The following is a 56291-nucleotide window of genomic DNA, read 5'->3' on the forward strand; positions in this document are numbered from 1 at the left end:
TGGAAGCAGTCGGCGACGACCTTGTGTGCCCCGTCCTCGTTTCCGACGACCGCGACCAGCGCCACCTTGCCCACCATCACCGGCCGCTCGGCGTCGTCGGTGTTGGACAGTTCGGCGTCCAAGCGCTCGAGCACGCGCTGCGCGACGCTCGAGGGGTGACCGAGCCATACCGGTGTCGCCAGGACCAGGATGTCGCAATCCAGCAGCTTCTCGCGGATGCGGGGCCATTCGTCGCCCTCCCCCATATCCGCCTCCACGCCAGGCGAAATCGCGTAGTCGGCGCAGCGCAACGACTCGGTCTTCACCCCGTGGGAGCGCAGTTCTGCGCATACGTGCTCGGCGATCAACTCGCTACTCGACTGTGCCGGACTACGTTTGAGGCTGCACACCAGCGCGACGGCCGTCAGCGACGGCTGCGCGGTGGTCATCCTCCGACCAACGCGGGCCCGGCGATGGGCGCCATGCTCATGGTCAGAACGAGCAGCATCATCGTCAGCAGGAACCAGCCGACGCCCTGCCATGCCCACCAGGTCTCACCCCTGCGCCACGTCTGGTAGGTCCGGACGAAGGCGCGCAATGAGCCGATCAAAAGGATGATTGGTGCACCTAGCGCCAGCATGGCGCGTTGCGGGGCTCCGCATGCAACTGTGTCTGCCGTCGCGCCGCTGCAGGTACTCACCCACACGATGGCGGTGACCACGAACGCGATTCCCGCGACGGCAACGATTGCCCCGAAACGGACGGCGTCGCGGATTCCTGCGTCGTCTTGTTGCACACGGCCAGGACTCTGATACACAGACGAGCACTCCCGTATTCGGTGGTGAAGCCATTTGGGTGGCGAAGACGTGCCAGAGAATTCCCGCCGCCAGGAGCGGATAAACCTCAGGATGCGACGCGGTTATGCGCGGTGAGCAGTAGCCTGTCGTACGCGCTGCGGGGCGGTAGCTCGTCGTCGTACCGGAGCTCCAGGAAATCCCTGACGATCTGCTCGGCCAGCGTCCGCAACTTGGTGTTGGTTTCCTGCGAACGCCACCTGAGCAGTTCGAACGCAGAGTCGGCGCTGATCCGGTAGATGACCATCAGCATGCCCTTTGCCTGCTCGATCAGGGCCCGCGCCTCGGCGATCTCCGCGACCGCCTCGGTGACGAACCGGTCGTGGCGCTGCTGAACCGACGGCGTGACGTCGACGTAGAAGCCGTGGGTTCCGATCACGGTCCCGGTGTCGTCGAACATCTGGTCACCGACCACGACGACGTGGTGTACCTCGCCGTGGGTGTCGACGATGCGGTGCCTGGTGGAGAACGCGCCCGCCGTCCGGCGGATCTCGTCGAGTGTGGCGGCGACCTGGCCGTAGTCGTCGGGATGCTTGTGCGACAGCACCAGCTCGGTGGTGGGCACGACGTCGCCCGTGTAACCGTGCATCCGTTGTACCTGGGGTGACCATTCCCAGCGCTCATCGGCGAAGTAGTACTTGAACGACCCGACGCGCTGGGGATCCCCGCCACCGTCGGCATGCTCGATGGGCGTCTGCCCGTCGTCGGCGGCCACCTCGTCGGTCATAACTGCAGATTAACCCGGTTACCTGCGACGGAACATTGCACCTGGTACGAAATTTCGCTTATCGGACAGAAGCCTGAACCGCGGCCCAAACGGCGAGGCACGTCGGGAATGTCGGTGCGCGCCCCTACGATTCGCCGCGTGGTGCTGAAGTGGCTGTTGCCCGCCGGGGTCGTGGCCGGTTTGTCGACGTGGGGGCTGGGGGCGTCACCCGGGTGGAGCCTTGCGGTCGCCGTGGTCGCGCCGATGCTCCTGGCGGCGGCGCCGCGCTTCGTCCGCGGGGCGCTCGTCGGCATGCGCACCCCGCACCCGCGCGAGGACCCGGCCGCCGCGTTGACCGGCACCGAATTCGAGGATTACGTCGCGCGGATCGCACGATCGAGCGGTGCGCCGGTCATCATGACGCCGCTCAGCGGTGACTGGGGTGTCGACATCATCGTCGGCAAGCGGCCGAATCGTCTTGCCATTCAATGCAAACGGCAGTCGCGCCCCGTCGGCGCAAGTGCGGTGCAGGAGGTGGTCGCCGGTGCACCGATGCAGGATTGCGCCAGGACCATGGTCGTCACAAACCACGAATTCACCCCTGCTGCACGCAAACTCGCCGAACTGCACGGCTGCGAGCTGGTGAGCGGAGCGGAGCTCAGTCGCCTCCGCGCGACGATCCGGCGGCTGACCGGGCCCTCAACACCGACCGAGGTTTAGCGCAGCGCGTCACGCAGGGCATCGACCGCGATGTCGATCTCCTCCCGCGACACCGTCAGCGCCGGCCGGAACCGCACGCTGTCGGCACCGCTGCCAAGCATGATCACCCCTCGATCCCACAACTTGGCGAGCAGCTCATCGCGCTGCGCAGTGGACGGCAGGCTGAACGCGCACATCAGCCCACGACCTCGGACGTCGAGCACCTGGCCAGGGAATTCTTCGGCGAGCTGGGCAAGCCGGTCGAGAAGGTGTCGGCCAGTCCTGGCGGCGCGCGCCATCAGGTTGTCCGATTCGATGATTTCCAGAATGCGCCGCGAGCGCACCATGTCGGCCAGGTTGCCGCCCCACGTCGAGTTGATGCGAGAGCTGACGGTGAAGACGTTTTCGGACACCTCGTCGACACGCCGGCCCGCCATGACGCCGCACACCTGAGTCTTCTTGCCGAATGCGACCACGTCGGGAGCGACTCCCAATTGCTGGTAGGCCCAAGGGGTTCCGGTCATGCCGCAGCCGGTCTGGACCTCGTCGAAGATGAGCAGAGCGTCGAACTCGTCGCACAGTGCCCGCATCGCCGCGAAGAACTGCGGGCGGAAGTGGCGGTCGCCGCCCTCACCCTGGATGGGCTCCGCGATGAAGCAGGCGATGTCGTGCGGGTTGCTTTCGAACGCCGCGCGCGCCTGGCGAAGCGACTCCGCCTCGACTGCGTCCATATCGGCCCCTGGCCGCAGGTACGGGGCGTCGATGCGGGGCCAGACGAACTTGGGGAAACGCGCAACCTTGTTGGGGTCGGTGTTGGTCAGCGAGAGCGTGTAGCCGCTGCGGCCGTGGAAGGCGCCACGCAGATGCAGCACCTTGGTGCCGAGCGCAGGGTCGATGCCGCGCGCCTCGTTGTGTCTGCTCTTCCAGTCGAACGCCACCTTCAGCGCGTTCTCGACGGCCAACGCTCCGCCGTCGACGAAGAAGAGGTGAGGTAGCGCCGGGTCGCCGAGCACGCGCGCGAACGTGGCGACGAAACGCGCCATGGGCACGCTGTAGACATCGGAGTTGCTCGGCTTGTTGACCGCGGCCTGCGCGAGTTCGGCAAGGAAGTCCTCGTCATCCGCCAACGCCGGATGGTTCATACCCAGCGCCGACGACGCGAAGAACGTGAACATGTCGAGATACCGCTTGCCGGTCCGGGCGTCGACAAGATGCGAACCGCGCGAGCGGTCGATGTCGAGGACGAGGTCCAGGCCGTCGGCCAGGATGCTGCGGGCCAGCACGGCGCGAACGTCGTGCGGGCCGACCGGCGAGGCCACGGCGGCATCGTGGACAGAGTGCGACAGGAGGGCGGTCATAGACCGATTTTAACAGAAGATTTACGGTCTCCAGACCGTCTGACCGTAAGTGTTACGGCACAGAGTCGCGTCTATCGTAAAAAGTTTGTAAGATGATGGTGCTTCGAGTGCGTACGTTCGCCGCCGTTCGGATTCGTTGCAGCAAGTCTTCAAGCGCCCGCGCGGACTCGACCCGCACAAGCAGCACGTAGCTCTCATCGCCGGCCACCGAGTGACATGACTCGATGGCATCGATGTGTTCGAGCCGCGCGGGCGCATCATCGGGTTGAGAGGGATCGAGGGGAGTGATGGCCACGAACGCCGACAGCATGTTGCCGACGGCTTCGGGGTTGATCCTGGCCGAGTACCCGACGATCACACCCCGCGCCTCGAGGCGTCGTACCCGTGACTGGACCGCTGATACCGACAACCCCGCTACCGACGCGAGGTGGGCCAGCGTGGCCCGTCCGTCGGCGACCAATTCGCGCGCCAGCACCCGGTCGATGTCGTCGAGCGGTTCGCTCATGGCCGCACTGTATCCGAGCGAGGACGTGTGGCGATGAGCTTGCGTGTCCCGACGTGGCAGCTGCGTGCGCAGTTCGCGGCGGCCCTGTCGCGGTTGTATGCCGCCGAAGTGCCGCTCTACTCCACGCTGCTGGAGGTCAGCGCGGAAGTGAACCGCGAACTGGGCGCGACCGAGCGGGTGACCGCGGAGCGTCATGGCGCGATCCGGGTCGGCAGCCCGCGCGAGCTCGCGGACGTGGCAGAGCTGTTCGCGGCGTTCGGCATGTATCCGGTCGGCTTCTACGATCTGCGCGACGCCGAATCACCCGTTCCGGTCGTGTCGACGGCGTTCCGGCCGATCGATGCAGATGAGTTGGAGCGCAACCCGTTCCGGGTGTTCACATCCATGCTCGCGACGTCCGATCAGCGATTCTTCTCCCCCGACCTGCGCGCCCGTGTCGAGCGCCGCCTCGCCGCGAGGCAACTTTTCGATCCGGCGCTGATCGATGACGCGCGCCGCATCGCCGCCGATGGCGGCACCGACCGCGAGTTCGCGCAAAGGTTCGTTGGCCGCGCCGTTGCCGCATTCGCGTTGTCACGGGAGCCGGTCGACCGGGGATGGTATGACGAGCTGAGCCGCGTGTCGGCGGTGGCGGCAGACATCGCCGGTGTCGCCACCACGCACATCAATCACCTGACACCACGCGTGCTCGACATCGACGAGTTATACCGACGGATGTCGCAGCGCGGGGTGGCGATGATCGACGCGATCCAGGGTCCGCCCCGCACCGAGGGACCGGATGTGTTGTTGCGGCAGACGTCGTTTCGGGCGCTCGCCGAGCCACGACGCTTCCGCGATGACAACGGCGTGGTCTCCGACGGCACGCTGCGCGTGCGCTTCGGCGAGGTCGAGTCACGCGGGGTGGCGCTGACTGCCGAGGGCAGGCAACGCTACGACGCGGCGATGGACGCGGTAGATCCGGTCGCGGCGTGGGCCGACCACTTCCCCACCACCCATGAGGAGATGGCCGCGGCGGGGCTGGCCTACTACCACGGCGGCGATCCGTCCAAACCCGTTGTCTACGAGGACTTCTTGCCGGCCTCTGCGGCGGGCATCTTCCGATCCAATCTCGACGCCGACGCACAGACCTCAGATGGGGCCGACGAGTCGGACTACAGCATGCACTGGATGGCCGGCCAGATCGGTCACCACATTCACGATCCCTACGATCTCTACGAGAAAGCCGCGTCATCATGACCACTATGCAGAAATCACAGCTCCCCACCGCCGACGATCTGCGCGCCCGGGTCCGCGATGCTCTGGCGGCTGTCGGTTCGCGAGTAGAACTGGGCGAGCCGGGCGGCCACGGAGCCGCTCGGCCGGCGACATCCGGCTCACGCTTGCAGGCCAGCACCCCGATCACCGGCGACGTGCTGTTCACGATCGCGGAAACGACTCCGGAGCAGGCGGATACCGCCATTGCCGAAGCCGCGCAGGCATTTACATCGTGGCGGACGACCCCGGCGCCCGTCCGCGGTGCGCTGGTGGCGCGGCTCGGTGAGCTGCTGGTCGAGCATAAGGCCGATGTCGCGACGCTCGTCACGGTGGAGGCCGGCAAGATCACTTCCGAAGCCCTCGGCGAAGTGCAGGAGATGATCGACATCTGCCAGTTCGCCGTCGGCCTCTCGCGTCAGCTGTACGGCAAGACCATCGCATCCGAGCGCCCCGGCCACCGGCTGATGGAGACCTGGCATCCGCTCGGCGTCGTCGGGGTGATCACGGCGTTCAACTTCCCGGTTGCGGTCTGGGCCTGGAACACCGCGATCGCATTGGTGTGCGGCGACACCGTCGTCTGGAAGCCCTCGGAGCTCACCCCGCTGACGGCGCTGGCCTGTCAGGCGTTGATCGAGCGCGCAGCCGACGAGGTTGGGGCGCCGCGGGGAGTCAGCCGGCTCATTCAGGGTGGCCGTGAGATCGGTGAGCGCCTCGTCGACGATCCGCGGGTGGCGCTGGTGAGCGCGACGGGTTCGGTTCGGATGGGTCATCAGGTCGGGCCGCGGGTCGCGGCGCGGTTCGGAAAGGTGCTGCTCGAACTCGGCGGCAACAACGCTGCCATCGTCACGCCGTCGGCCGACCTCGACCTCGCGGTGCGCGGCATCGTGTTCTCCGCCGCAGGCACGGCCGGCCAGCGGTGCACGACCTTGCGCCGCCTGATCGTGCATTCCTCGGTCGCCGACGAACTCGTCGGCAGGATCGTGTCCGCGTACCGGCAGCTACCGATCGGCGATCCGGCGGCCGACGGGACGCTGGTCGGCCCGTTGATCCACGAAACCGCCTACCGCGACATGATCAAGGCGCTGGAGCAGGCCCGCGCCGACGGCGGTGAGGTGCTCGGCGGTGAGCGGCACGAACTCGGAGATGAAAGCGCCTACTACGTCGCGCCCGCCGTCGTCCGCATGCCCGCACAGACCGAGGTGGTGCATACCGAGACGTTCGCACCAATTCTCTATGTGCTGACCTACGAGGACCTGGATGAGGCAATCGCGCTGAACAATGCGGTGCCACAGGGTCTTTCGTCGTCGATCTTCACCACGGACGTGCGCGAGGCGGAGCGTTTCATGTCCGCCGACGGCTCGGACTGCGGTATCGCCAACGTCAACATCGGTACGTCGGGTGCCGAGATCGGCGGCGCGTTCGGTGGCGAAAAGCAGACGGGCGGTGGGCGCGAGTCCGGCTCGGACTCATGGAAGGCGTACATGCGCCGGGCCACCAACACCGTCAACTACTCGTCCGAGCTGCCATTGGCACAGGGCGTGCACTTCGGCTAGCACGCATTGAGCGCCTTGCCCGCCGAACGTGACACCAGTGCGAAATTCGGCCGCGTTTTTCGCCGTGTGTTCACGTTCGGCGCGCTATGACTCCAGCCTTGGCGCAGCCGTCGAGGACGGCGAGAAAGCTCCACCGCAGCAGTCGTGAGCTTACTGTCTCGAATGCCTTGCCACCCGACCAAAGCGGATGGGTGTACTTGGTGACCCAGTCGACGTGGGTGCCTTCACCCTGCGGAGTGAAAGTCAACGTCCCGCCCTCGTGGACGAAGCCGGGGACCGACCGCAGAATCAGATAGGAGAAGCTGCGCGGCGGGTCGTACGCCGTGTACTCCTCTTCGAACCACATGCCGGTGCCGGTCACCACCCGGACCGCGCCTGCTTTCAGCTCCGACGACCCTTTGGCCAGCCTGGCGCCGAGGACGAGTGGCGCAGCCTTGAGGCTCGTCGGGTCGGCGAGCCAATCGAACACCCGCTCGGGTGCCGCCGCGATGGTGCGTTCGACCCGCAACTCGATCACTGGGTCAGTCTAGGGTCGAACCAGCAGCCGAACAGTCGGTTACGCACTTGTTGGACATGTGTCAATTAGACTGTCGATATGTCAGAACCTCGCCGCCGGCTGTCGCCCGAGGATCGACGCAAAGAGCTGCTCGCACTGGGCGCCGAGGTGTTCGGACAACGCCCCTACGACGAGGTTCGCATCGACGAGATCGCCGAGAAGGCGGGCGTGTCCCGCGCGTTGATGTATCACTACTTCCCCGACAAGCGGGCGTTCTTCGCCGCGGTGGTCAGCGCCGAGAGCGAACGGCTCTTCGAAGCCACCAACGCACCGCTTCAACCCGGTCTGGGTCTGTTCGAGCAGGTGCGCGAGGGCGTCCTCGCCTACCTCCGCTACTACGAGGCCAATCCCAACGTCGCATGGGCCGCCCACGTGGGCATCGGTCGCTCCGACCCCGTGCTGCGCGGCATCGAGGACGTCGACAACGACCGTCAGGCCGAACGCATCGTCCACGGTCTCGCCGGCGACCAGCTCGATGCCAAGGTCGAACGCGACCTGCGCATCGTCATCTATGGATGGCTGGCGTTCGTTCTCGAGATGTGCCGCCAGCGGATGCTCGATCCGTCGACCGACGTCAACACCGTCGCGGACGCGTGTACGCACGCCCTGTTCGACCTGGTCGCTCGGGTGCCGGGGATCCCGGAAGTGCTGTCGGAGGCCATCGCGGCCGCACGCCCCTGAAATATGTCGGTGCCCTCCGGCACGATGGCTGAATGAGCACCGCCGCGCTCGCCCGCTTCAGCCCACTGACCCGTCAGTGGTTCACGGGCACGTTCGCGGAGCCGACGCCGGCTCAGGAGCAGGCCTGGTCTGCCATCGCCGACGGCGACAACACGTTGGTCATCGCCCCCACCGGGTCCGGCAAGACGCTGGCCGCGTTTCTATGGGCCATCGACCGCCTCGTATCGTCGGAACCCCGGCCCGCAGGCGCAGGCACACGAGTGCTCTACGTTTCGCCGCTCAAGGCATTGGCCGTCGACGTCGAGCGCAACCTGCGGACGCCGTTGACCGGTATCGGCCGCCTCGCCGAGCGCAGCGGGACCGCCGCACCCGACATCTCTGTCGGCGTGCGCTCCGGTGACACCACCCCCGCCCGGCGCCGCGAGCTCATCACGCGGCCGCCCGACATCCTCATCACCACTCCCGAGTCGCTGTTTCTGATGCTCACCTCGGCGGCCCGCGAAACGCTGACCGAGGTGCAAACCGTCATCGTCGACGAGGTCCATGCCGTCGCCGGCACCAAGCGCGGGGCCCACCTGGCGCTTTCACTGGAGCGGCTCGACCAGCTTCTCAACAAGCCCGCCCAGCGCATCGGGCTGTCCGCGACGGTCCGGCCGCCCGAAGAGGTGGCGCGCTTCCTGTCTGGCCAGGCGCGCACCACCATCGTGTCGCCGCCTGCGGCGAAGACGTTCGACCTGTCCGTGACGGTGCCCGTTCCCGACATGGCCAACCTCGAGAACAACACCATCTGGCCCGACGTCGAGGAACGCATCGTCGATCTGATCGAGGCGCACAACAGCTCGATCGTCTTCGCCAATTCGCGGCGGCTGGCCGAACGACTCACCTCGCGCCTCAACGAGATTCACGCCGACCGCACCGGTGTCGAACTGTCCATGGAGCACAACCCGAAAGTGGGCGGCGGCTTCCCGGCGCAGTTGATGGCCAGCGGGGCGTCGTACGGCGCCCCGACACTGCTGGCCCGCGCGCATCACGGATCGGTGAGCAAGGAGCAGCGCGCGCAGGTCGAGGACGACCTCAAGAGCGGGCGACTCAAGGCAGTCGTCGCGACGTCCAGCCTGGAGTTGGGCATCGACATGGGCGCGGTCGATTTGGTGATCCAGGTCGAGGCGCCGCCTTCGGTGGCCAGCGGTCTGCAGCGCATCGGTCGCGCCGGTCACCAGGTCGGCGAGATCTCCCAGGGCGTGCTGCTTCCCAAGCATCGAACGGATCTCATCGGGTGCGCGGTCACCGTCAAGCGGATGCTCGCCGGTGAGATCGAGACCATGCAGGTGCCTGCGAATCCTCTCGACGTGCTGGCGCAGCACACCGTCGCGGCGTGCGCCCTCGAACCACTCGACGCCGACCGCTGGTTCGACGCGGTGCGGCGCAGCGCCCCGTTCGCGACGCTGCCGCGCAGCGCCTTCGAGGCGACGCTCGATCTGCTGTCGGGCAAGTACCCGTCGACCGAGTTCGCCGAACTGCGACCGCGTTTGGTGTACGACCGCGATGCCGGCACGCTCATCGCCCGCCCCGGCGCACAACGACTCGCGGTGACCTCCGGCGGGGCCATCCCCGACCGCGGTCTGTTCACCGTCTATCTGGCCACCGACTCCGAAAAGCCCTCGCGGGTAGGGGAACTCGACGAGGAGATGGTCTACGAGTCCCGTCCCGGCGATGTGATCTCGCTGGGTGCCACCAGCTGGCGCATCACCGAGATCACCCACGATCGGGTGCTGGTCATTCCGGCGCCGGGACAGCCGGCCCGACTGCCGTTCTGGCGGGGCGACAGCGTGGGCAGGCCACCCGAGCTCGGCGCGGCAGTCGGCGCGTTCACCGGGGAGCTGGCTCAACTGGGCCGCGACGAATTCACCGAACGTTGCCGCGCAATGGGTTTCGACGAGTTCGCCTCGGACAACCTGTGGCAGCTGCTCGACGAGCAGCGCCAGGCCACCGGTGCGGTGCCGACGGACACGACGTTCGTGGTCGAGCGGTTCCGCGATGAGCTCGGCGACTGGCGGGTCATCCTGCACTCCCCCTACGGGCTCCGGGTACACGGACCACTTGCGCTAGCGGTATCGCGCAGGCTGCGGGAACGGTACGGCATCGACGAGAAGCCGACGGCCTCCGACGACGGCATCATCGTGCGGCTGCCCGACACCGAGGACACGGCGCCTGGTGCAGACCTCTTCGTGTTCGACGCCGATGAGATCGAGCCCATCGTCACCGCGGAGGTCGGCGGCTCGGCGCTGTTCGCCTCACGATTCCGCGAATGTGCCGCGCGCGCTTTGCTTCTGCCGCGTCGGCATCCGGGTAAGCGCTCGCCGCTGTGGCATCAGCGTCAGCGCGCGGCACAGCTTCTCGACGTCGCCCGTAAGTACCCGGACTTCCCGATCGTGCTGGAGGCGGTGCGCGAATGCCTGCAGGACGTGTATGACGTGCCGGCGCTCACCGAGCTGATGCACCGGGTCGCGCAGCGGCGGCTGCGGGTGGTCGAGGTCGAGACTCAGACGCCCTCACCGTTCGCGGCCTCCCTGTTGTTCGGGTATGTGGGCGCGTTCATGTACGAGGGCGACAGCCCGCTGGCGGAGCGCCGCGCCGCAGCGCTGTCCCTGGACAGTGTGCTGCTGGCCGAGTTGCTCGGCCGCGTGGAGCTGCGCGAGCTACTCGATCCGCAAGTCATCGCGACGACCACGAGCCAGCTGCAGCACCTCAGCGAGGATCGCCGGGCGCGTGACGCCGAAGGCGTCGCCGACCTGCTGCGGGTGCTGGGTCCGCTGACCGAGGCGGAGATCGCCGAACGGTGCACCACCACCGACATCGGCGGTTGGCTCGACGGTCTGCGGGCCGCCAAACGAGTGCTGACGGTGTCGTTCGCCGACCAGGTGTGGTGGGTGGCCATCGAGGACATCGGCCTGCTGCGCGACGGCGTCGGGGTGGCCGTACCGGTCGGGGTGCCGACAGCCTTCACCGAAGCAGCCGACGATCCGCTGGGCGAACTGCTTGGTCGCTACGCCCGCACGCGCGGACCGTTCACCAGCCACGACGCCGCCGCTCGATTCGGGCTCGGCCTGCGCGTGGCCGCCGACGTGCTGGGCCGAATGGCGATCGACGGCAAGCTGATTCGCGGCGAGTTCACCTCCGGAGCCGCCCCGGCGGCGACATCCAATACAGCAGCCGATTCCACCGAATGGTGCGACGCCGACGTGCTGAAGATCCTGCGCCGCCGGTCGCTGGCCGCGCTGCGGGCGCAGGTCGAGCCGGTCAGCACCGCCGCGTACGGCCGGTTCCTGCCCGCGTGGCAGCAGGTCGGCTCGACGCACAACGCAGGCGTCGACGGTCTAGCCCAGGTCATCGAGCAGCTGGCGGGCGTGCCGATACCGGCGTCCGCCGTCGAGCCGTTAGTATTCGGTCAGCGTGTCCGCGACTATCAGCCCGCGATGCTCGACGAGCTGCTGGCATCGGGAGAGGTCACCTGGTCGGGTGCGGGCCAGATCGGCGGCGGCGACGGCTGGATCGCGTTCCACCAGGCCGACACAGCGCCGCTGACGCTCGCGCCGCCAGCCGAGATCGAGTTCACCGACACCCACCGCGCGATCATGGACACGCTCGGGCGAGGCGGCGCCTACTTCTTCCGTCAGCTGGCGGACAACCCGAACGACGAGCTGAAACAGGCGCTGTGGGAACTGATCTGGGCGGGCTGGGTCACCGGCGACACCTTCGCTCCGGTGCGGGCCCTGCTGTCGGGTCCCCGTCGATCAACGGGTCGTCATGGTGCTCCGGCGCACCGGCAGCGTCAGCGCGCGCCGCGGTTGAGCCGCTACAGCGTCGCGCACGCGCAGGCCCGCTCGTCCGATCCCACGGTCGCCGGCCGCTGGTCGGCGCTTCCGACCGCGGAGCCGGAATCCACTGTGCGCGCACACTTCCAGGCCGAATTGCTGCTCAACCGCCACGGTGTGCTGACCAAGGGGGCCGTCGCCGCGGAAGAGGTACCGGGCGGCTTCGCCATGCTGTACAAGGTGCTGACGGCGTTCGAGGACGCGGGTCGATGCCAGCGCGGGTACTTCGTGGAATCGCTGGGCGGCGCACAGTTCGCGGTGGCATCGACGGTCGACCGGCTGCGGTCCTACCTCGACGGCGTCGACCCCGACCATCGCGAGTACCACGCGGTGGTGATGGCCGCCGCCGACCCGGCGAATCCCTATGGGGCGGCGCTGCCGTGGCCCACCCGCAGAGTCACTGAGGACGATGCCGCCGATGTCGCGCACCGTCCCGGCCGCAAGGCGGGCGCACTCGTGGCGGTCGTCGACGGCGAGTTGGTGTGGTTCGTCGAGCGCGGCGGGCGCTCGCTACTGACCTTCACTGACGACACCGAGGCCCACGTCGCGGCGGCCGCCGCACTCGCCGATCTGGTGAGCGCGGGCCGGGTACAGGGATTCCTCATCGAGAAGGTCAACGGCGTCTCGGTGCTGGACCCGGGCAGCGACGGCCAGCGGGCCGCCGTCCAGGACGCCCTGATAGGCGCAGGCTTCGCGCGCACACCTCGGGGTCTGCGGCTGCGGTGACGGGACGCCTACAGTTCGAGGTATGCCTCTGCGCACAGCTCTGACGGCGATGTTCGGGATCGAGCATCCGGTCGTACTGGCACCGATGGGAGGCGTCGCGGGTGGGGCGCTGGCCGCCGCCGTGTCCGAGGGCGGCGGTCTCGGGCTGATCGGAGCCGGGAGCGGCAACGAGCGATGGCTCGACCGTGAATGCAGCATCGCGAAGGCAGCCACCAATAAGCCGTGGGGCATCGGATTCCTGACCTGGGGTGTGACCCCCCAAGTGCTCGAAGCGGCGATCGAGCAGTCTCCGTCGGCGATCATGCTGTCGTTTGGTGACCCGGAACCGTTCGCCGAATCGATCTCGGCGGCGGGCATTCCGCTGATGGCGCAGGTCTGCTCGCTGGACGAGGCCAAGCGCGCGCTGGACGTCGGGGCGGACGTGGTTGTGGCACAAGGCATGGAGGCCGGCGGCCACGGTGGTGGCCGCGCCACGTTGCCGTTCGTGCCTGCGGTCGTCGACATCGCGGGCGCGACGCCGGTTCTGGCGGCGGGCGGTATCGCCGACGGTCGCGGTCTCGCTGCGGCGCTGGTGCTCGGCGCCGCGGGCGCGATGCTCGGAACCCGCTTCGAAGCCACCCCCGAAGCGCTTCTGGACGCCGACGAGGTCAAGGCGATCCTGGCGGCGGAAGCCAGTGACACCACTCGCGGCAGGGCCGTCGACGTCGCTGCCGACGCGGATTGGCCGGCGCAATATCCGGCGCGAACGCTGCGCAACCGGTTCATCGATGAGTGGCAGGACCGCGTCGACGAGCTCGACGATGCGGTGCGGCAGGAGTACCGCGCCGCGGTCGAACGACGCGATTATGACTATGTGCCGATCTGGGCGGGTGAAGCCGTCGACCTGATCGGCGAACCGGAAAGCGCGAGCATCCTGGTCGCCCGGATCGCGGAGCAGGCGGAGCGGGCGCTCGCCGTCGCGGGTAAACATGCCTGAAGGCGACACCGTCTGGCACACCGCGGCCCGACTACGTGAGGCGCTGGAAGGAAAGACGCTGACACGCTGCGATATTCGCGTCCCTAAGTACGCGACGGTCGATTTGTCAGGACAGGTCGTCGACGAGGTGCTCAGCCGCGGTAAGCACCTCTTCATCCGCGTCGGGGAGGCCAGCATCCACTCCCACCTGAAGATGGACGGCAGCTGGAAGGTCAACCCGGTCAACAGGCCCAGCCGCGCAGGGCACCGCATTCGAATCGTCCTGGAAACAGCCGATGTTCAGGCGGCGGGTATCGACCTCGGCGTGCTGGAGGTCCTGCCGCGCGCCGACGACATGGACGTCGTCGCACACCTCGGTCCAGACCTGTTGGGGGCGGACTGGGAGCCGCGCACCGCAGCGGCCAACCTCACCGCCGACGCCGACCGGCCGCTCGCCGAGACGCTGCTCGACCAACGCGTACTCGCTGGTGTCGGCAACGTGTATGCGAATGAGTTGTGTTTCGTCTTCGGCCACCTGCCGACAGCGCCGGTCAGGGACGTCCGCGATCCGCTGCGCTTGGTTCAGCGAGCACGCGACATGTTGTGGCTCAACAGATCACGAACCAACCGCACCACCACCGGCGACACCCGACGCGGGCAGCAGGTATGGGTCTACGGCCGCGCCGGTGAACCGTGCCGCCGCTGCGGTACGCCGATCAAGTCGGACAACACCGGCGAACGCATCAGCTTCTGGTGCCCGAACTGTCAGACCTAGCCGTCGTAGTAGTCGTTGCCGCGGGAGAACTCGACGAACGTGCACGCCTGCTCGCCCACGGTCCAGGCATCGTGTCCGGGCGGTAGCAGCATCACGTCCCCGGCCGAGAACACCTCTTCCGAGCCGTCGGCCATCCGCACCGCCAGTGCACCACTCGTGACGACCGCGACGTGTGGAAGCTCGCACAGTTCGGTGCCCGCGTACTCCTTCAGGTCGCTGGACCATCGGGCGCCGGTGTCGAAGGTCACCTGTGTCACCGACACCCCGTTGAGCACGGCGGTGCGTTTGGAGATCAGACCGTGGACGTCGCTTTCGATATCGGCGAAGCGGGCCTTCTGCATGGCGGGGTGGTAGTCGACCATTCGGCGATTGATATCACGCGCGCCGCGCGCCGACCAGAGTAAAACTCAGGGCGAGCCCTTCGCCGAGAGTACGGTTGTTGACGGATTTCGCCCAATTTTCGTGCAACAACCGTACTCTCGGCGAGCTTGAGCGTTAGGGAAGCGCCAGCTTGACGATCTTGCGCACCACCGTGCCGAACTGGTGCAGCAGCGGGCCCTTGTTGTACGGGATGCCGTAGCGGCGGCAGATATCCTGCACCTCCGGCGCGATCTCGGCATGGCGATGTGCCGGGATGTCGGGGAACAGATGGTGCTCGATCTGGAATGACAGATTTCCGCTCAGGATGTGAAAGAGTCTGCCGCCGGTCAGGTTCGCCGACCCGAGGATCTGGCGGAAGTACCACTGGCCGCGCGTCTCGGCCTTGGTCTCCTCGACCGAGAACTCCTGGACGTCCTCCGGGAAGTGGCCGCAGAAGATGATCATGTACGACCAGACGTTGCGCATCAGGTTGGCGGTCATGTTGCCCGCGAACACCCACGGCGCAAAGGGGCCGGCCAGTAGCGGGAAAGCCACATAGTCCTTGAGCGTCTGCCGCTTGGTCTTACGCCAGATGCCTTCCAGGATCTCGCGCTTGTCCGCGATCGAGATCTCCCCGGCGGTGATCCGCTCGGTTTCCAGTTCGTGCAGCGCGACGCCGTATTGGAACAGCACCATCAGCAGGAACGCATACACCGGATTGCCGAGGAAGTACGGACGCCACTTCTGGTCTTCGCTCATCCGCAGAATGCCGTAGCCCACGTCGCGGTCCATGCCCACGATGTTCGTGTACGTGTGGTGCATGAAGTTGTGCGAGTGCCGCCACTGGTCGGCCGGGCACGCGGTGTCCCACTCAAAGTTCTTGCTCGACAGCGCAGGATCACCCGTCCAGTCGTACTGGCCGTGCATGACGTTGTGGCCGATCTCCATGTTGTCGAGGATCTTCGACAACCCCAGCATCGCGGTGCCCGCGAGCCAGAACGGCGGGAAGATGCCGCCGAACAGCAGCGCCCGGCCGGCAACCTCTAAACCGCGCTGCGCCTTGACAATTCGACGGATGTAGGTGGTGTCGCGCTCGCCGAGATCGGCGATGACCCGCTCCTTGAGCGCGTCGAGTTCACGGCCGAACGCGTCCGCCTGCTCGGGGGTCATCGTCACGGTCTTGCCCGCGACGGTCTTGCTGATGGTCTGCGGTTGTGTGCCGACAGCAGTGGTCATCTCGATGACTCCTTCGTGTTAGAGCGCCAGGTCGACGTCGCCGACGGGAACGGACACGCAGATCTGCACGTCCTCCTCGTCGGTCGTCGACACCGCGCCGGTGATCAGGTTGCGCACCGCACCGCGGGTCTTGCGGCGGGTGCAGCTGTGGCAGATGCCCATTCGGCATCCGCTCTCCGGGTTCAGGCCTGCGGCCTCGGCCTGCTCCAGCAGGGGTCTGCCGTCGTCGACGATGTCGACGGCCGTGTCGGTGAATGCCACTCGGCCGCCGGAGGATTCGGCCGGGACGGTGAAGACCGGAGGGACGAAGCTTTCCGACTTCGCGCCGGGAAGGTGGGCACGCACCGCGTCGACGAGCGCCGGCGGCCCGCACACGTAGGTGTCCGTGTCAGGTCCGGGGTCTACGACCCTAAGGTGTTCGGCGTCGAAATGTCCGGTGAGGTCGCCACCGCCGCCGCGGGTGTAGCCGTGCAGCACCCGCACACCCGCCATCGCCGACAGCTCGTCGGCGTAGCAGGCCTCCTCGCGGGTGCGTGCGTAGTGGATGAACGTGATCTCGCGGTCGGCGCCCTCCGCCCGGAGGGTACGCAGCATCGACATCACGGGCGTGATGCCGCTGCCGCCTGAGATGAACAGGATGCGGCGCGACCGAACGGCGGGCATGACGAAGTCACCGCCGACCGAATCGAGGCCGACCACCATGCCCGGCCGGGCGTGGCGATTGAGGTACGTCGAAACCAGGCCGCCGTCGTGGTGGCCGATGGTCAGCTCGATGTACGGGGACCCCTCGGCACTGGCCGGCGAATATGACCGAGTGCGACGGCGGCCGTCGATCTCGACGGTGAGGTTGATGTGCTGTCCGGCCGAAAAACCGGTGAACGCCTGATTCGGCTCGAGGGTGAGGGTGACGCTGCGCGGGGTCTGCCTGCGCACGGCGATCACCTTCGCGCGAGGGTCGCGCTCGGTCCATGTCGGTTCGACTAGCTCGGTGTACCGGTCGACGCCGTGCGGGCCGGTGAGTAGGTCGACCAGCGGCGACCGCAGGACCTTTCCCCGCCATCCTCGTGTCAAAGTTTGGGTGAACATGTGTACACCGTGCGACGCCTACTAGATCGGCGTCAACAGATTTACCCAGGTTGTGGTAGGTTTCACAAAGTGAACAATCGTACGCCCAGTTCACGAACGAGCCGTTCGAGCAGGTCAAGCAAGTCCCGGTCCCGCGACACCCTCTCCCGAGAGGAACGCAAGGAGGCCACCAGGCGGGCGATCGTCGCCGCGGCCCTGCGCCTACTGGAGGACCGCAGCTTCGCCGCCCTGTCGCTGCGTGAGGTCACCCGTGAGGCGGGCATCGTGCCTGCGGCGTTCTACCGCCATTTCGACTCGATGGAAGCGCTGGGCCTGGTCCTCATCGACGAATCGTTCCGCGCGCTTCGCGACATGCTGCGCGGAGCGCGGGCGGGCAGGCTGGATCCGAACCGGGTCATCGAGTCGTCGGTGGACATCCTGATCGAGGGCGTCAACGAACGCCGGGAGCACTGGCGCTTCATCGGCCGGGAGCGCTCCAGCGGCGTGAGCGTGCTGCGGTACGCCATCCGCACCGAGATCCGGCTCATCACGTCGGAGCTGGCGATCGACCTGGCCCGCTTTCCCGGGCTCAACACCTGGAGCGGCGAGGATCTGAACATCCTGGCCAGCCTGATCGTCAACGCGATGATCTCGATCGCAGAATCCATCGAGGACGCCAACGACTCGGCCGCGCTCGACGAGATCAGGCGCATCGCGGTCAAGCAGCTGCGGATGATCGTCGTGGGCGTCGCGGGCTGGCGTAGCACCGTCTGACGCCGACCGGTACCGGGCTAACGTGTCGCCCATGCCTCATCTCGAATTGACGTACCCCCGGCCCGACATCGCCGTCCTGACACTGAACCGGCCGGAGAAGCTCAACGCACTCTCCTATGACTTGGTCGAGAACCTGCACGCCACCCTCGACGGGATTCGCGACAACAACGACTGCCGGGTCGTCGTCCTCACCGGCGCCGGACGCGGGTTCTGCTCGGGTCTGGACCTGACCGATCCGAACCCGAACAAAGCCGGTGGCGGAACCGAGTTCCCGCGCTCGGGAATGCGATGGCAGGAACGAATCGCCGACCTCACCGCCCGGATCCATCGCCTCCGGCAGCCGGTGATCGCCGCGGTCAACGGACCCGCGTACGGCGGCGGCATGGGGATCGCGCTGGCCTGCGATATCCGCATCGCATCGGAATCCGCGCGGTTCTGCACCCAGTTCATCAAGCTCGGCCTCGGCGGCTGCGACATCGGCGTCAGCTACACGCTGCCCCGCATCGTCGGGGCGGGGCCGGCCTTCGACCTGATCCTGACTGCCCGCGTGGTCGAGGCCGACGAGGCGCTCCGCATCGGCATGGTGTCGCGCATATGCCCCGACACAACCGTGGTCGACGAGGCGATCACGATCGCCGAAACCCTATGCGGTTACGGCAAGTTCGGCGTGGAGTCGACCAAGCAGGTGCTGTGGGCCAACCTCGAGGCGTCGAGCCTGGAGGCGGCGTTGCATCTCGAGAACCGCAGCCAGATCCTCGCGTCGACGGGCGGAGTGATGGCCGAGGCTACCGAGGCGTTCCGCCACCGTCAGCGATGATCACCGTCCCGGTCATATAGCTTCCGGCGTCGGAGGCCAGAAGCAGTGCCGCGCCCACCATCTCGTCCGGCTGGGCCAGACGTTTCATGAGCATGCTCACCGACATACGGTCGATGGCCTCCTGCGGGTTGTTGCGCATCATGTCGGTGTCGACGGGGCCGGGCGCGATGGCGTTCACCCGGATCCCGAACGATGCGTACTCGGCCGCCATCGAGCGGGTGAAGGACATCAGGGCCGCCTTGTTCGACGAGTAGATCGCCGTGCCCGGCGCGAAGTTGAACGCCCCGACCGAGATCATGTTGATCACCGCGGCGTGTGAACTGGCCTTCAGATGCGGCAGCGCCGACTGCACCAGGAACACCGGACCCCTGACGTTGACCTCATAAGACTTGCTCAGGGCTTCTGCGGTCATCTCGCCGACGGGCTGCGTCAGCGCATTGGCCGCGTTGTTCACCACGACGTCGATGCCGCCGAACTCCTCGACCGTCTTGTCGACCAGCGCGTCGAGCGCGTCGAGGTCGCCGAGATGGGTCGGGACGCCGATGGCCTGCCCACCGAGTTCACGAAGATGCTTGGCGGCCTGCTCGCAGGCGTCGGGCTTGCGGCTGGCGACGACGACGCGTGCCCCGGCCAAAACGAAACCCTCGGCGAGCGAAAGCCCGATGCCGCGGGTGCCGCCCGTGACGATCACGGTGCGGTCGGTCATATCGAAGAGACGGTCGAATGTTGTGCGGTCCACGCGATCAGTCAAACAGATCGCGATGAGCGGCCACGTACTGTGCGACGGTTTGCGCGGGTCGGCCGATGAGGCGCTCGACGTCGTCGGTGGACCGGTTATAGCGATCCTCCCGATGCAACCGCGCCATCGCGGCGATGTGCTGTCGTACGTGCTCGGGCACGTCGAATGACTCGAGGAGCCGGCGCTCGTCATCGGTCGGGAGGTTCTCACCGGCGATGGGTCGCCCGAGCGCTTCGGCGAACTGCGCGGCGAGCCCGTCGATGTCGAGCACCTGTGGGCCGGTCAGTTCGTAGACCGCGCCGACGTGGTCGGTGGGATCGCGAAGGATCGCCGCCACGGCGGCGGCGACATCGGCGGCGGCGATGGGCGATGTGCGGCCCGCCCCGAACGGCAACGCCAGCACACCGCGGTCCCTCACAGTTTTCGCGCCGAGCATTGTGAACAGCGGATTGTCCAGGAAAACCGCTGGGCGGACGTGGATCACGGGCAGTTCCGACCAGTTGAGCACATGTTCGGCGAGCCAGTGCAAACGCTGATGCTTCGACTCGCCGGTACTGGTCAGGGTCATCTGCGACACCGTCATCTGCGACATGTTCACCAGGGCATCGAGGTGGCCGCGCTCCAGCGCCGTCGCGCACACCTCGGCGGTGGCCAGCAGGTAGTCCGCCGAGACGCTCATGTTGAAGAACATGCGGCGGACACCTACCAGCGCATCCGCGATGTCCGCCGCGTGCGTCAGATCACCGACGACGACGTCGGCGCCCAGGTCCCGAAGATATTGCGCCCGTTGGTCATCGCGACGCACCATGGCCCGCACCTGCTCTCCGGCGCCGAGCAGCAGGTCGACGACAGTGCGGCTGACGCTGCCGACCCCGCCACCGGCGCCGGTGATCAGGTACACGGGCTACTTCACGCTAGATGCAGCCGCTAACGCTGATGCGCCGGCCGACGCTGGCGCACACGTTGACGTTCGGCGCCGGCGGTGGGACGTAGGCCGGCGGCGGTGGAGGGGGCGGGGGTGGCGGCGGCGCACCAGGCGGCGGTGGCGGCGGCGGAGGCGGTGGCGGTGGCGCCAGAGCCTGGTTGAGATAGGAGAACGGGTCGCTGCACCCGGACACGTCAACGAACCTGCCGCCGACGGATCCGCACACCGTGGCGTCGGCGGTCGGGGTTGTCACGTTCACCAATCCACCGGCGAACATCACTGCCGCGGCACACAGCCATATTTTTCGCTGCCATATCTCGAGCACGTTTCGCTCCTTCGCGTGGCCGCCGTCGATAGGACGGGATGCGATTGTCCCAGTTCTCACGCCCCGTGTGTCGGTAACGACACGGCGTTTCTCCAGCACGCGAAGATACTTTGCTGTGTCGACAAACTCGAAGCCGCAGGTCGGGAAGCCGCAGCGGGATCATGCCGACACAATCCACCTTTTCGCATTGTGGATGACGTGATTGCAGGAGGATCGATCGTCCAGCTCGACCACGCATAGCTGCGATCGAAAAGAATGGTCTTTCTGCTCTAATCCGCGTTCTGAGCCAGGCCGATACCCCGTTTGCTCACCTGTTTCGCCAACCGGAGCCACCGGTGATTCTGGCCAAATTGCCAGGCTCACCTACTTCCGTCGGCAACGACTTCCCGGTATGTTTGCTGCGACGCAACGGCGTGCCGGGGACCTCAGGGGTGTGGCGCCGCCAGGTCGGCCCATCTGTTTCGCAATCCGGGAATGCTCATGCCTGCTCATATCGCCCGTCGCACTCGCATGCGGGTCGCTCCCCCCTCCGCGCACTATGCGTGGTGACCGATCAACCGGGTCGATGTCGGTTCGGCTCGCCCGCACCGCGGTCGCCATGGGGCTGGCACTACTGGGCAGCGTCGCAATCGTGAATGCGCCGGCCCATGCGGCGGACGTGTGGCAACCGAAGAAACCGCCGTTGTCGACCAGGTGGACTCCGTTCGTGGGGCCGAACAACGCGCTGCCGGAATATCCGCGCCCACAGCTGGCGCGGGCGAAGTGGTTGAACCTCAACGGACTATGGGGCTACACCGGCCGTCCCGCCTCGGCCGGAAAGACCGCACCACCCGCGGAACGCGAATACCGCGACCAGATCCTGGTGCCTTTCCCGACGGAGTCGGCGCTGTCCGGGATCGGCCGCCACGACGATCAAATGTGGTACCGCAAGGTGTTTGAGGTCCCCGATGACTGGGACGACCAGCAGGTGCTGCTGCACTTCGGCGCGGTCGACCAGATCGCGACCGTCTGGGTGAACAACCGGCAGGTCGCACGTCACGAGGGTGGCTACACCGAGTTCAGCGCCGACGTCACCAGCGCGCTGCGGGCGTCCGGGCCACAGGAGTTGGTTGTGCGGGTCGAGGACCGCAACGAAAAAGGCGGATTCGCCGTCGGGAAGCAGCGATACAACCCGGCCGGACTGTTCTACACCGGGGCATCGGGCATCTGGCAGACCGTGTGGCTGGAGCCGGTGCCCAGGGCATACATCGACAAACTCGACGTGACACCGGATCTGACCAGTTTCACTGTGACGCCTCGGGTTTCGGGTGCGACCGATCAGCGCACCGAGGTGGTCGTCTCGCGGCCGGGCGGGGGTGTCGTGGCCCGCGCATCGGGCAAACCGGGCGCCACACTGCGCCTGTTGGTGCCGTCGCCGCATCTGTGGATACCCGACGATCCGTACCTCTACGACCTGACCGCCCGGCTGGTGAGCCGGTCCGGCAAGGTGATCGACGAGGTGTCCAGCTACGGCGGCCTGCGCACCATCGGCACCGTGAAGGACGCGCAGGGCCGATCCCGGATCGCGCTCAACGGCAAGATCACGTTCCTGCACGGTCCGCTGGACCAGGGTTACTGGCCCGACGGGATCTACACCGCGCCTACCGATGAAGCACTGCGGTTCGACCTCGAGCAGATCAAGGCGCTCGGAATGAACTTCGTCCGCAAGCACGCGAAAGTCGAACCGGCCCGGTGGTACTACTGGACCGACAAGCTCGGGCTTCTGGTCTGGCAAGACATGCCTTCACTGGACGTATCGCTCGATATCCCGACGGGTCCGGCTCCGACCCCGCGCCGCGACGCGCAGCGGCATTTCGAGAACGAACTCTCCGAGATGGTCCACCAATTGAGCAGTGTCACATCGATTGTCGGCTGGGTGCCGTTCAACGAGGGCTGGGGCGAGTACGACACGGCCAGGATCGCGCGGGCGGTCAAGGCCGAGGACCCGACCCGCATGGTGGTCCCGAACAGCGGGGCGAACTGCTGTAAGTCCCGCGGCGACAGCAGGGCGGGCGACATCTTCGACGACCACACGTACGTGGGCCCCGGCCGGCCGCTCGTCCGGGACGGCCGGGTGACGGTGGACGGGGAGTACGGCGGGCTGGGCCTGATCGAGGAGGCCAACCGGTGGCCGGGGCCGCCGATGGCCTACGAGATGACCGACACCAGGGAGCGGCTGACCCAACGCTATGTGGAGGTCAGCGTCGACCTCGAACGAATCGTGCACGAGGTCGGCTTGTCGGGCGCGATCTACACGCAGACAACGGATGTCGAGAACGAGGTCAACGGATACATGACCTACGACCGGCAGGTGATGAAGCTCGATCTTCCGGTGGTCGCGGGGCGGAATCGGGCGGTCATTGCCGCGGGGTCACGCTAACGATCGAGTGCTGACGAAACTGCGCCGCTCGCCCGTGAACGGGTCGTCGAATTCGAGACGGTGTGCGATCAGCTGTAGCGGCCGGGAGAAGTCGTCGGGTGCGACATCGATCACGTTGGGGTACAACGGGTCCCCCGTGATCGGCAGCCCCAGTGAGGCCATGTGCACCCGCAGCTGATGGGTCCGTCCGGTGCGCGGCGTCAACCGGTACAGGCCGTCTCCCAGGTGTTCGACCCGCGTCTCGGCGTTCGGCTCGCCCGGCACCTCGGCGGCTTGTAACTGGCCGCGCTGTTTGACGATTCGGCTACGCACCACGGTCGGCAGCGGGACCTCCGGGTTGACTGCGGCGCGCGCCAGATACGTCTTGTCGACCAGTCCTCGTGCGAACATCGTCTGGTAGGCGCCCCGAACCTCACGTCGCGTCGTGAACACCAGCACGCCCGCCGTCAGCCGGTCCAACCGGTGCGCCGGTGACAACGCGGGCATGTCCAGTTCGCGCCGCAGCCGCACCAGCGCCGTCTGTGCGACGTGGCGGCCGCGGGGCATCGTCGCAAGGAAGTGCGGTTTGTCGACCACGACGATGTCGTCGTCGCGATACAGGATCGGAATGTCGAACGGGACCGGAACCTCTTCGCGCAGTTCGCGATACAGGTAGACGTGTGCACCGGGCGGAAGCACCGTCCCGACGCCGACGACAGTGCCGTCGGCCGTTACGACTTCGCCGTTGCGAACCTTCGCCGCCGCAGTTTCCCCGAACCGGTCGGCCAGCTCGACGAGGACCGACCCGCCCCGCAACCGCAGACGCGCCGGGCCGAGCCCGTCACGCACCGGCAACGGTGGGACGCGCCTCAATTGAGCGGCACCGGCTCGAGGATCTCGGCACGCGCCTCAGGCGCGGCGGCACGCAGGGCATCTGCGGACGCGTCGTCGGGTTCCTGCTGCGAGCGCACCTCGGCCTCGACGCGCGCGAGGTACGTCGACACCTCGCGATCGACGTCCTCGTCGCTCCAACCCAGTACGGGCGCAACCACTTCGGCGACCTCGCGCGCGCAGTCCACACCGCGGTGCGGGTATTCGATCGAGATCCGCATGCGGCGGGCCAGGATGTCCTCCAGGTGCAGCGCACCCTCGGCGGCGGCGGCGTACCGCGCCTCCACCTTGAGATACACCGGCGCCTCGGTGATCGGCGCCAGCAGATCCGGCCTGCCCTCGGCCATCTGCAACACCTCGCCGATCAGCGATCCATACCGGTCGAGCAGATGACGCACGCGATACGGGTGCAGTCCGTAATGCGCTCCGACGCTTTCGGTCTGGTTGATCAGGGCGAAGTAGCCGTCGGCGCCCATCAGCGGGACCTTCTCGGTGATCGACGGCGCCACCCGGGCAGGCACGAACTCGGCGGCGGCGTCGATCGCATCGGCGCCCATCACCCGATACGTCGTGTACTTGCCGCCCGCAATCGCCACCAGCCCGGGGGCAGGCACGGCCACCGCGTGTTCGCGCGACAGCTTGGACGTCTCCTCGCTCTCCCCCGCCAGCAGCGGTCGCAGTCCGGCATACACGCCGTCGATGTCGTCGTGCGTCAACGGCGTGGCGAGCACGCTGTTGACCGTCTCCAGGATGTAGTCGATGTCCGCCTTGGTGGCCGCGGGGTGGGCCAGGTCCAGGTTCCAGTCGGTGTCGGTGGTGCCGATGATCCAGTGCGTACCCCACGGAATGACGAACAGCACGGACTTCTCGGTACGCAGGATGATCGCGACCTCGCTGACGATGCGGTCGCGCGGAACGACGATGTGCACGCCCTTGGATGCCCGCACCCGGAAACGGCCGCGCTGCTTGGACAGTGCCTGGATCTCGTCGGTCCATACCCCGGTGGCGTTGACGACGACGTGGCCGCGCACCTCGGTGAGGCGACCGTCCTCGGAGTCACGCACCTCGACGCCGACGACCCGGTCCCCTTCGCGCAGCAGTGAGACCACCTGCGAGGAGGTCCGCACCACCGCGCCGTAATGCGCCGCGGTGCGTGCCACGGTCATGGTGTGGCGCGCGTCGTCGACGACGGTGTCGTAGTAGCGGATACCGCCGATCAGCGACGACCGCTTCAGGCCGGGCGCCAGTCGCAGCGCACCCGATTTGGTCATGTGTTTCTGTGGCGGAACGGATTTCGCTCCCCCGAGTTGGTCGTAGAGGAAGATGCCCGCCGCGACGTAGGGGCGTTCCCACCAGCGGTTGGTCAGCGGGAACAGGAACGGCATCGGTTTCACGAGATGCGGGGCCAACGTGGTGAGCGACAGTTCGCGTTCGTGCAGCGCCTCGCGCACCAGCCCGAACTCCAACTGCTCGAGGTAGCGCAGGCCGCCGTGGAACATCTTCGACGACCGACTCGAGGTTCCCGACGCGAAGTCGCGCGCCTCGACGAGGGCCACCTTCAGCCCGCGCGTCGCCGCATCCAGCGCAGCCCCCGCACCGACGACCCCGCCGCCGACGACCACCACGTCGAATTGCTCTTTGCCGAGCCGAGCCCAGGCTTCTGCCCGCTGCTCGGGGCCCAGGAGTGTCTGCCCGTTCGCGGGGATCGGGTCGCTCACTGAATGGCTCCTACTTACTGGTCGGTACGGTCGCCCGGTCCCAGATTACGTGGACTTAGTCCAGATCGTCGTGCGCCATCAACCTTCGGGCCGCCTCGATGATCGACCCGGACAGCGACGGATACACCGACAGCGTCTGCGCCAGGTCGGTGACCGAGAGATTGTTCTGCACCGCCAGGGCGATCGGCAGGATCAGTTCCGAGGCGATCGGGGCGACCACGACACCGCCGATGACGACGCCGGTCGCCGGGCGGCAGAAGATCTTCACGAAACCCAGGCGAAGCAGCGACATCTTGGCCCTGGCGTTCGTGTTCAGCGGCAGCATGAGCGTCCGCGCCGGGACGTCACCACGGTCGATGGCCGTCTGCGGCACCCCGACCGCGGCGATCTCCGGCCTGGTGAACACGGCCGCGGAGACAGTGCGCAGCCGGATCGGCGACACTCCCTCGCCGAGCGCGTGGTACATCGCGATGCGCCCCTGCATGGCGGCGACCGAGGCCAGCGGCAGCAGACCCGTGCAGTCGCCGGCCGCATAGATCCCCGCCGCCGATGTCCGCGAGACCCGGTCGACCTTCAGATAGTCGCCCGGGCCGAGCTCGATGCCGACCTTCTCCAGTCCCAGCCCCGACGTGTTGGGCACCGAACCCACGGTCATCAGCGCGTGGCTGCCCTCGACGGTTCTGCCGTCGGCCATCGTCACCAGCACGCCGTCCTCGGTCCGTGTGACCGAGTCGGCGCGGGCGTTCTTGACCAGTTTCACGCCGCGGGCTGCGAAGGCCTCCTCGAGAACGGCGGCCGCGTCGGAGTCCTCGTGCGGCAGGATCTGGTCGCGGCTGGCGACCACGGTGACGGGGACGCCGAGCTCGGTGTAGGCGTTGCAGAACTCGGCTCCGGTGACGCCGGACCCGACGATGATCAGGTGCCGGGGCAGTTCAGTGAGGTCGTAGAGCTGGCGCCAGTTCAGGATCCGTTCGCCGTCGGGCTTGGCCTTCGGCAGCACGCGAGGGCTGGCTCCGGTGGCGATCAGCACGACGTCGGCCTTGAGGATGCCGACACGGCCGGCGGGGGTGGTGACCCTGACCCGGTGATGGGCCATGCCGGCGATGTCGTCGACCAGCTCCCCGCGTCCCTGCACCACCGTGACGCCCTCGCGCAGCAGCTGATGGCCGATGTCCGCGGACTGGGACTTCGCCAGCGTCTTGACGCGGTTGTGGATCTGATCCAGCGAGATCTTGGCGTCTTCGATGGCGATGTCGAACCCGAGACCCGACGCGCGGCGCAGTTCGGTGCGAACGCCGGTCGAGGCGATGAACGTCTTGGACGGGACACAGTCCCACAGCACGCATGCGCCCCCGATTCCGTCGGAGTCGACCACGGTGACCTCGGCAACCTCGGGTCCGCGGGCCGCGGCCACCAGCGCCGCTTCGTACCCGGCCGGGCCGCCGCCGATGATCACGATGCGCGTTGCCACGGCCACAACGCTAGTCAAGCGGTTCGCTGAACGCGCAGCCTGTCGGCCAAGCCGGTGAAGGAGGCTTTAAAGTTTCCTGGTGCCGCTCTACGCCGCCTACGGATCCAACATGCATCCCGAGCAGATGCTGGAGCGGGCGCCCCATTCGCCGATGGCCGGAACGGGCTGGCTGCACGGCTGGCGGCTGACGTTCGGCGGCGAGGACATCGGCTGGGAAGGCGCGCTCGCCACGGTCGTCGAGGATCCGGCGTCCAGCGTGTTCGTCGTGCTCTACGACATGACCAAAGAGGACGAGGCGAACCTCGACCGCTGGGAGGGTTCGGAGCTCGGCATCCACAAGAAGATCCGATGCCGCGTGCATCGCACCTCTTCGGATACCAGCTTCGAACCGGTGCTGGCGTGGCTGTACGTCGTCGACGCCTGGGAGGGCGGCCTGCCGTCGGCCCGCTATATCGGCGTCATGGCCGATGCCGCCGAGATCGCAGGCGCACCACCGGAATACGTGCACAATCTGCGCACCCGCCCGGCCCGCAACATCGGCCCGGGAACTAGCTGAGCGACGCAGCCCGCCGACGTGCGAACATGCGCTGCTCGACGATGCGCTCGAGCTCCCGACGCACATCGCGGCGGATCGTCTGCCACAGCTGGGCGCGGTCGACACCGGGATCGCGCGCGGCGGCGGCCGCCCAGCGCAGCACTCGGCCGGGCGAGAAGACCTGTTGCGGCGGAACGACTCGGCAGAAGGCGTCGGTGAGCTCCGTCATGCCGTCGGGCCTGGCCGCGAACCAGCGGTAGGCGGCGAACTCGATCGGCGACACCGCATCGTCGCGTCCCAGCAGGTTCGCCCACTGGTACATCGGCAGGCACTGGGCGTCGCGGTCGAGCTCCCAGGCCTGCAGCGCGCGGTCGAGTCTGGCCGGCTCGTCGAGGACCGGTGCGGCGGCCTCGCCGAGCAACCGCCCGAACCGCAGCGCGTCGCGAATGCCCTGCGCAGTGACCGGGTCCTTGAAATGCCCGGAGTCCCCCGCCAGCGCCCACCCCGGCCCATGTGAGTGGCGGAAGTAGGACGGATGGGAGTACGAGATCAGGATCTTGCTGACCCGCGTGCAGCCGCGGAGCCGTTTGGCGAACGGCTCAACGCGCGCGATCGTCGCTTCGTACGCCGCCTCGGAGTCGGCGCGGAACTCGTCGGCGCGACGCACCGGCGGCATCTGCAATGCCACCAATTGCCCTCCGTCACACGGGAACACGGTGACGAGGTCGTCGTCGTCACGCCACTGCATGGCCAGGTTGCGCAGATCCTCGTGCGTGTCCTCGTGATAGGCGTAGGCCATCATGCGCTGGTTCGGCCAGTGGTGGTGAGTGCGCGCATCGACAAGGCGGGCGACAGTCGATTTGCGTCCGTCGGCTCCGATGACGAGTTTCGCCTTGATCTCACCCGTCGAGCCGTCGCGCTCCCGGTAGCGCACCCCCGAAACCCGCCCCGAGGGATCGCGGAGCAGATCGGTGACTCGGACACGCTCACGCACCTCGGCACCGGCCTCCCGCGCGGTCTCGACGAGGGCCATATCGAGGCCGGGTCGGCGGACGCAGCCGCCCGCGGCCAACCCCTCGTACACGCTGGGGGCTCCGACGACCTCGACGCCGGGGGCGCCGAGACCTGCCTGGGTGTGCAACGGTGCGCCGAGGGCCATCACCCGGTCGCGGGCGCCGAGCCGCTCGAGCTCCGCCCAGTGGTGGGTGAAGAACAGGTGCGTCGACAGGGTGTCGGACGGGAAGCTGGCGCTGTCGAGTGCGACGACGCTGCGCCCTCTGCGGGCAAGCGCGATGGCTGCGGCCGTCCCGGCGCAGCGACTGCCGACGATCACTACCTCGGTCTGCTCAGGCATGGCGTCAGGATGCCAGCTCAACCACACTTTTATAAGTGCTTTCATTTTTTGAATCAACTTGTAAATTGAGTTGGTGGCCTATCCTTGCCGGATGTCCGCCGGGCCACTCGAGACCGCACCGACGGCCGCCGCCGCCCGAACTGGTCGGCGGCGCGCACGCACGCGGACGGCCATCCTGGACGCCGCGGAAGTGGTCTTCGCGCGCGAAGGCTACGAGGGTGCGCGCATCGAGGAGATCGCCGAGCGCGCCGATGTGTCCGTCGGCTCCATCTACAGCCACTTCGACGGCAAACGCGGGTTGTATCTGCAACTCGTCGATCGCGCACTCGGCCTGTTCACCGAGTACATGGAACGGAGTGCGGACCCGTCGCTGACCCCGTTACAGCGGGTGCTGGCCGGAGGCGACGCATATCTGCGCTTCCACCTCGACCATCCCGGCGCTTTTCACTTCCTGGCCTATCGCAGCCCCGGCGCTCAACAGCTGTCCGGTGATGACGAGACCGAGGCTCGCATCCGCGACCGGGTCGGTCTCCTGCTTCGCCGATTCGCCGAACAGATCGACAATGCGATCGCCGCCGGTGAGGCCCGACCGGTCGATTCACTGCGGCTCACCCACTATCTGTGGGGCGCGTGGAACGGCGTGATCGCCTTGCGCCAGCAGCCCGACGGATTGCGGATTTCTGATGAGGAGATCACCCGGACGTTGGAGCTCGCTCGTTGGCTGTTGCGCGAAGGGCTTGCCGCCAGTTCACTACGCGACGCCAATGGTGAAGTGGGCGAGCGGGTTCCGCTGCCCCGAATCTCGGACGCCCACTAGGCGCGCGAGAGTCGGCTTAGCTTCCACAGCGGGAACCCACGATCGGCCACTTCTGCACGCATCAGGTACGCGACCACTTTCGGGTTTGCCCAAAAGTCGGTGGCACTGATCATCTTCCACCCCTTCTTCACGACGAACTCCGGTGTAGCGGTGCCGAACTCAATAGCGACCTTCGGCGCCTTGTAGCCCATCGCGATGAGCGCGACGTCCTTTCCGTCTGTGACAGTGAACTGCGTCGTCGGGGCGGGGAGGCCGGCATCGATGAGTGCCAGTCGAACCATGGTCTGGTACTCCGACTGCGCGCCGCCATCCATCAGGCGCAGGGATTCGACTGCGCGCCACCAATGCCGTGCCCGCGCATAGCGATCGACCAATGACTGCACCGCGCATGCCGTGATACCGGTCGCCGCGGCGAGGGCGTCGAGGCTGGCGACGGCAATGTCACGAGGGCGATGCCTGGCGAGATCGAAGGCTGTGCGCGCCGGCGTGGTGACGGGCACGCCGGCTATCTCGTCGATTTCATCGGCTTCGATGTGCTCGTTTCTGGTGAGGATTCCCGGAGGTGGGCGACCGCTACGGTAGACCAGCTCGATGGCGGTGGCCTCGTTCACCGGCCGGGCGCCGTGCATGGCGGCCGCCGCGGTACCCGCGACCACCGCGCGGCGACGTGACCACAGCCAAGCGCCGACGGCGCGAAGCGTCAGCGACGGAATGGCGTCCGTGGCGACGTACACGTCGGGGAACAAGGCTCGGTAACGCGAGCGCAATCGCCCCCGCGTGAGGACTCCGTTCGCCACGGCTTCACTACCGATGAAGACGTCATCCATGCCGTGATGCTGACCGGACGGACCGACATCTTTGAGCCCTATGACCGAGATTGAACAGAGGGTTGTGGATGCGCGACAACGACCATGGGTTCAATCTCGGCCATAGGGCTGCGATCGCAACTTTCGTCGGGCGCCGGCGTCCCCTAGAACTGGGCGGCCTGGTCGATGATGTTCACCAGGAACCGGACGCCCACTGCAAGCGCCCGTTCGTCGATGTCGAACGTCGGCTGGTGCAGGTCCAACTGAGGTCCGCGCCCAGTCCACACTCCAAGCCGCGCCATCGCTCCCGGCACATCCTCGAGGTACCAGGAAAAGTCCTCGCCGCCGCCGGACTGGCGGGTGTCGCACAGCACCTCAGGACCGATTGCCTCGATCGCATGGGTGACGATGCGCGTGGATATCTCCTCGTTGACCACTGGCGGCACCCCGCGTCGGTACTGCAGGCTGTGCTCGATGTTCAGCGGGGACAGCAGCGATGTAATCGCTTCGCGGACAATGGATTCGAGAGTCTCCCAGGTCTCGCGGCTCGCGGTGCGGATGGTTCCCGCCAGGGTTCCGGTCTGCGGGATGGCGTTGGCCGCGGTGCCCGAATTGACCGCACCCCACACCATCACCGTGCTGTTGCGCGGATCGATCCGGCGGGACAGGATCCCGGGCACGCCGGTGATCAACGTGCCGATGCCGTAGACCAGGTCTCCGGTCAGGTGCGGACGCGAGGTGTGCCCACCCGGCGAATGCAGTGTCACCTCGAGCTGATCGGCCGCCGAGGTGATCGGGCCGGGGCGGACCGCGATCTTGCCCACCGCCAGCCGCGGGTCGCAGTGCAGCGCGAAGATGCGCGACACCCCCGTCAGCGCGCCCGCCGCGATGGCGTCGATCGCGCCACCCGGCATCAACTCCTCGGCGGCCTGGAAGATCAGGCGCACGCCGACCGGCAGTTCCGGGACGGACGCCAACGTCAGGGCGGTGCCCAACAGGATCGAGGTGTGCGCGTCGTGACCACAGGCGTGCGCGACGTTGGGCACCACCGAGGCATACGGCGCGCCGGTGCGTTCGGCCATCGGCAGCGCATCCATATCGGCGCGCAGCGCGATCTTCGGCCCGTGTTCCGGGCCGACATCACACGTCAGTCCGGTACCGCCCGGCAGCACCTTGGGGTTGAGGCCCGCATCGGCCAGATGCGAGGCGACGAACTGTGTGGTGGCGAACTCCTGACGGCCCAGCTCGGGGTGGGTATGCAGGTGGCGCCGCCACGCGACCAGATCGGGATAGTGGGCATCCAGCCACAATTCGGTGGCGTCGTGCAGCGTCATGACGCCCGCCTCGCCTTCAGCTCCAGCACCCGGTCGCGTTCGGCCGGTGTCTCGGCCAGCTTGACCACCGTACGAGCGAGCATGATCGCACCCTCGACCACGGCCTTGTCCGCGCCCGGCTTGGCGGCAGCCTCGGCGAACGCCGGCTGATGCACCGACGCGTCACCTGCGTCGATCCCCACGATCGGATGGATACCGGGCATGAACTGGGTGACGTTGCCCATGTCGGTGCTGCCCAGCGGAAATGCCGCTTCGACTTCGGCGGGAACGGGTGACCGGCCGACGCGCGTCATCTCGTCGCGGAACGCCTCGGCCAGCCAGGAGTCGGGCGTGAGCTCGTCGTACGGCGGCTCGGTCTCGGAGACCGCGTAGTCGCAACCGGAGGCCACCGCCCCCGCGAGGAAGCAGTCCGACATGCGCTTCTCGAGGTCGCGCAGGGAGGCCTTGTCGTTGGCCCTCATCGTGTAATGCATCTCGGCGCGGCCAGGAATGATGTTGGTCGCCTGGCCGCCGTCGGTCACGATGCCGTGCATCATCTGGCCGGGCGCCAACTGCTGGCGCAGCAGTCCGATCGCGACCTGCGCGACGGTGATCGCGTCGACCGCATTGAGACCGAGGTGCGGCGCCACGGCAGCGTGTGATTCCTTACCTCGATACTCGACCGCGACCTGCGACAGGGCCAGCGACCGGGCAGCGGCGATGTCCAGCGGGCCGGGATGAAGCATCACGGTGGCCGCGATGTCGTCGAACGCTCCAGCTTTGAGCAGCAACACCTTTCCGCCGCCGGCCTCCTCGGCGGGGGTTCCGAGCAGCGACACCGTCAGACCCAGCTCGTCCGCCACCTCGGCCAGCGCCAGCGCGGTGCCGACCGCCGATGCAGCGATGACGTTGTGCCCGCAGGCATGTCCGATCCCGGGCAGCGCGTCGTACTCGGCGCAGATCCCGATGACGAGCGGGCCGCTGCCGTAGTCGGCCCGGAAGGCCGTGTCCAGGCCGCCGGGCGCCTTGGTGATCTCGAAACCGCGCTCGGCGACGAGCGCCTGAGTCTTGGCGCAACTGCGGTGTTCGGCGAACGCGAGTTCGGGTTCGGCGTGAATCGAGTGCGACAGCTCGACCAGATCACCACGACGTCGGTTGACGGCGTCCTCGACGCAACTCGACGCGGTGACGGTGGGCATCCTCGAAGTATCTCACTGCATCAGGACGACGGTCGGTGCCAGTTGCTGGCTAAGCTTCGCACCGTGACGACGCCGGATGCGGAAGCCGCGAGATCGGCGGCGGAGATCCGTCAGCGGACCGGTGTGGACGAATACGACGTCGCAGTGATCCTGGGCTCAGGCTGGGCCCCCGCCGCCGACGAACTCGGTGACCCGGTGGCGGTGGTACCCATTTCGGAGCTGGCCGGCTTCACGCCACCGGCCGCGGAAGGACATCGCGGCCAGCTGCTGTCGGTGCACCACGGTGACCGGCGGGTCCTGGTGTTCGTGGGCAGGATCCACGCTTACGAGGGCCACGACCTGCGCCACGTCGTGCACCCGGTGCGGGCGGCGTGCGCCGCCGGTGTGCGCACGGTCGTGCTGACCAACGCCGCGGGCAGCCTTCGCGAGGACTTCGCCGTCGGCCAGCCAGTGCTGATCAGCGACCACCTGAACCTGACAGGCCGGTCGCCGCTGATCGGCGCCCAATTCGTGGACATGGTCGACGCTTACTCTCCGCGGCTGCGGGCCGTCGCTCGCGAGATCGATCCATCGCTTACCGAGGGCGTGTACGCCGGACTGAACGGACCGCAGTACGAGACGCCGGCCGAGATTCGGATGCTGCGCACGCTGGGCGCGGATCTCGTGGGCATGTCGACCGTGCCCGAGACCATCGCCGCGCGTGCCGCGGGGGCGCAGGTGCTGGCGATGTCGCTGGTGACCAACCTCGCCGCGGGGATCACAGGGCAGCCGTTGAGCCACGACGAGGTGTTGGAGGCGGGGCGTCAGTCCGCGACGCAGATGGGTTCCCTGCTCGCCGGGGTGATCTCCCGGCTCTGAGGAGCAAGCCGTCTGCTCAGCCACACCATGCTGTGGGCCAGCAGCGGAGCGGCGAACAGCATCAGCAGAATCCGCACCACCTGCGCGGCGATGATGAAGGTGACGTCGGACCCCGTCTCGACAGCGGTGGCCAGCACGGCGTAGACGCCGCCGGGACTGGTCGCCAGGTAGCCATCCAGCAGGCTCACCCCCGCGACGCGCGAAAGCAGGACGCCCAAGCCGGCGGTCGCGATGCTGAGCACGACGATGAGGCCGATGGCCGTCGGCAGCATGCGTCCCACGGCGCGCAACGAATCGCGGGTGAACGCCAGCCCGGCCTGCCAGCCGATCACCGCGTAACCCACCTGCACCAGCACCACCGGCACCGACAAGCCGAACGACAGGCCGGTCACCTCGAGAACGACCGTCAGCGCCAGCGGTCCCAGCAGACCAGCACCGGGCAGCCGGATCCACCGTCCGACGGTGGCGCCGACGACCACGAGTGCGATGAGCATGCCGATGCTCAGATACCAAGGGGCGCTTTCGGATTGCGGCATCGTCGCACTCGGATGCGACCTGTCGGCATGGTAGATCAGCGTCACCAGCACTGGCATCGAGGCCGTCACCAGCGCGACGCGCAGATACTGCACCACCGATACGACGCGGTCGTCGCCGCCGAGCTCACGGGCGATCGCCACCAACCCGGAGGCCCCGCCTGCCACCAATGCCAGCGAGCCCGTCAACGGGGTGATGTCCCGGTGCATCGCGAGCACCGCTCCGCACACGACGCTCAGCGCCAGTGTGGCGACCGCGACGATGAGGACGATCGGCCAGTGCGGGGCGAGCGCATCGAGCGCGTTTTCCTGAACCATCGTGCCGATGTAGACACCGAGGACACCTTGCGCGGCGACGCCGGCCGGCCGGGGTATCCGACTGGGTGCCAGCGCCAAGAGGGCGAGCACGATGCCCACGGCCAGCGCGGCGAACAGTGCGGCCGACGGGACACCGAGAAGATCGAGGGGATAGGTGACGCCGATTGTCACCGCGACCAGCAGTGACCATCTGAGCAGCTGTCTTGTCACCATTGATTCCAAGTATTCCCTTACTAACTTTCATATGCAACCCGCTGTTATGTTCGTGACACACAGAAATTGCCAAGGTATAACTTGTATATGGACGGTGGTGAGTCAAGTCGCAGGTCGGCCGCCACCGAGCTGCGGGAATCGATCGTCGCCGTCAACCAACAGATGCGTCGGCACCGCCCCGACCACGGGTTGACGCTCAGCCAGATGCAACTGCTCGCCGAGGTCAGCCGTACCGGTGTCACCACACCCGCTGAACTCGCATCCCGACTGGGTGTCCGGGTGCAGTCGCTGACCGACAGCATCAACGCGTTGGCGGACCGCGAACTGATCGCGCGCCGACCCGACGAGGTCGACCGGCGCCGCCAGCTCATCGAGATCACCGCCGCGGGCACCGAACTGCTGGAGGCCGACCGCGCCGAACGCGACGCGTGGCTACATGCGACCATGCGCGACAACCTGTCCCAACTCGAGTTCGACCTGGTGATGCTCGTCGCTCCGGTGCTGCGCAAGCTCGCATACGCCGACTCCACATAAGCCGACTCAAAACTGGGCACACTTACGGGATGACCGCGCGAGAGTGGACCTCGAGCATCGCGCAAGAATGGATCGCCCACGATCCCGATCCGAACACCGTCGCGGAACTGCTCGAGTGCACCGACACGGAGCTCGATGAACGATTCGCCCACCCCCTGACGTTCGGCACCGCCGGCCTACGCGGCCCGTTACGCGCGGGTCCGAATGGGATGAACCTCGCGGTCGTGCTGCGCGCAACCTGGGCCGTCGCGAAGGTGCTCAAGGACCACGGTCTGCACGGCCGCGATGTCGTGGTCGGGCGTGACGCGCGGCACGGTTCGGACGAGTTCGCGCTTGCCGTCGCGGAAGTTCTTGCGGCTCAAGGATTTTCCGTCGCGTTGATGTTCACCGCCGTGCCCACACCAGTAGTGGCGTTCGCCGTCCGCCACGGCGGCGCGGCCGCAGGAATACAGATCACGGCGTCGCACAACCCGCCGACCGACAACGGCTACAAGGTCTACTTCGGCGACGGGTATCCCATCGTGCCGCCGATAGACCGGGAGATCGAGCAGGCGATGGCCGATGCGCCGCACGCCGACGAGATTCCCAGAAAGGCGGTCACCCCGTCCGGAGTCAACGAGGTCCAGCGCTACGTCGAACGGGCGGCGCAGGTGCGCCACACGCACGGCTCGGTACGGGTGGCGGTGACGCCGTTGCACGGGGTGGGCGGCGAGTTCGTCCTCGACGCGTTGGTTCGCGCCGGGTTCACCGATGTACATGTCGTCGAAAGCCAGTTCGCGCCCGACCCCGACTTTCCGACGGTGGCACTACCCAACCCGGAAGAACCGGGCGCCGTCGACGCGCTTCTGAAACTGGCCTCCGACGTCGACGCCGACATCGCCGTCGCACTGGATCCCGATGCCGACCGATGCGCGGTCGGCACGCCGACGCCCGACGGCTGGCGGATGCTTTCCGGCGACGAAACCGGTTGGGTACTGGGCGATTACATACTCTCCCAGATCGAACCCGGCCCGGTCATGGCTGCCACGGTGGTAGCGAGTTCGCTGGTCTCGTCGCGGATGCTGGCATCGATCGCACGTGAACACGGTGCGCGCCACGTCGAGACGCTCACCGGGTTCAAATGGCTGGCGCGCGCAGACGTCGACCTACCGGCGTGCACGCTGGTCTATGCCTACGAAGAGGCGATCGGCCACTGCGTCGATCCGGCGTCGGTGCGCGACAAGGACGGCATCAGCGCCACGATCCTGGTCTGCGATCTCGTTGTAGCGCTGCGCCAGCACGGCCACACGCTGCTCGATGCGCTCGATGATCTCGCCCGCCGCCACGGCGTGCACACCACGACCGCGGTATCGCGACAGGTCGCAGATGTCGACGAGGCGGAGGCGCTGATGCGCCGCATTCGCACAGCTCCGCCGGATTCGCTCGCCGGCTTCGACGTCACGGTCACCGATCTGCGGGATGCGTCGGGTCCGCTGCGCACGGACGCGGTCGTGATGTCGGGCGGCGACGGCGAAACAACGATCCGGGTGGTTGTGCGGCCCTCGGGCACAGAGCCGAAAGTCAAGTCCTACATCGAAGTTCGGTGCAGCGATGTGAGCGATCTGGTTGAGACGCGGACGCGCGCCGCGACGCTGCAGACGACGCTCAAAGAGCACGCGCAGCGGTGGTGACGGGAGACCCTAGCGCGGCCCGAACTGGCGGTCCCCCGCGTCGCCCAGCCCCGGCACGATGTAAGCGACGTCGTTGAGCCCTTCGTCGATGGTCGCCGTGTAGAGGCGCATGTTCGGGGCTACCGCTTCCAGCGCGGCGAGGCCCTCGGGGGCGACGACCACGCAGATCGCCGTCACGTCAACGACATTGCGGGCTTGCAGCAGTTTGATGGTGTGGGCCATCGAGCCGCCGGTCGCGAGCATCGGGTCCAGGACGATAACCGGTTGGGTGCTCAGATCGTCAGGCAGCGACTCCAAATACGGTGTGGGCTGATGTGTTTCCTCGTCGCGGGCGACGCCCACGAAGCCGACCCGCGCCTCGGGGATCAACGCGTGCGCCTGGTCGACCATGCCGAGGCCGGCACGTAGCACGGGCACCAGCAGCGGCGGATTGGCCAGTCGGTAGCCCGTCGTCTCTGTCAGCGGCGTGCGGACACTGATCGCTTCGGTGGCGGCGTCGCGGGTGGCTTCGTAGACCAGCATGAGCGTCAGGTCTCGTAGGGCGGCCCGAAACGCGGCGTTGTCGGTGGCCGCATCGCGCAGCGTGGTTAGCCGCGCCGCGGCAAGGGGATGATCCACGACGCGCACATCCATGGGCCGCACACTAGTGGAACCGGTGCGGCGTGGCACACGACCTCGCGACTTCGCGCCGCCGGCCCAGGGGCAAGCATCGATGGAACCGGCGCGGTGCGCGCGCCGTCCTAACCGCATGTTCGCCGATACCGATGCCATCCGCGCGCTGGGATCCGCCAATTCGACTCGTGCCGACGAGCTCGCCCACATCGCCACCACCCTCGCGGCACTCCCGGTTGCGGGATCGTCGCTCGGCCCCGTCGGCGCCCGGTTCCTGTCCGCGTTGGCTGACGCCGCTGCCGATGGATCCCGTGCGGTGCTCGCGCTGAGCGCCCTGCTCTCGGGATCCGATGCGACGGCGCATGCCGTGGCGTCGGCATACGAGTCGGTCGACAGCGGCGCCGGTACGCGCATCACGGGCATCTAGCCGTGACCAGCGCCCTGGTCGCATCGCTGGCGGCGCCGCTGAGAGCTGTCCAGTCGATGGTGGGCCCCGGGTGGACCGACGATCCCTTCGGTGGTCCAGCGGCGTCGCTGGCCCGCGCGCGTGACGCGCTTACCGACATCGCGGCGGCCACCAGGGGGTCATGGGCAAGAACGAGCTGGACCGGCGCGGGCGCCGACGGGGCCGCCGACTTCATTGTCAGAACGGCTGAGGCCATCGACCGGCTCGCCGAGAACACCGATCAGATGACCGGCGCGGCGCGGGCTGCTGGTGCCGCGGTGGCGCGGGCGCACGCCCGGTTGGCCGAGATCGTCGCCAGCTTCGACGCGCGCGCAGCAGCGCTGGAGCCGTTCCTGGACTCACCGGAGGCAGCCGCCGCGCTGCGGGCCGAGGCGCAACGCGCGCTGGCCGAGGCCGTCGCCGTCGTGGAGGAACTCGAGGCTGAGCTGGACGGGCACACCACGACACTCGCCCACCCCGCAGCCGCCACACCGCCACCCGCTACGACCGCGCCCGCCGGGGTCGGGTCCTCTGCGATGCCATCGATGGGGTCGATGGGTGGCGGTGCACCGATCAAGCCGATGCCAAACGAATCGTCGACGTCGGGTTTCGGTGGCCTCGCGGAACTGTTGAAGCCGGACGCCACCGCATCGTCGCCTGAAGCGGCCACGTTCGGCGACGGGGTCGCCATCCGACTTCCCGACGGCAGCACGGTCACCGCACCGAATGCGGTGGCAGCCAGCGCCGTCCGGCACGCCCTGACCCAGTTGGGAGTGCCGTATGACTGGGGCGGCACCACACCGGGGGTCGGCCTGGACTGCAGCGGACTCACGCAGTGGGCGTATTCCGAAGCAGGACTGAACCTTCCGCGACTGGCGCAGGAACAGGACGTCGGTGCCCGTGTGTCGGCCGGTGATCTTCGGCCGGGCGACCTCGCGGTGTGGGACGGCCATGTCGCGATGATCGTCGGAAACGGCACCATGATCGAGGCGGGTGATCCGGTGAAATTGTCGCCGATCCGAACCGACAACGCGAGTCAGGGGTTTCAAGGATTCTGGCGGCCCACGGAATGATCAGGAATCCCAGATCGGGCCGAAGGCCGGAATGCCGCGCTCCTCTAGGCCGTGCACCACCGACCAGGTGACGGTCCGGTTCGAGACGCAGATGACGGCTTCGGCGCCGGATTCGACGTATGCGGCATAGGCCAGTTGCAGCACGTCGGGCTTGCCCCGTTCATCGGTGTCCCAGATCAGCGCGTCGGGTTGGGCAGCCTCGATTTCGTCGACGAACGCATCGCCGTAGGTGCGGCGCGGATTCTTCGTCACCCACACCAGCCGGGACGGAACCGTCGTGTCGAGGAGGTGGCCCAGCACCGGCCCGATGCCGCTGCCGGTGGCGACCAACACGACCTTGGTGAACAGCCGGCGCACGTTGGCCACGCCGACGGCCGGGATCCCGCGCACCCACACATGTGTCGGCGGTTCGTCCACAAGAGCAGACGTCCAGTCGCCGGCGCGCGAGACCAGCATCCGGTAACCGTTGTCTCCCGCGGGTGCGGGGACGTTGGCGAAGTGGTGCCACCCCACGAAGCGACGACGGCTGATCGGGCGGGTGGTGCCCACAGCAGGCACTACGCCGTGCTCGAGACGCAGGATCACGGCGTGCGACGACGGGCGCTCGTAGGTGATCGGTACACGGCGCAACAGCAGCCACGGCCAGAGGGCGAGCGCCACGCTCAGCACGACCAGCCAGAACGACGGCGCGGTCAGGAGCGCCGAGCCGAACCACTCATCGCCTCGGTGGGTGTTGACGAACAGCATCGTGTTGAGCCACACCAGCACCAGCGCCACCCAGCCGCAGAACCGGTGGGTCACCTCGAAACGGTCGTGTTGCGCGGCGCGCAGCCGAGGCAGCGCCATCACGACCATCACCGTGAAGGTGGTGGCGATGGTCGCGCCAAGGATCATGTGTGCGTGCGACGCCGCGCCGACACCGGTGACGGCGTCGCGGACCATCGACACCACGAGCGCCAGATACCAGAGCGTGCCGGCAAGTGCGGTGCCGACGTGCAAACCGCCGAAGCGGTAGTACTTTCCGAGCGCCCACCGCACGCGCAGCGGCCACGACGTGGGCGGCCGGGTCACCAGCCATGCCAACGCATTGAGTATGTACTGCTGCCGAAAGATCACCGCGGCAGCGAGATTCGTTTGCGCGGTGAGAGCGATGGCGCTCAGATCGGTGCCGTCCGATGTCCACCAGTTCGCGTCGGTGGCACCGTAGACAGCCCAACCGAGGTTCACCGCCATCACGCCCGCGGCCAGGCGGTTGTAATGCATCGCTCGCGGATGCTTGGGGATCCGCCGGACCAGCGGCAGGCGTGGCGCCATGCCCGGACTGTCGCAGCCGACGTCGGGCCTGACGAGTAGCGCGGCTGACATCCTTGTAACGACCCCTAATCGGTGAGTGGACCCTGGCGGCGAACACCAGAATCTCGGGGCCTGCTTGGCGGATTCTCAACAAATCCTTGGAGCCAAGATCAGCGCGCCCACCCGCGCTGCCGACCTGACCGGCAAGGTCGATGGCTATTCTGTGCGCCATGGCTGCTGACATCGTGCCGATCCGGCTTGGGCTGACCAAGGGCGACCTCTACACGCTTTGGGCGCCGCGGTGGCGTGATGAGGGCGACGAGTGGGAGGCGTTCCTCGGAAAGGACGATGACCTCTATGTCTTCGAAACCGTGGCCGACCTGGTCGCATTCGTCAGGACCAACACAGACAACGACCTGACCGACCATCCCGCCTGGGAAAAGCTGACGCAGGCCAACGCGCACCGCCTCGACCCCACCGAGGAGCGGCAGTACGACATCGTCGGCGCTCCGGAGCTGGCGGCGGAAAAGCCCAGCGAGGAGACGGTGACCCAACTGCACCGGGCGCTGGCCATCACGTCGTCCATCGGATCGGTTTGCGAGCTGCCCGCCATCAGCAAGTTCTTCAACGGCAACCCGGGACTGGCCCAGCTGGGCGGCGGCATCGCCGCGTTCAGCGGCCGGGCCGGCCGCAAGCGTTGGGCCGAGATCGAGACGGCGATCGCCCGCAGCTGGGACAACGTCGTCGACGCCATCGATGAACTGGTCACCACCCCCGACGTCGACGAGGCCGCGTCGAAGAAGGCCGCCGAGGAACTGGCCGAAGATCCGCCGGAACCCGAGGAAGAGGAGATCGTCGAGGAGCTCGAGGAGAGCGACGAGGACGCCGGCGACGTCGAGGAGACCGACGAGCTCGAGGATCACGCCGGCGGCGCGGTGCTCGGCAGCGACGACGACTTCTGGGTCAAGGTCGGCATCGACCCGGTGCGGATCATGACCACCGGTGGCACGTACTACACCCTGCGGTGCTATCTCGATGATCAGCCGGTCTTCCTGGGCCGCAACGGCCGGATCAGCGTGTTCGGATCCGAACGGGCGCTCGCGCGATACCTGGCCGACGAGCACGACCACGACATCTCCAACCTCGCCACCTACGACGACATCCGCACGGCGGCCAACGACGGGTCACTCCGCGTCAACGTCACCGACGAAAACGTGTACGTACTCACCGAGATCGTCGACTACCTCGCGGAGGGACCCGACGCGATCGACCGTGACCAGCTCGACCTGGCGGTCGAATTGCTCAGGGACGTCGGCGATTACGCCGAGGACACCATCGTCGAGGAATCCCTGGACGCCGACCAGCCGCTGGGCAGGATCGTCGCGTATGTGCTCGATCCCGACAAGGTGCGCCGCCCGACGCCGCCGTACGCCAAGGCCGTCGAGCAGTGGGAGGCGTTGGAGGCCTTCGTCGAATCCAGGTTGCGGCCCGAATAACGTTAGAGCTCAGTCGCTTTCGGGTGACGCGGCTCGTAGAGGCCGAGGTCCCCTCCGCCGGGGAGCCTGATACTCGTCAGCAGGCCCCAGCCCTCGTCACTGACCGGACCGCACGTCACGCCCTTCGCGTTGAGCTCATCGATGGTGGCGTTGACGTCGTCGCACATCAGGTACAGCTCGTGTGACCCCGCACCTTCGGTCGGATGCACGGCCACCTCGGCGGGCGGCAGTTTGAAGATCAACCAGCCACCGCCCGCGTCGACGTGCGGATAGCCGAGCACGTCCCGGAAGAAGGCGCGGTCGGCGTCGGCGTCGCTGCTGTAGATGATGACGTGGGCCCCGGTAATCACGAACGTCACGGTACCGGCGCACCGAGGCCGACGTCAGCCGATGAGGACAGCGAAGCGTGGCTTGATCACGTCGTCGATGATGGCCAGTCGCTCGTCGAACGAGATGAAGGCCGACTTCATCGCGTTGATCGTGAACCGCTGCAGGTCACTCCAGCCGTAGCCGAAGGCCTCGACGAGGCGCCACATCTCGTCGCTCATCGTCGTATCGCTCATCAACCGGTTGTCGGTGTTGACGGTGACCCGGAACCGCAGCCGGGCGAGTAGGTCGAACGGATGCTCGGCGATGCTGGCTACCGCTCCGGTCTGCACGTTCGACGAAGGACACAGCTCGAAGGGAATCCGCTTGTCCCGCAACAACGCGGCCAGCCGACCCAGCTTCGCCTCCCCGTCCTCGCTGACGGTGATGTCGTCGACGATGCGCACACCGTGACCGAGGCGGTCCGCGCCGCAGAAGGCGATGGCCTCGTGGATGGACGGCAGCCCGAAGGCCTCCCCCGCGTGAATGGTGAACCGGGCATTGTTGTCGCGCATGTATTCGAACGCATCGAGGTGACGGGTCGGCGGGTAGCCGGCCTCCGCGCCCGCGATGTCGAATCCGACCACGCCGCGGTCGCGGAATCGGATTGCCAGCTCGGCGATTTCCTGTGACCGCGCCTGATGCCGCATCGCCGTGACCAGGCATCGCACCACGATGAAGCGGCCCTCGGCGTTGGCGGCCTTCTCCCCATCGGCGAACCCCGCCAGCACGGCCTCGACAACCGCGTCCAGCGACAGGCCGCCGTCGATGTGCAGTTCGGGTGCGAACCGGATTTCGGCGTACACCACGTTGTCGGCCGCCAGGTCCTCGACGCATTCGTAGGCCACCCGGTGCAGGGACTCGGGTGTCTGCATCACCCCGACGGTGTGGGCGAACGGCTCCAGATAGCGCACCAGCGATCCGCTGTGGGCCGCGGTGCGAAAGAACGACGCGAGTTCGTCGACGTCGGTGGCGGGCAGATCGCCATAGCCGGTCGCCTCGGCGAGCTCCAGTACGGTGGCCGGCCGCAATCCGCCGTCGAGGTGGTCGTGCAACAGCGCCTTGGGGGCCTGCCGGATGTTCTCCAACGTCAGCGGCAGTGAACCAGAAGGCGCCATGTCAATCTCCGCTCGTGATCCGATCGATGATCAGCGGCCGCTGCTGCGGCGGCTCGTCACCGATGCTGAAGGCGCCGTCCAGTTCGGCCAGTGCCGCCTGGAAACGCTCCGGCGTCTCGGTGTACAGGGTGAACAACGGCTCACCGGCGGCGACGGGCTCGCCGGGGCGACGGTGGATGCGCAGGCCGGCGCCGGACTGCACGCGTCCACCTGGGACGGAGCGGCCCGCACCAAGCCGCCACACTGCAAGACCAACCGACATCGCATCGATGCTTTCCATCGTGCCACTTCGCGGGGCGGTGACGGTCTCGGCGTGGGCGCCGATCGGCAGCGGGTGGTCGAGGTCGCCGCCCTGGGCGCTGACGAGCTCGCGGAATCGGTCCATCGCTGTGCCGTCTTTCAACGTCTGCGCGGGATCGGTGCCGTCGACGCCCGCCGCATCGAGCATCTCGGTCGCCAACGCCAGCGTCAGTTCCACCACGTCTGCGGGGCCGCCCCCGGCCAGCACCTCCAGCGACTCGGCGACCTCGACGGCGTTGCCCACCGTTCGGCCCAGCGGTGTTTCCATATCGGTGAGCAGGGCGCGGGTCATCAGCCCTTCCGCGGCGCCGAGTTCGACCATTGTGCGGGCCAGCTCACGGGACTCGGCCTCGGTGGCCAGGAACGCACCAGAGCCCACCTTGCAATCGAGCACCAGCGCCTTGGCGCCTTCGGCGATCTTCTTGCTCATGACCGAGCTCGCGATCAGCGGCAGCGACTCGGTGGTGCCGGTGACGTCCCGGAGCGCATAGATTTTCCGGTCGGCGGGTGCCAACTCGCCAGCGGCGAAGATCGCCGCACCAAGATCGCAAAGCTGTTGGCGAATCTGGGCTTTGGACAGCTCAGCGGTGAAACCGGGAATGGATTCCAGCTTGTCGAGGGTGCCGCCGGTGTGGCCGAGCCCGCGGCCCGCCGCCTGGGGCACCGCACCTCCGCACGCCATGACGACCGGGACCAACGGGATGGTGATCTTGTCGCCGACCCCGCCCGTGGAATGCTTGTCCACCAACGCCAGTGGCTTTCCATCGCGGCGCAGATCTGTAAAGTCCATCCGCTCGCCGGAGTTCACCATCGCCGTCGTCCAGCGCACGATCTCGGCCTTGGTCATGCCGCGCAGGAAGATCGCCATCAGCAGTGCCGACATCTGCTCGTCGGCCACCCGGCCATGGGTGTAGCCGTCGATCACCCAGTCGATCGCCTCGTCGGACAGCACCCCACCGTCGCGCTTGGTCCGAATGATGGTTGGAGCGTCGAATGTGAACTGCATCACGGGATTACGGTACTTCTTCGTGCGGGATCTCCCGGCGGGCCAGGTCCTGCGGCCCGAACGCATCGGGCAGCAGCTCGCCCAGCGTGCGCGGCCCCAACGGATGATCGATCAGCATTTCCGCACCGCCGTGCTCCAGCAGGACCTGTCTACACCGCCCGCATGGCATCAAGATCTCCCCGGCGGCGTCCACGCACGACAGCGCAATCAGCCTGCCACCACCACCGGAATGCAGGGCGCAGACCACTGAACACTCGGCACAGAGACCAAGACCATATGAGACATTCTCCACATTGCAGCCCGAAACGATCCGATGATCGTCGACCAGCGCCGCCGCTCCGACCGCGAAGCCCGAATAGGGGGCATACGCATGCACTGTTGCTTCAGTTGCCCTGTGCCGCAACATCTTCCAGTCGATTTCGGATGTCATTTCACCCTCGCCCACTCGACTCTGAATGCATTCCGAACTCCCGTCGCACCGCCGGCCACGTGAGGAAGGTAACCCTAATTTTGGCCATTCTGCGTGCACCGACGGTCAAACGGTAGTTCGTTTAGCAGTACAACTGGGATTAGAGTCGCCCCGAGGTTTGGGGCAGTGGTCCACGACCGGTCTGATTGCGAGCCTGTGGGACCCCCGCCCCGAGCGTCCACCGAAGGCGTTGGAGGCCAAATGAGTACTGCAGGGAGCGCGACGGTGCCGGCTCCGCGACCCGAACCGTCGCGCAGACGCACCCTTTATCGCGGTGACCCCGGAATGTGGTCCTGGGTGCTGCATCGCATCACCGGCGCCACCATCTTCTTCTTCCTGTTCGTGCACGTGCTGGACACAGCGCTGGTGCGGGTCAGCCCGCAGGCATACAACGAGGTCATCGAGACCTACAAGACCCCGATCGTCGGTCTGATGGAGATCGGCCTCGTGGTCGCCGTGCTCTATCACGCCCTCAATGGCATCCGGGTGATCCTCATCGACTTCTGGCAGAAGGGCCCGAAATATCAGAAACAGATGTTGTGGGTCGTCATCGGCATCTTCCTGGCGGTCTTCATCCCCGCGCTCGGCGTGATCGGGATGCACATGGTGGAGCGGTTCCTGTGACCGGGCCGGCAGGAGCCTGGACTCCGCATCACAAGGAGGGCCGCATCGCCCCGGTGATGGAGAAGGAGCACGACCGTCCGGCCAGCCTCGACCATCCCCGTGCGCCGCGGCGTCCGCGCGGTATCCCCTACTTCGAGAAGTACGCGTGGCTGTTCATGCGGTTCTCGGGCGTCGCTCTGGTGTTCCTGGCGCTCGGCCACCTCTTCATCATGTTGATCTGGGATGGCGGGGTGTATCGCATCGACTTCAACTATGTGGCGCAACGCTGGGCGTCGCCGTTCTGGCAGATCTGGGACATGGCGCTGCTGTGGCTGGCGATGATCCACGGCGCCAACGGCATGCGGACGATCATCGGCGACTACGCGCGCAAGAACGTCACGAAGTTCTACCTGAACTCGCTGTTGTTGCTGGCGACCGGCTTCACGCTCGTGTTGGGAAGCTACGTGCTGGTCACCTTCGACGCGAGCATCTCCTAGGGGGCCCTACATGATCCAGGAACATCGCTACGACGTCGTCATCGTCGGCGCAGGCGGCGCGGGAATGCGGGCCGCGGTCGAGGCCGGCCCCCGGGCCCGCACGGCGGTGCTGACCAAGCTGTACCCGACCCGCAGCCACACCGGCGCGGCGCAGGGCGGCATGTGCGCGGCACTGGCCAACGTCGAAGAGGACAACTGGGAGTGGCACACCTTCGACACCGTCAAGGGCGGCGACTACCTCGCCGACCAGGACGCCGTCGAGATCATGTGCAAGGAAGCCATCGACGCGGTGCTTGACCTCGAGAAGATGGGCATGCCGTTCAACCGGACCCCGGAGGGACGCATCGACCAGCGCCGGTTCGGCGGCCACACCCGCGATCACGGCAAGGCACCCGTGCGCCGCGCGTGCTATGCCGCCGACCGCACCGGCCACATGATCCTGCAGACGCTGTACCAAAACTGCGTCAAGCATGACGTCGAGTTCTTCAACGAGTTCTACGCACTCGACATCGCGATCACCGAGACGCAGTCCGGTCCGGTCGCCACCGGCGTCATCGCCTACGAGCTCGCCACCGGCGACATCCACGTCTTCCACGCCAAGTCGATCGTGTTCGCCACCGGCGGGTCGGGCCGGATGTACAAGACCACCTCCAATGCGCACACCCTGACCGGCGACGGCCTGGGCATCGTGTTCCGCAAGGGACTTCCGTTGGAGGACATGGAGTTTCACCAGTTCCATCCGACGGGCCTGGCGGGCCTGGGCATCCTCATCTCCGAGGCCGTACGCGGTGAGGGCGGCCGGCTGCTCAACGGCGACGGCGAGCGGTTCATGGAGCGCTATGCCCCGACGATCGTCGACCTGGCGCCGCGCGACATCGTCGCCCGCTCGATGGTGCTCGAGGTGCTCGAGGGCCGCGGCGCCGGACCGAACAAGGACTACGTCTACATCGACGTGCGCCACCTCGGCGAGGACGTCCTCGAGGCCAAGCTGCCCGACATCACCGAGTTCGCCCGCACCTACCTGGGCGTCGACCCCGTCAAAGAGCTCGTGCCGGTCTACCCGACATGCCACTACGTGATGGGTGGCATCCCGACGACGGTGAGTGGACAGGTGTTGCGCGACAACGTCACTCCGCTGCCTGGCCTCTACGCGGCCGGCGAATGCGCATGCGTTTCGGTGCACGGCGCGAACCGGCTGGGCACCAACTCGCTGCTGGACATCAACGTGTTCGGGCGGCGAGCAGGCATCGCGGCGGCCAACTACGCGTTGGGCCACGACCACGTCGACCTGCCACCGGATCCGGCGGGCATGGTGGTCGGCTGGGTCGGCGACATCCTGTCCGAGCACGGTAACGAGCGGGTCGCCGACATCCGCGGCGCGCTGCAGCAGTCGATGGACAACAACGCCGCGGTGTTCCGCACCGAGGAGACGTTGAAGCAGGCGCTGACCGATATCCACGCACTGAAGGAGCGGTACTCGCGAATCACGGTGCACGACAAGGGCAAACGCTACAACAGCGATCTGCTCGAGGCGATCGAGCTGGGCTTCCTGCTGGAGTTGGCCGAGGTGACCGTCGTCGGTGCACTCAACCGCAAGGAATCTCGCGGCGGCCATGCCCGCGAGGACTACCCGAACCGCGACGACACGAACTACATGCGCCACACCATGGCCTACAAGGAAGGCACGGAGCTGCTCTCCGACATCCGGCTGGACTACAAGCCGGTGGTGCAGACGCGTTATGAGCCGATGGAACGGAAGTACTGACATGACGATCGCTCCCGAGGTCTCGACGAAGGACCCCGAACTGCCACCGGTGCCCGAGGGCGCGGTGATGGTGACGTTGAAGATCGCGCGGTTCAACCCGGAGGATCCCGACAGCGCGGGCTGGCAGAGCTTCCAGGTGCCGTGCCTGCCGTCGGACCGGCTGCTCAACCTGCTGCACTACGTGAAGTGGTATCTGGACGGCACGCTGACGTTCCGGCGCTCATGTGCGCACGGCGTGTGCGGCTCGGACGCGATGCGGATCAACGGCGTCAACCGCCTGGCCTGCAAGGTGCTGATGCGCGACCTGCTGCCCAAGAAGCCTGGCAAGCAGCTGACCATCACCATCGAGCCGATTCGCGGTCTGCCCGTCGAGAAGGACCTCGTGGTGAACATGGAGCCGTTCTTCGACGCCTACCGCGCGATCAAGCCGTACCTGATCACGACGGGCAACGAGCCGACGCGCGAACGCATCCAGAGCCAGACCGACCGCCACCGCTACGACGACACCACCAAGTGCATCCTGTGCGCATGCTGCACCACCAGCTGCCCGGTGTACTGGAGCGAGGGCAGCTACTTCGGTCCCGCCGCGATCGTCAACGCGCACCGCTTCATCTTCGACAGCCGCGACGAGGGCGCCGCCGAACGACTGGACATCCTCAATGAGGTCGACGGGGTGTGGCGCTGCCGCACGACGTTCAACTGCACCGAATCGTGCCCGCGCGGCATCCAGGTGACGCAGGCGATCCAGGAGGTCAAGCGCGCGCTGATGTTCGCGCGTTAGAGCGATTTCGGCGTGCTGGGTCACGCTCAGCGAGACTTAACACGCCGAAATCACACACTTGCTGTCACACATCGACGGGCTTGCGCCGTCTAACGAGTATGACGCAAACACCACGTATATCGCCGGTAACCCCTAAACAAGCCTCGCTCATGACGAAGCTCCTCTACCGGGTCGCCAAGCGCAGGTTCGGCGAGGTGCCCGAACCGTTCGCCGTCGCCGCACATCACCCGCGGCTGATGCTCGCCAACGTGGTCCACGAGGGCATGCTGGGGTCGGCGTCGAAAAAGCTGCCGAAGAACGTGCTCGAGTTGGCCGTGTTCTGGACCGCACGCACGGTCGGGTGCTCATGGTGCGTCGACTTCGGGTCGATGCTGCAGCGTCTCGACGGCCTCGACGTCGACCGGCTAAAGCACATCGACGACTACGCCACGTCACCGCTCTTCACCGACGACGAACGCGCCGCCATCAACTACGCCGACGCGATGACCACCGACCCGCACACCATCACCGACGAACAGGTCGAGGACCTCAAGCGCCGCTTCGGCGACGACGGGGTGATCGAGCTGACGTACCAGATCGGTGTGGAGAACATGCGGGCGCGGATGTACTCGGCACTGGGCATCACCGAGCAGGGCTTCAGCTCCGGCGACGCGTGCCGGGTGCCGTGGGCTTCAGAGGACTCGGACGCCGCCGAGGACGCAGCGGCGAAGCGGTGAACTTGTCGGGGTTGGCGATATCCCAGATCGCGCAGACCTTTCCGTCGCGCACCGTCATCGCCGTGACGCGCGGCATCACCTCGGGGTAACCGTCGTTCGCCGGTGATCCGACGAGGTAGCTGCCCAGCTGGCCGTTGATGTTCGCCAGCTGACTCGACGACAGGAAACCCGGCCCGTAGCGAGCGGCCAGCCCGAACAGGAACCGTGCGACCTTGTCCGGACCTCGGATGACCCGCGCGGCGGTTGGCGCTTTGCGATTCGAGTCGCCGGTGAACGTCACCTCCGGATGCAGAAGGCGCACAACGGCTTCCATGTCGCCGGCGGCGAGGGCGAGCATCAGCGCGCCGGCCACCTCGTTGTGCATCTCGTCGCTCACCGGCGGGGGCGCCGTCGCCACCGCCCGTCGCGCTCGCGATGCCAGCTGACGCGCGGAGGCCTCGCTGACGCCCAGCACCGAGGCGATCTCCCCGAACGGCACGGCGAAACCGTCGTGCAGCACGAACGCCACCCGTTGGTCGGGGTTCAGCTTCTCCAACACCACCATCGCGGCGAAGCGCGCGTCCTCCCCCGCTACGACCGCCGCCAGCGGGTCGTCGCTGTCGAGGGGTGTCACGACCGGTTCGGGCAGCCATTCGCCGTAATACGTTTCGCGGCGATGCGAGGCCGAACGCAACCGGTCCAGCGCCAGCCTGCTGACCACCGTCGTCAGCCAGGCCCGCAAGTCGGTGATCTCTGCGGTGTCCGATCGGTCCCACCGCAACCACGCGTCCTGGACGACGTCCTCCGCGTCGACGACGGTTCCCGCCAACCGGTAGGCGACAGACAGCAGGTACGGCCGCAACTCCTCGAACTCGTCAATGCGCGTGCTTCCCGGGGACCGGGTCATACGCCAAGTCTAGAACCGCACCACGCGTGACTGATTTCGTTGCGATGAAGCCCGGATGAGTCGATTCCCGCGTTGAACCCACACAGAAACCACGGAACCGTATATTCCGCACATGGCAATCAAGGAACCCGACGCCCCGGTCGTCGGTGACAAGGGCCTGCAGGCGGGTGCCCTCGGTCTCGTGGGCAACATCGTTATCGGCCTCGCCGCCGTGGCCCCTGCGTACAGCCTGGCCGCCACGCTCGGCTACGTCGTGCTCGCCGTCGGCGAGAAGGCACCCTCGATGTTCGTCCTCGCGTTCATCCCGATGCTGCTGGTCGCATTCGCCTACAAGGAGTTGTCGCAGGACACTCCGGACTGCGGCACCACGTTCACCTGGGGCACCAAGGCATTCGGGCCGTGGATCGGCTGGATCGGCGGCTGGGGCCTGGCCGTGTCCGCGATCATCGTGCTGGCCAACGTGGCCGAGATCGCGGCGATCTATCTGTTCAGGTTCCTCGGCCTAGACGATCTCGCCGACAGCATTCTCGCCAAGGTGCTGCTCGGCGCGTTCTTCATCATCGCAATGACGCTGATCAGCGCTCGCGGCATCGTGGTTTCCGAGCGGTTTCAGAACGTGTTGATCGCCATCCAGTTCGGCGTGCTGATCGTCGTCAGCATCATCGCGCTGGTGCGGGTGTTCTCCGACACCGCGGGCGCGCAGGCGGTCATGCCGCAGTGGTCGTGGCTGTGGCCCAGCGGTCTCGACGTGTCCTCGATCGTGCAGGCGATCATTCTGTGCATCTTCATCTACTGGGGCTGGGACGCCTGCCTAGCGGTCGGCGAGGAGACCAAGGACCCCGGCCGTACTCCGGGCATCGCCGCCGTGATCACCACGCTGATCCTGGTGTGCACCTATGTGCTCGTCGCCTATGCGGTGCAGTCGTTCTCCGGCTTCAGCGATGTGGGCATCGGCTTGAACAACCCGATGAACACCGACGACGTGCTGACCGTGCTCGGCAAGCCGGTCGCAGGCACCATCGCCGCGTCGCTGCTGTTGCTCACCGTCTCGATCTCGGCGCTGTCGTCCACCCAGACGACGATCCTGCCGACCGCACGCGGCACGCTGTCGATGGCGGTGTACGAGGCTATTCCGAAGCGCTTCGCCCGCGTGCATCCGCGTTACATGACCCCGGCTTTCGGCACCATCGTGATGGGGCTGGCGGCGCTGTTCTTCTACATGCTGCTGACGTTCCTTTCGGAGAATGCGCTCGCCGACTCGGTGGCATCGCTGGGGCTCGCGGTCGCGTTCTACTACGGCATCACCGCGTTCTCGTGCGTCTGGTACTTCCGGCGGACGTTGTTCGCGTCGGCCCGAAACCTGTTCTTCCGCGGCATTTTCCCGCTGGTGGGTGGGCTGGCGATGACGTTCGCCTTCGGTATCAGCGCCAAGGACATGATTGCTCCCGATTACGGGTACACCGCGTTCGGACCGGTCGGCGGGGTGTTCGTCCTCGGCGTCGGCATGCTCGTGCTCGGCATACCGCTGATGCTGGCGTGCTTCGCATTCGGCACCAAGCGGTTCTTCCGCGGCGAGACGCTCACTGCCGAAACCGAAGTCAAGGTGCTCGACGTCTACTGAAAGCGCGGGAAAAGCAATGCATTTGACAGTCGGATACCTCGCCACCAGCACCGGTGACGACGGCGTCGCACTGGCCAGCGCCCTCGCCAAGACCTTCGATGCGGATGTCGACGTCTTACTGGTTGTGCGACAAGAACTTCCGGATGGCCACCCGGGGCGAGCCGAGTACCAGCAGTTGCTCGTCGAACGCGGCGAGGAATGGATCTCCCGCGCGATCGACCGGCTCACGGCCAACGGGGTCAGCGCATCGTCGACCGTACTGGTCGGCGAGTCGTTCGCCCAGTCGCTCATCGACTTCGCCCAAGAAAAGAACTCCGACCTCATCGTCGTCGGTGGCGCGCGCGACGGATTCTTCGGCGGCCACACCATCGGGCCGGTTACCGGTGCGCTGCTGCACTCTTCGCCGATTCCTGTCGCGCTTGCTCCGCGCGGATACGCCGACGACCCCGACGAGTTCTTCTCCGCAGTGACCGCCGCCGTGCCGACCCGGCCCGGCGACGACAACCCGCTACCGTTCGCGATCACCCTCGCCAGCGCAGGCAACCTCGCCATCCGGATGCTGTCACTGGTGTCGGCCGAGAACCTCGCAGAAGCCGACAGCGCGCGCGAAGTACGCCAACTCCAGGTGCAGGCCGCCGAGGAGAATCTTCAGGTCGCCGCACGGGCACTGCCGGACGCACCCGACATCGAATCGCTTGTCGCAGGCGGCATGACGCTGGAGTCGGCCCTGAAGAAACTTCGGTGGAACGACGGCGACCTACTTGTCGTGGGGTCGAGCAGATTCGCCGCACCCCGGCGCATCTTCCTGGGTTCCACGGCCGCCCGCATCCTGGCGGGCGTCGACGTCCCGGTGATCGTGATCCCGAGAGCTGACTAGCGTCGCGCCTCCGCTTTGTGGCGACGCTCCACGAAACGCTTGCCGACGACGAACAGCACCAACACCACACCCCACGAGAGCAGGCTCAACAGCAGTTGCGAACGCAGCTTGTCGTCGAAGAACATCTGCACCAGGATCGCCAGCATCGCAAGAGTTGTCAGGATCGACAGCACAGGGAACAGCCACATCTTCAGCGTCAGTTCGGAATCGCGATTGCGGTAGCGAAGCACGATGTGCGACACGGCGATCAGGATGTATACGAACAGGATGATCGCGCCGCTCGAGTTGAGCAGGAACGCGAAGATGGTGTCTTCGGCGAACGCGGCGGCGATGACGCAGGCGAAGCCGACGATGGACGAGAACAGGATCGCGTTGGCGGGCACCCCTCGACGGTTGAGGTGCATCAGCCGGTCCGGCGCCTCGCTGCGCGCCGAGAGCACGAAGAGCATGCGCGATGCCGTGTACATGCCCGAGTTGAGACAGCTCAGCACGGCGGACAGCACCACGGCGTTCATGATGTGGTCCGCGTAGGGGATTCCCATGTGATTGAACGCAGCGACGAACGGGGAGCCCTCGAGCTCGTCGTCGTTCCACGGCACGATCGTCACGAGCAGGAACACCGAGCAGACGTAGAAGATCAGGATGCGCCAGATCACCGAATTGGCGGCTTTGGCCACCGCCTTCTCGGGGTCCGACGACTCGGCTGCGGCGATCGTCGCGATCTCCGGGCCGACCATCGAGAAGATCACCGTGACGATGCCGACGGTGATGACACCGGCGCCCAGCGGCAGGAACCCGCCGTGACGGGTCAGGTTGGAGAAGTCCATCGACGTACCGGGCCACAGCCCGAGCACGAAGCACGCACCGATCGCGATGAAGGCCAGAATCGCGGCCACCTTGATGCCGGCGAACCAGAACTCGAACTCGCCGTAGGACCTGACCGAGAAGAGATTCGTCGCGGTCATCAGGACCATGAAGATCAAGGCGCACAACCACAATGGGATATCGATCCAGTACTGCACGATCTTCGCACCTGCGATCGCCTCGAAGCCCACGACGATCACCCAGAAGTACCAGTAGAGCCAGCCCACCGAGAAGCCCGCCCACGCGCCCAGTGCATCGCGCGAGTAGTCGGCGAAGGACCCGGTCGACGGCCTGGCCACTGCCATCTCGGCCAGCATCCGCATGACCATGATGATCAGCACGCCCGACAGCGCGTAGGTGAGGAAGGCGCCGGGACCCGTATCTGCCATCACCACGCCGGAGCCGACGAATAGACCGGCGCCGATCACACCGCCGATCGCGATCATTCGCAACTGCCGTTGGCTGAGCGCCCTCTTGAGTTGCGGGCCGGTGGATTCAGATGACGTCACGCTCATGAGACCCCCTCCGTCGCAGGACAGAGACGGGATACCCGTTTTGCGAGGCGGCACTACCTCGGCTCAGTTGCGCCGAGACTACGGTTATTGACGGATTTCGGGCGATTTCCGTCAACAACCGTAGTCTCGGCGAAACGGGCATCGCCGAACCGCCCCGAAACGCCCTCCGCGGCAACACTTCCAGCGGACACCCACCCCCGCCACACCGCGCACTGCTTGCTAGGGTTCGACCTCGTCAGAGACGGAGGGGAGCAGTCGGTTGATCGAGAAACGGGCGGCGATGCTGCTGGCCGCGGGGCTGATCGGGGTGCCGGGCATCCCGATGGCCGCGGCCTCGATGGTGGACGACGACGCCTGGCAATCGGCGTCCGAAACGGCGCTGGTGGCCAGCGAGAACGGTAACCAGATCGTCGTCGCCGGTCCGCCCGGCTGGGATGAACGCGAGTTCGGCAACGGGATCAGCTACCGCAACGGCGATGAGCTCGTCATCGTGCAGGTCTTCGACCGCGACGGCCGAGATGTGGGCGCGGTCGCGCAACGGCTCATGCGCGCCGACCGCATCACCGGCGCCAGCGCCGCGCTGACCGGCGAAGATGTCGCGACCGCCGACGGAAGCCTGATCGGGCAGGCGTGCGAACTCGTGGCTGGTGACCGGTTGGGCGAATGCGCATTCCTGGCCGATGACGACGTGATCGTGTGGGTTCAGACCCTGGGATCGGTCGACCAGCCCGCGCCGCCATTGGACGTCGTTTTGGCGCCGATCGGAAGGGAGCAGCAGTGACCGAGCAGACGCTGCGAACGCCGCGCCCCGTGGTGTATCGCCCTGAGTCGGCGGTGTTCTGGGTGTTCGTGGTTTCGCTGATCGTCGGCACGTTAGCGCTGCTCGACGACTCCGGCCCGATCATCCGCGCAACCCTCGACGCCCACCTCGACCTGGCGTGGCTCTGGCTGCTGTTCATCGTGTTCATGGTGTGGCTGATCTTCCGCTTCGACCCGTTCCGCGCCGGCAGGCAGTATCCGCAGGCACTTGTGGCGGGCTTCGCGCTCGGCGGCACCACAGCGATCGCGATGGCGATGAACGGCAATGGTGGACTCGGCCAACTGTGGAGCCTGGTGCTCTCACCGGAGACGTTGACCGACTGGTCGGCCTCCCTCACCGCCCCGTTCATCGAAGAGGCGTCCAAGGCGGTGTGCGCAGCGGTCATCCTGGTGCTGGGCGCGCATGCGCTGCACCGGATTTCGCACGCGTTGATGGTCGGCATGTTCGTCGGGTTCGGATTCGACCTGATGGAGGACCTGTCCTACGCCGCCAACAGCGCACTGCAGGATCTTGATTCCGATGTGACCGGTGCGGGCGGCAACCTGCTCCTGCGGTTCTTCACCGCCGTGCCGGCGCACTGGACCTATACGGCGTTGACGACGGTGGGCGTCTTGCTGTTACTGCCGTCGTTCAGCGACCGTGCCCGCTGGTCGACGGGGCGGCGGCTGGCCGTCGCGGCCGGGTTGCTGCTCAGCGGGCCGCTGCTGCATTTCATCTGGGATGCACCGGGTCCGCTGTGGCTGATGCCGGTGAAGATGCTGGGCAGCCTGGCGTTCTTCCTCGTCATCGCGATCCTGCTGCTACGCGACGAGCGGCGCTGGGT

General features: G+C 66.9%; 54 protein-coding genes and 1 pseudogene (2 of these 55 cut by a window edge). 27 read left to right on the forward strand and 28 right to left on the reverse strand.

Annotated features, from left to right (window positions below; translation table 11 throughout):
• From H7J93_RS08365 to H7J93_RS08375, 3 genes are all read right to left on the reverse strand, one after another.
• On the reverse strand, positions 1–428 hold the 5' portion of the coding sequence (locus H7J93_RS08365) for a flavodoxin family protein (RefSeq protein ID WP_267305797.1). Its footprint begins 196 nt before the window's first position; 428 of the gene's 624 nt are visible here — the first part of the coding sequence; its start codon is at positions 426–428; its stop codon lies off the left edge, out of view.
• Positions 425–775, reverse strand: coding sequence for a hypothetical protein (locus tag H7J93_RS08370; protein WP_372507815.1), 351 nt, complete (start codon positions 773–775; stop codon positions 425–427). Before H7J93_RS08370 ends, H7J93_RS08365 begins: the two co-directional genes overlap by 4 nt.
• A 107-nt stretch (positions 776–882) precedes the next feature.
• Positions 883–1560: a PAS and ANTAR domain-containing protein gene (locus H7J93_RS08375; protein ID WP_267305799.1), complete on the reverse strand. Its 678-nt coding sequence runs from the start codon at positions 1558–1560 to the stop codon at positions 883–885.
• A 108-nt stretch (positions 1561–1668) separates the two neighbouring features.
• Here H7J93_RS08375 and H7J93_RS08380 point away from each other — a divergent pair, with 108 nt between their 5' ends.
• Entirely contained in the window at positions 1669–2259 is a 591-nt protein-coding gene (locus H7J93_RS08380; protein ID WP_267305800.1) for a restriction endonuclease, read from the forward strand.
• Here the strand turns inward: H7J93_RS08380 and lat are convergent.
• Together lat and H7J93_RS08390 are read right to left on the reverse strand one after the other, a co-directional pair.
• On the reverse strand, positions 2256–3596 hold the full coding sequence (gene lat / locus H7J93_RS08385) for an L-lysine 6-transaminase (protein ID WP_267305801.1): 1341 nt from the start codon (positions 3594–3596) through the stop codon (positions 2256–2258). The two genes, H7J93_RS08380 and lat, sit on opposite strands and share 4 nt — an antisense overlap.
• 52 nt (positions 3597–3648) lie before the next feature.
• Positions 3649–4101 carry an Lrp/AsnC family transcriptional regulator gene (locus H7J93_RS08390; protein ID WP_267305802.1) on the reverse strand — a complete coding sequence of 151 codons (453 nt, stop codon included), beginning with the start codon at positions 4099–4101 and terminating at the stop codon, positions 3649–3651.
• A gap of 33 nt (positions 4102–4134) precedes the next feature.
• On the opposite strand from H7J93_RS08390, the gene hglS reads away from it, so the two are divergent.
• A complete protein-coding gene (hglS, locus tag H7J93_RS08395) occupies positions 4135–5337 on the forward strand; it encodes a 2-oxoadipate dioxygenase/decarboxylase (protein ID WP_267305803.1) in 1203 nt (400 codons plus the stop codon).
• Positions 5334–6908, forward strand: coding sequence for an L-piperidine-6-carboxylate dehydrogenase (gene amaB / locus H7J93_RS08400; protein ID WP_267305804.1), 1575 nt, complete (start codon positions 5334–5336; stop codon positions 6906–6908). The genes hglS and amaB overlap by 4 nt, the downstream gene beginning before the upstream one ends.
• 70 nt (positions 6909–6978) lie before the next feature.
• Here the strand turns inward: amaB and H7J93_RS08405 are convergent, their stop codons facing one another.
• The gene (locus H7J93_RS08405) at positions 6979–7425 is read right to left on the reverse strand and encodes an SRPBCC family protein (RefSeq protein ID WP_267305805.1); all 447 of its coding nucleotides are present in this window, start codon (positions 7423–7425) and stop codon (positions 6979–6981) included.
• A gap of 78 nt (positions 7426–7503) precedes the next feature.
• Here H7J93_RS08405 and H7J93_RS08410 point away from each other — a divergent pair, with 78 nt between their 5' ends.
• The 4 genes from H7J93_RS08410 to nei2 are packed head-to-tail and all read left to right on the forward strand — an operon-like array spanning position 7504 to position 14476.
• Positions 7504–8145, forward strand: a complete 642-nt coding sequence (locus H7J93_RS08410; protein WP_267305806.1) for a TetR/AcrR family transcriptional regulator — start codon at positions 7504–7506, stop codon at positions 8143–8145.
• 32 nt (positions 8146–8177) lie between these two features.
• The gene (locus tag H7J93_RS08415) at positions 8178–12746 is read left to right on the forward strand and encodes an ATP-dependent helicase (protein WP_267305807.1); all 4569 of its coding nucleotides are present in this window, start codon (positions 8178–8180) and stop codon (positions 12744–12746) included.
• A 22-nt stretch (positions 12747–12768) separates the two neighbouring features.
• The gene (locus H7J93_RS08420; RefSeq protein ID WP_267305808.1) at positions 12769–13722 is read left to right on the forward strand and encodes an NAD(P)H-dependent flavin oxidoreductase; all 954 of its coding nucleotides are present in this window, start codon (positions 12769–12771) and stop codon (positions 13720–13722) included.
• Positions 13715–14476, forward strand: a complete 762-nt coding sequence (gene nei2 / locus H7J93_RS08425; RefSeq protein WP_267305809.1) for an endonuclease VIII Nei2 — start codon at positions 13715–13717, stop codon at positions 14474–14476. The genes H7J93_RS08420 and nei2 overlap by 8 nt, the downstream gene beginning before the upstream one ends.
• Here nei2 and H7J93_RS08430 read toward each other — a convergent pair.
• The 3 genes from H7J93_RS08430 to H7J93_RS08440 form a co-directional block, all read right to left on the reverse strand.
• Complete coding sequence (locus tag H7J93_RS08430; RefSeq protein ID WP_267305810.1) at positions 14473–14838, reverse strand: cupin domain-containing protein; 366 nt, start codon at positions 14836–14838, stop codon at positions 14473–14475. The genes nei2 and H7J93_RS08430 overlap by 4 nt on opposite strands.
• Before the next feature lie 133 nt (positions 14839–14971).
• Positions 14972–16072, reverse strand: coding sequence for a fatty acid desaturase family protein (locus H7J93_RS08435; RefSeq protein ID WP_276021460.1), 1101 nt, complete (start codon positions 16070–16072; stop codon positions 14972–14974).
• Between the two features lie 18 nt (positions 16073–16090).
• Positions 16091–17158, reverse strand: a complete 1068-nt coding sequence (locus H7J93_RS08440; protein ID WP_267305811.1) for a ferredoxin reductase — start codon at positions 17156–17158, stop codon at positions 16091–16093.
• 69 nt (positions 17159–17227) lie between these two features.
• Between H7J93_RS08440 and H7J93_RS08445 the strand changes: the two genes are divergently transcribed.
• Together H7J93_RS08445 and H7J93_RS08450 are read left to right on the forward strand one after the other, a co-directional pair.
• Positions 17228–17911: a TetR family transcriptional regulator gene (locus tag H7J93_RS08445; RefSeq protein ID WP_267305812.1), complete on the forward strand. Its 684-nt coding sequence runs from the start codon at positions 17228–17230 to the stop codon at positions 17909–17911.
• A gap of 31 nt (positions 17912–17942) precedes the next feature.
• Positions 17943–18728: an enoyl-CoA hydratase/isomerase family protein gene (locus H7J93_RS08450; protein ID WP_267305813.1), complete on the forward strand. Its 786-nt coding sequence runs from the start codon at positions 17943–17945 to the stop codon at positions 18726–18728.
• On the opposite strand, the gene H7J93_RS08455 is transcribed toward H7J93_RS08450, so the two are convergent.
• Genes H7J93_RS08455 through H7J93_RS08465 form a run of 3 tightly spaced genes read right to left on the reverse strand, consistent with a single transcriptional unit; the run spans position 18697 to position 20669 of the window.
• Entirely contained in the window at positions 18697–19467 is a 771-nt protein-coding gene (locus H7J93_RS08455; protein ID WP_267305814.1) for an SDR family NAD(P)-dependent oxidoreductase, read from the reverse strand. The two genes, H7J93_RS08450 and H7J93_RS08455, sit on opposite strands and share 32 nt — an antisense overlap.
• A 4-nt stretch (positions 19468–19471) precedes the next feature.
• Positions 19472–20368 (reverse strand): NAD(P)H-binding protein, encoded by an 897-nt coding sequence (locus H7J93_RS08460; RefSeq protein ID WP_267305815.1) that lies wholly within the window; start codon positions 20366–20368, stop codon positions 19472–19474.
• Between the two features lie 13 nt (positions 20369–20381).
• A complete protein-coding gene (locus H7J93_RS08465; protein ID WP_267305966.1) occupies positions 20382–20669 on the reverse strand; it encodes an RNA-binding protein in 288 nt (95 codons plus the stop codon).
• A 613-nt stretch (positions 20670–21282) separates the two neighbouring features.
• Here H7J93_RS08465 and H7J93_RS08470 point away from each other — a divergent pair.
• Positions 21283–23136, forward strand: a complete 1854-nt coding sequence (locus H7J93_RS08470) for a glycoside hydrolase family 2 protein (RefSeq protein WP_267305816.1) — start codon at positions 21283–21285, stop codon at positions 23134–23136.
• Here the strand turns inward: H7J93_RS08470 and H7J93_RS08475 are convergent.
• From H7J93_RS08475 to H7J93_RS08485, 3 genes are read right to left on the reverse strand one after another with little or no spacing between them, the layout of a single operon-like run.
• Positions 23128–23964 (reverse strand): RluA family pseudouridine synthase, encoded by an 837-nt coding sequence (locus H7J93_RS08475; protein ID WP_267305817.1) that lies wholly within the window; start codon positions 23962–23964, stop codon positions 23128–23130. The two genes, H7J93_RS08470 and H7J93_RS08475, sit on opposite strands and share 9 nt — an antisense overlap.
• 20 nt (positions 23965–23984) lie before the next feature.
• Entirely contained in the window at positions 23985–25724 is a 1740-nt protein-coding gene (locus H7J93_RS08480; RefSeq protein ID WP_267305818.1) for a glycerol-3-phosphate dehydrogenase/oxidase, read from the reverse strand.
• Positions 25725–25779: 55 nt separating this feature from the next.
• Positions 25780–27195, reverse strand: coding sequence for an NAD(P)H-quinone dehydrogenase (locus tag H7J93_RS08485; RefSeq protein ID WP_267305819.1), 1416 nt, complete (start codon positions 27193–27195; stop codon positions 25780–25782).
• A gap of 79 nt (positions 27196–27274) precedes the next feature.
• Here H7J93_RS08485 and H7J93_RS08490 point away from each other — a divergent pair, with 79 nt between their 5' ends.
• Complete coding sequence (locus H7J93_RS08490) at positions 27275–27751, forward strand: gamma-glutamylcyclotransferase family protein (protein WP_267305820.1); 477 nt, start codon at positions 27275–27277, stop codon at positions 27749–27751.
• On the opposite strand, the gene H7J93_RS08495 is transcribed toward H7J93_RS08490, so the two are convergent.
• The gene (locus H7J93_RS08495) at positions 27744–29084 is read right to left on the reverse strand and encodes an NAD(P)/FAD-dependent oxidoreductase (protein ID WP_267305821.1); all 1341 of its coding nucleotides are present in this window, start codon (positions 29082–29084) and stop codon (positions 27744–27746) included. The two genes, H7J93_RS08490 and H7J93_RS08495, sit on opposite strands and share 8 nt — an antisense overlap.
• A gap of 91 nt (positions 29085–29175) precedes the next feature.
• Here H7J93_RS08495 and H7J93_RS08500 point away from each other — a divergent pair, with 91 nt between their 5' ends.
• Complete coding sequence (locus H7J93_RS08500; protein ID WP_267305822.1) at positions 29176–29901, forward strand: TetR/AcrR family transcriptional regulator; 726 nt, start codon at positions 29176–29178, stop codon at positions 29899–29901.
• Here H7J93_RS08500 and H7J93_RS08505 read toward each other — a convergent pair.
• The 3 genes from H7J93_RS08505 to H7J93_RS08515 form a co-directional block, all read right to left on the reverse strand.
• Positions 29898–30728 carry a type IV toxin-antitoxin system AbiEi family antitoxin gene (locus H7J93_RS08505; protein WP_267305823.1) on the reverse strand — a complete coding sequence of 277 codons (831 nt, stop codon included), beginning with the start codon at positions 30726–30728 and terminating at the stop codon, positions 29898–29900. The two genes, H7J93_RS08500 and H7J93_RS08505, sit on opposite strands and share 4 nt — an antisense overlap.
• A 143-nt stretch (positions 30729–30871) precedes the next feature.
• Positions 30872–32041, reverse strand: a complete 1170-nt coding sequence (locus tag H7J93_RS08510) for a M20 family metallopeptidase (RefSeq protein WP_267305824.1) — start codon at positions 32039–32041, stop codon at positions 30872–30874.
• On the reverse strand, positions 32038–33219 hold the full coding sequence (locus H7J93_RS08515) for a M20 family metallopeptidase (protein WP_267305825.1): 1182 nt from the start codon (positions 33217–33219) through the stop codon (positions 32038–32040). Before H7J93_RS08515 ends, H7J93_RS08510 begins: the two co-directional genes overlap by 4 nt.
• 63 nt (positions 33220–33282) lie before the next feature.
• On the opposite strand from H7J93_RS08515, the gene H7J93_RS08520 reads away from it, so the two are divergent.
• Positions 33283–34077, forward strand: coding sequence for a purine-nucleoside phosphorylase (locus H7J93_RS08520; protein ID WP_267305826.1), 795 nt, complete (start codon positions 33283–33285; stop codon positions 34075–34077).
• Here H7J93_RS08520 and H7J93_RS08525 read toward each other — a convergent pair.
• The gene (locus tag H7J93_RS08525; RefSeq protein ID WP_267305827.1) at positions 34023–35141 is read right to left on the reverse strand and encodes an AbrB family transcriptional regulator; all 1119 of its coding nucleotides are present in this window, start codon (positions 35139–35141) and stop codon (positions 34023–34025) included. The genes H7J93_RS08520 and H7J93_RS08525 overlap by 55 nt on opposite strands.
• A gap of 87 nt (positions 35142–35228) precedes the next feature.
• Between H7J93_RS08525 and H7J93_RS08530 the strand changes: the two genes are divergently transcribed.
• Together H7J93_RS08530 and H7J93_RS08535 are read left to right on the forward strand one after the other, a co-directional pair.
• A complete protein-coding gene (locus H7J93_RS08530; RefSeq protein WP_267305828.1) occupies positions 35229–35675 on the forward strand; it encodes a MarR family winged helix-turn-helix transcriptional regulator in 447 nt (148 codons plus the stop codon).
• A gap of 29 nt (positions 35676–35704) precedes the next feature.
• Positions 35705–37345 carry a phospho-sugar mutase gene (locus H7J93_RS08535; RefSeq protein ID WP_267305829.1) on the forward strand — a complete coding sequence of 547 codons (1641 nt, stop codon included), beginning with the start codon at positions 35705–35707 and terminating at the stop codon, positions 37343–37345.
• 9 nt (positions 37346–37354) lie between these two features.
• Here the strand turns inward: H7J93_RS08535 and upp are convergent, their stop codons facing one another.
• A complete protein-coding gene (gene upp / locus H7J93_RS08540; RefSeq protein WP_267305830.1) occupies positions 37355–37978 on the reverse strand; it encodes a uracil phosphoribosyltransferase in 624 nt (207 codons plus the stop codon).
• Positions 37979–38093: 115 nt separating this feature from the next.
• Here upp and H7J93_RS08545 point away from each other — a divergent pair, with 115 nt between their 5' ends.
• Positions 38094–38384, forward strand: a complete 291-nt coding sequence (locus H7J93_RS08545; RefSeq protein ID WP_267305831.1) for a hypothetical protein — start codon at positions 38094–38096, stop codon at positions 38382–38384.
• Positions 38385–38386: 2 nt separating this feature from the next.
• Positions 38387–39475, forward strand: a complete 1089-nt coding sequence (locus tag H7J93_RS08550; RefSeq protein WP_267305832.1) for a C40 family peptidase — start codon at positions 38387–38389, stop codon at positions 39473–39475.
• On the opposite strand, the gene H7J93_RS08555 is transcribed toward H7J93_RS08550, so the two are convergent.
• Positions 39476–40789 (reverse strand): FNR domain-containing protein, encoded by a 1314-nt coding sequence (locus H7J93_RS08555; RefSeq protein WP_267305833.1) that lies wholly within the window; start codon positions 40787–40789, stop codon positions 39476–39478.
• 209 nt (positions 40790–40998) lie between these two features.
• On the opposite strand from H7J93_RS08555, the gene satS reads away from it, so the two are divergent.
• Positions 40999–42264 (forward strand): protein export chaperone SatS, encoded by a 1266-nt coding sequence (satS, locus tag H7J93_RS08560; protein ID WP_267305834.1) that lies wholly within the window; start codon positions 40999–41001, stop codon positions 42262–42264.
• A gap of 2 nt (positions 42265–42266) precedes the next feature.
• Here satS and H7J93_RS08565 read toward each other — a convergent pair whose 3' ends face one another.
• Genes H7J93_RS08565 through H7J93_RS08580 form a run of 4 tightly spaced genes read right to left on the reverse strand, consistent with a single transcriptional unit; the run spans position 42267 to position 45484 of the window.
• Complete coding sequence (locus tag H7J93_RS08565; protein ID WP_267305835.1) at positions 42267–42614, reverse strand: VOC family protein; 348 nt, start codon at positions 42612–42614, stop codon at positions 42267–42269.
• A gap of 33 nt (positions 42615–42647) precedes the next feature.
• Positions 42648–43748, reverse strand: a complete 1101-nt coding sequence (locus H7J93_RS08570; RefSeq protein ID WP_267305836.1) for an adenosine deaminase — start codon at positions 43746–43748, stop codon at positions 42648–42650.
• Between the two features lies 1 nt (position 43749).
• Entirely contained in the window at positions 43750–45057 is a 1308-nt protein-coding gene (locus H7J93_RS08575; RefSeq protein WP_267305837.1) for a thymidine phosphorylase, read from the reverse strand.
• 4 nt (positions 45058–45061) lie between these two features.
• Positions 45062–45484, reverse strand: coding sequence for a cytidine deaminase (locus tag H7J93_RS08580; RefSeq protein ID WP_267305838.1), 423 nt, complete (start codon positions 45482–45484; stop codon positions 45062–45064).
• Positions 45485–45724: 240 nt separating this feature from the next.
• Here H7J93_RS08580 and sdhC point away from each other — a divergent pair, with 240 nt between their 5' ends.
• From sdhC to H7J93_RS08605, 5 genes are all read left to right on the forward strand, one after another.
• A complete protein-coding gene (gene sdhC, locus H7J93_RS08585; protein ID WP_267305839.1) occupies positions 45725–46147 on the forward strand; it encodes a succinate dehydrogenase, cytochrome b556 subunit in 423 nt (140 codons plus the stop codon).
• A gap of 56 nt (positions 46148–46203) precedes the next feature.
• Positions 46204–46623 carry a succinate dehydrogenase hydrophobic membrane anchor subunit gene (locus tag H7J93_RS08590; RefSeq protein WP_267305967.1) on the forward strand — a complete coding sequence of 140 codons (420 nt, stop codon included), beginning with the start codon at positions 46204–46206 and terminating at the stop codon, positions 46621–46623.
• 10 nt (positions 46624–46633) lie between these two features.
• Positions 46634–48388: a succinate dehydrogenase flavoprotein subunit gene (sdhA, locus tag H7J93_RS08595; RefSeq protein WP_267305840.1), complete on the forward strand. Its 1755-nt coding sequence runs from the start codon at positions 46634–46636 to the stop codon at positions 48386–48388.
• A gap of 1 nt (position 48389) precedes the next feature.
• Positions 48390–49169, forward strand: coding sequence for a succinate dehydrogenase iron-sulfur subunit (locus tag H7J93_RS08600; RefSeq protein ID WP_267305841.1), 780 nt, complete (start codon positions 48390–48392; stop codon positions 49167–49169).
• Positions 49170–49267: 98 nt separating this feature from the next.
• The gene (locus H7J93_RS08605) at positions 49268–49885 is read left to right on the forward strand and encodes a carboxymuconolactone decarboxylase family protein (RefSeq protein ID WP_267305842.1); all 618 of its coding nucleotides are present in this window, start codon (positions 49268–49270) and stop codon (positions 49883–49885) included.
• Here the strand turns inward: H7J93_RS08605 and H7J93_RS08610 are convergent.
• Positions 49806–50771, reverse strand: coding sequence for a sigma-70 family RNA polymerase sigma factor (locus tag H7J93_RS08610; protein WP_267305843.1), 966 nt, complete (start codon positions 50769–50771; stop codon positions 49806–49808). The two genes, H7J93_RS08605 and H7J93_RS08610, sit on opposite strands and share 80 nt — an antisense overlap.
• A 112-nt stretch (positions 50772–50883) precedes the next feature.
• On the opposite strand from H7J93_RS08610, the gene H7J93_RS08615 reads away from it, so the two are divergent.
• Both H7J93_RS08615 and H7J93_RS08620 read left to right on the forward strand, forming a co-directional pair.
• Entirely contained in the window at positions 50884–52392 is a 1509-nt protein-coding gene (locus H7J93_RS08615) for an APC family permease (RefSeq protein WP_267305844.1), read from the forward strand.
• Positions 52393–52408: 16 nt separating this feature from the next.
• Positions 52409–53269: a universal stress protein gene (locus tag H7J93_RS08620; RefSeq protein WP_267305845.1), complete on the forward strand. Its 861-nt coding sequence runs from the start codon at positions 52409–52411 to the stop codon at positions 53267–53269.
• A gap of 8 nt (positions 53270–53277) precedes the next feature.
• Here H7J93_RS08620 and H7J93_RS08625 read toward each other — a convergent pair.
• Positions 53278–54648: pseudogene (locus H7J93_RS08625) on the reverse strand (amino acid permease); the annotation flags it as partial.
• Between the two features lie 259 nt (positions 54649–54907).
• On the opposite strand from H7J93_RS08625, the gene H7J93_RS08630 reads away from it, so the two are divergent.
• Both H7J93_RS08630 and H7J93_RS08635 read left to right on the forward strand, forming a co-directional pair.
• Positions 54908–55429, forward strand: coding sequence for a hypothetical protein (locus tag H7J93_RS08630; RefSeq protein WP_267305847.1), 522 nt, complete (start codon positions 54908–54910; stop codon positions 55427–55429).
• Positions 55426–56291: the 5' portion of a PrsW family intramembrane metalloprotease gene (locus tag H7J93_RS08635; protein ID WP_267305848.1), read on the forward strand. It continues 223 nt past the right edge of the window; the window shows 866 of its 1089 coding nt (coding positions 1–866); its start codon is at positions 55426–55428; its stop codon lies off the right edge, out of view. The genes H7J93_RS08630 and H7J93_RS08635 overlap by 4 nt, the downstream gene beginning before the upstream one ends.

Origin of the sequence: Mycobacterium barrassiae, assembly GCF_025822765.1 — a bacterium.
Lineage (GTDB): Bacteria > Actinomycetota > Actinomycetes > Mycobacteriales > Mycobacteriaceae > Mycobacterium > Mycobacterium barrassiae.

What these genes read in the sequence shown, in the direction of transcription:
- H7J93_RS08375 (WP_267305799.1), bottom strand. Translation starts at nt 1,560, where the DNA reads ATGACCGACGAGGTGGCCGCCGACGACGGGCAGACGCCCATCGAGCAT.
- H7J93_RS08380 (WP_267305800.1), top strand. Translation starts at nt 1,669, where the DNA reads ATGTCGGTGCGCGCCCCTACGATTCGCCGCGTGGTGCTGAAGTGGCTG.
- lat (WP_267305801.1), bottom strand. Translation starts at nt 3,596, where the DNA reads ATGACCGCCCTCCTGTCGCACTCTGTCCACGATGCCGCCGTGGCCTCG.
- H7J93_RS08390 (WP_267305802.1), bottom strand. Translation starts at nt 4,101, where the DNA reads ATGAGCGAACCGCTCGACGACATCGACCGGGTGCTGGCGCGCGAATTG.
- hglS (WP_267305803.1), top strand. Translation starts at nt 4,135, where the DNA reads ATGAGCTTGCGTGTCCCGACGTGGCAGCTGCGTGCGCAGTTCGCGGCG.
- amaB (WP_267305804.1), top strand. Translation starts at nt 5,334, where the DNA reads ATGACCACTATGCAGAAATCACAGCTCCCCACCGCCGACGATCTGCGC.
- H7J93_RS08410 (WP_267305806.1), top strand. Translation starts at nt 7,504, where the DNA reads ATGTCAGAACCTCGCCGCCGGCTGTCGCCCGAGGATCGACGCAAAGAG.
- H7J93_RS08415 (WP_267305807.1), top strand. Translation starts at nt 8,178, where the DNA reads ATGAGCACCGCCGCGCTCGCCCGCTTCAGCCCACTGACCCGTCAGTGG.
- H7J93_RS08420 (WP_267305808.1), top strand. Translation starts at nt 12,769, where the DNA reads ATGCCTCTGCGCACAGCTCTGACGGCGATGTTCGGGATCGAGCATCCG.
- nei2 (WP_267305809.1), top strand. Translation starts at nt 13,715, where the DNA reads ATGCCTGAAGGCGACACCGTCTGGCACACCGCGGCCCGACTACGTGAG.
- H7J93_RS08430 (WP_267305810.1), bottom strand. Translation starts at nt 14,838, where the DNA reads ATGGTCGACTACCACCCCGCCATGCAGAAGGCCCGCTTCGCCGATATC.
- H7J93_RS08435 (WP_276021460.1), bottom strand. Translation starts at nt 16,072, where the DNA reads ATGACCACTGCTGTCGGCACACAACCGCAGACCATCAGCAAGACCGTC.
- H7J93_RS08440 (WP_267305811.1), bottom strand. Translation starts at nt 17,158, where the DNA reads ATGTTCACCCAAACTTTGACACGAGGATGGCGGGGAAAGGTCCTGCGG.
- H7J93_RS08450 (WP_267305813.1), top strand. Translation starts at nt 17,943, where the DNA reads ATGCCTCATCTCGAATTGACGTACCCCCGGCCCGACATCGCCGTCCTG.
- H7J93_RS08465 (WP_267305966.1), bottom strand. Translation starts at nt 20,669, where the DNA reads ATGTTCGCCGGTGGATTGGTGAACGTGACAACCCCGACCGCCGACGCC.
- H7J93_RS08470 (WP_267305816.1), top strand. Translation starts at nt 21,283, where the DNA reads ATGTCGGTTCGGCTCGCCCGCACCGCGGTCGCCATGGGGCTGGCACTA.
- H7J93_RS08495 (WP_267305821.1), bottom strand. Translation starts at nt 29,084, where the DNA reads ATGCCTGAGCAGACCGAGGTAGTGATCGTCGGCAGTCGCTGCGCCGGG.
- H7J93_RS08500 (WP_267305822.1), top strand. Translation starts at nt 29,176, where the DNA reads ATGTCCGCCGGGCCACTCGAGACCGCACCGACGGCCGCCGCCGCCCGA.
- H7J93_RS08505 (WP_267305823.1), bottom strand. Translation starts at nt 30,728, where the DNA reads ATGGATGACGTCTTCATCGGTAGTGAAGCCGTGGCGAACGGAGTCCTC.
- H7J93_RS08510 (WP_267305824.1), bottom strand. Translation starts at nt 32,041, where the DNA reads ATGACGCTGCACGACGCCACCGAATTGTGGCTGGATGCCCACTATCCC.
- H7J93_RS08515 (WP_267305825.1), bottom strand. Translation starts at nt 33,219, where the DNA reads ATGCCCACCGTCACCGCGTCGAGTTGCGTCGAGGACGCCGTCAACCGA.
- H7J93_RS08525 (WP_267305827.1), bottom strand. Translation starts at nt 35,141, where the DNA reads ATGGTGACAAGACAGCTGCTCAGATGGTCACTGCTGGTCGCGGTGACA.
- H7J93_RS08530 (WP_267305828.1), top strand. Translation starts at nt 35,229, where the DNA reads ATGGACGGTGGTGAGTCAAGTCGCAGGTCGGCCGCCACCGAGCTGCGG.
- H7J93_RS08535 (WP_267305829.1), top strand. Translation starts at nt 35,705, where the DNA reads ATGACCGCGCGAGAGTGGACCTCGAGCATCGCGCAAGAATGGATCGCC.
- upp (WP_267305830.1), bottom strand. Translation starts at nt 37,978, where the DNA reads ATGGATGTGCGCGTCGTGGATCATCCCCTTGCCGCGGCGCGGCTAACC.
- H7J93_RS08545 (WP_267305831.1), top strand. Translation starts at nt 38,094, where the DNA reads ATGTTCGCCGATACCGATGCCATCCGCGCGCTGGGATCCGCCAATTCG.
- H7J93_RS08555 (WP_267305833.1), bottom strand. Translation starts at nt 40,789, where the DNA reads ATGGCGCCACGCCTGCCGCTGGTCCGGCGGATCCCCAAGCATCCGCGA.
- satS (WP_267305834.1), top strand. Translation starts at nt 40,999, where the DNA reads ATGGCTGCTGACATCGTGCCGATCCGGCTTGGGCTGACCAAGGGCGAC.
- H7J93_RS08570 (WP_267305836.1), bottom strand. Translation starts at nt 43,748, where the DNA reads ATGGCGCCTTCTGGTTCACTGCCGCTGACGTTGGAGAACATCCGGCAG.
- H7J93_RS08580 (WP_267305838.1), bottom strand. Translation starts at nt 45,484, where the DNA reads ATGACATCCGAAATCGACTGGAAGATGTTGCGGCACAGGGCAACTGAA.
- sdhC (WP_267305839.1), top strand. Translation starts at nt 45,725, where the DNA reads ATGAGTACTGCAGGGAGCGCGACGGTGCCGGCTCCGCGACCCGAACCG.
- H7J93_RS08590 (WP_267305967.1), top strand. Translation starts at nt 46,204, where the DNA reads ATGGAGAAGGAGCACGACCGTCCGGCCAGCCTCGACCATCCCCGTGCG.
- sdhA (WP_267305840.1), top strand. Translation starts at nt 46,634, where the DNA reads ATGATCCAGGAACATCGCTACGACGTCGTCATCGTCGGCGCAGGCGGC.
- H7J93_RS08600 (WP_267305841.1), top strand. Translation starts at nt 48,390, where the DNA reads ATGACGATCGCTCCCGAGGTCTCGACGAAGGACCCCGAACTGCCACCG.
- H7J93_RS08605 (WP_267305842.1), top strand. Translation starts at nt 49,268, where the DNA reads ATGACGCAAACACCACGTATATCGCCGGTAACCCCTAAACAAGCCTCG.
- H7J93_RS08610 (WP_267305843.1), bottom strand. Translation starts at nt 50,771, where the DNA reads ATGACCCGGTCCCCGGGAAGCACGCGCATTGACGAGTTCGAGGAGTTG.
- H7J93_RS08615 (WP_267305844.1), top strand. Translation starts at nt 50,884, where the DNA reads ATGGCAATCAAGGAACCCGACGCCCCGGTCGTCGGTGACAAGGGCCTG.
- H7J93_RS08620 (WP_267305845.1), top strand. Translation starts at nt 52,409, where the DNA reads ATGCATTTGACAGTCGGATACCTCGCCACCAGCACCGGTGACGACGGC.